Origin of the sequence: Thauera sp. 27, assembly GCF_000310125.2 — a bacterium.
Classification (GTDB): Bacteria; Pseudomonadota; Gammaproteobacteria; order Burkholderiales; family Rhodocyclaceae; genus Thauera; species Thauera mechernichensis.
This window is the reverse complement of record NZ_AMXB01000008.1, coordinates 112,473-155,252: the sequence shown is the minus strand read 5'-3', so window position 1 is coordinate 155,252 and position 42,780 is coordinate 112,473. Positions and strand designations below refer to the sequence as shown.

Sequence of the window (42,780 nt, the reverse complement as noted above, 5' to 3'; positions counted from 1 at the left end):
GCGCCGGCGAACTGGCCCGCGCCGATGCGCTGGCCGCACAGGCCGAGCACCTGGCGGCCGGGACCGCCCTGACCGATGCGCGGCAGCGCCTGGACGCTGCTCGCGCACGCTGGGTGCAACTGACCGGCCTCACGGCGGCGCCGGACCTTGTCGCCGACGCCGTGCCCGAGCCGACGGCCGAGCCTTCGATGTCTTCGCATCCGGAACTGCAGTCGGCGACCCAGGCTACCGAGCTGGCGCAGCGGCGGGTCGAGCTGATGCGGCACTCGCGCCGCGACGCGCCGGAGCTGACGATCGGCGTCCGCCAGGACCATGCCGGGTCCGGTGCGTCTTCCGAAGGCAGCGTCGTGGTCGGTCTGCGCCTGCCCTTTGGCGGCGACGCACGCAATCGACCGCTCGAATCGGCTGCGCTGGCCGAGCTGGATGTTGCACAAACGCGCTTGCAGCGGCTGCGCGAGCGCCTGGAAAGCGACGTCGCCCTGGCGCGCGAGGCCGTCCGCGCCGCCGAGGTGCAGCGCGAGGCCGGAACCACGCGTGCCCGCCTGTTGCGCGAACGTGCCGAGCTGATCGGCAAATCCTTCGATGTCGGCGAAACACCGCTGCCGGACCTGCTGCGTGCGCTGGCCGCCGCTGCCGAGGCCGATGCTGCGCTCGCCCGCCATACCGCCGCGCTGGGCCTCGCCCGCGCCCGTCTCCAACAAGCGCTCGGATTGCTCCCATGAACCCATCCATCCTCAACCTGCGCCGCCGGCTGCTGGCCGTGCTAACCGTGGCGGCCCTGTCGCCCATGATCAGCCTGGCCGCCCCCGGGGCGCACGGTCCCAACGGCGAACATCTCGACCAACAGCCGGTGGTCGCCGGCGGCGCGAGCCTGCCCCGTGTCGAAGCCAGGTCGGAAGGCTATGAGCTGGTCGCCAGCCTAGAGGCTGGCCAGCTCGTCATCCTGGTCGATCGCTACGAAACCAACGAGCCCGTGCTCGGCGCCCGGCTGGAGGTCGAGTCGGGCGCGCACAAGGCCGTGGCCGCCTTCCGCCCGGACAGTGGCGACTACGCCGCAACCGATGCGGCACTGCTCGAGGCGCTCGCCGCGCCGGGCGAGCATGCCCTCGTCTTCACGCTGGCCAGCGACAACGACGCCGACCTGCTGGACGGCACGCTGGTCACCGGGCCGCTTGCCGGCGCCGCCCGTGCGGGAGGCGGTCAGGGCGCCGACGACCACGGCCATGCGCATGGCCATGAGTTCGAGCGCGCAGCCCTGATCGGTGGTGGCGTTCTCGTACTCGGTGCGCTCGCGGCTGCCGCCTGGCGGCGCCGGCGCACCACGAAACTCGCCACGGAGGTGAAGTGATGAACGTCATCGCTCCCCTTCATTGGCCACGCGCTGCCGCCTGGCTCGCGGTGGCGGCCTTGCCGGCCTGGATCCTGTTCACGCCGGCCGTCCACGCGGCGCCGGGCGCGCATGGTCCCAACGGCGAACACCTGGACGCGCCCGCTGCCACGGCCAGCCCATCCGGGCTGGCGCGCTTGCCCGACGGCAGCGTCAATGTGCCGAAGGCCGCGCAACGCCGCATGGCGATCCGCACGCTGCTGGCGGCGGAGTCCGAGGCTGCGGCCACGGTCGAGCTGCCTGGACGGGTGATCGCCGACCCCAACGCCAGCGGCCGCGTGCAGACCGTGCATGGCGGCCGCATCGAGCCCGGCCCCAGGGGGCTGCCGCTCGTCGGGCAGCGGGTGGCGCAGGGCGAGTTGCTGGCCCATGTTCGCCATCACGCCGACCCCTATGCCCAGGCGGGCCAGAAGGCCCAGCTGGCCGAGTTGCGCGCGCAGCGCCAGATCGCCGAGCAGCGCGTCCGGCGCCTCGAAGGCCTCGAGGGGACGGTGCCACGCAAGGACATCGACGCCGCGCGCACCGAAGCCCGCATGCTCGCCGAGCGCGAGCGCAGCATCGGCGCCAGCCTGGAGGCGCGCGAGTCACTGGTCGCGTCGGTCTCCGGCGTGATCGCTCGCGCCGACGTCACGGTCGGCCAGGTCGTCGCACCGAACGACGTGCTGTTCGACGTGGTCGACCCGTCGCGCATGCTGGTCGAGGCCGTTACCGCCGATCCGGCGCTGGCCGCCAGCGTGGGTGCGGCGTCGCTGCAGGGCGTGCCCGAGGCGAGGCTGCAGTTCGTCGGCGGCGCGCAGATGCTGCGCGACGGTGTGCTGCCGCTGATCTTCACCGTGGCACCGGGTGCGCCACTCCCGCTGGCGATCGGCCAGCCGGTGACCGTGATCGCGCAGTCGAACCAGCGCGTCAAGGGCATCGTGCTGCCGGCCCAGGCCGTGGTGCGCAACGCGACCAACGAGCCGATCGTCTGGATCAAGTCGGGGGCCGAGCGCTTCATCGCGCAGCCCGTCCGGCTCCAGCCGCTGGATGCGAGCACGGTGGTGATCACCCAGGGCCTCGGTGCGGACAACCGCGTCGTCGTCCAGGGCGCACCGCTGATCGCCCAGATCCGCTGAACGGGAGTCCACCCTCATGTTCAACTGGATCGTTCGCTACAGCCTGCACAACCGGCTGTTCGTGCTTGCCGTGGCCGCGCTGCTGATGGTCTACGGCGCGATGACCGCCTGGCGCACGCCGGTCGACGTCTTCCCCGACCTCAACAAACCCCTGGTCACGGTGCTGACCGAGGCGGGCGGGATGGCGCCCGAGGAGGTCGAGCAACTGATCACCTTCCCGCTCGAGACCGCACTCAACGGCATGCCCGGCGTCACCCGCGTACGCAGCACCTCGGGCGTGGGTCTGTCCATCCTCTACGCCGAGTTCGATTGGGGCACCGACATCTACCGCAACCGCCAGCTGGTGGCCGAACGGCTGGCACTGGTGCGCGAGCAGTTGCCCGGCGACATCACGCCCGTCATGGGCCCTGTGTCGTCGATCATGGGCGAGGTCATGCTGATCGCGCTGCCGCTGGGCGCCGGTGACGGCCAGACGCCAGCGGTCAGCCCGATGGCTGCGCGCGAGTATGCCGACTTCGTGCTGCGCCCGCGCCTGCTGTCGATTCCCGGTGTGTCGCAGGTGATCCCGATCGGGGGCGAGGTGCGCACACTGCGCGTGGCGCCCGACACGGCTCGCATGGCGCAGTTCGACGTGTCGCTCAACCAGCTCGAGAAGGCGCTCGAGGGCTACGCCGGGAACGCGGGTGGTGGCTTCATCGATCTCAACAGTCGCGAGTACCTGATCCGTCACCTGGGGCGCAGCAACCGCATCGAGGACCTGGCCGGCATCGCGGTGGCCTGGAAGGACGGGCGTTCCATCCTGCTCGAGCAGGTGGCAGCCGTTTCGTTCGCGCCCGGGCTCAAGCGCGGCGACGCGGGCTACGGCGGTTTGCCGGCGGTCGTGATCAGCGTGCAGAAGCAGCCGCAGGCCGACACGGTGGCGCTCTCAGCGCAGATCGAGTCGGCGCTGGCCGAGCTCAGGCCCGGCCTGCCCGCAGGCCTCGCCGCGCCCAGGGTGCTCTTCCGTCAGGCCGACTTCATCCAGGCCTCGATCGGCAACGTGGCCGAGGCGCTGCGCGACGGGGCCATCATGGTGGCGATCGTGCTCTTCGCCTTCCTGCTGTCGGCGCGCACCACGGTGATCTCGCTGACCGCGATCCCGCTGTCGCTCGCGGTCACGGCATTGGTGTTCCAGTGGCTCGGGCAGTCGATCAACGTGATGACGCTGGGCGGGCTGGCGATCGCGATCGGTGAGCTGGTCGACGACGCGGTGGTCGATGTCGAGAACATCCTGCGGCGACTGAAGCAGAACCGCGCCGCGCAAGACCGGCTGCCCGTTCTCGAGGTCGTCCGCAGCGCCAGCGTCGAGGTGCGCTCGGGCATCGTCTATGCGACGGTGATCGTCGTGCTGGTCTTCGTGCCCCTGTTCGCGCTGCCGGGCATCGAGGGACGGCTGTTCACGCCGCTGGGCATCGCCTACATCGTGTCGATCGGCGCGTCGATGCTGGTATCGATGACCGTCACGCCGGTGATGTGCTACTACATGCTGCCGACGATGAAACGCCTCGATCACGGCGACAGCCCGCTCGTCGCCTGGCTCAAGCGCCAGGACACGAAGCTGCTGCACTGGTCCTTCGGGCGCGCGAAGCTCTTGATCGTGGTGGCGATGCTGGCGGTGGCGGGCGCGGCCGCGACGGTGCCGTTCTTCCCGCGCGCCTTCCTGCCGGCCTTCAACGAGGGTTCGCTGGTACTGGGCCTGGTGATGCAGCCCGGCACCTCGCTGGCCGAAGCCAACCGGATGGGGCGTGAGGCCGAACTGCTGATCGGCCAGGTTCCCGAGGTGACCCAGGTCGGCCGCCGCACCGGCCGTGCCGAGCTCGACGAGCATGCCGAAGGCGTGCACTCGGCCGAGATCGACGTGGACCTCAAGCGCAGCGGGCGCGACCGCGAGGCCATCATGGCCGACATCCGGGACCGGCTCTCGGTGCTGCCGGCGCAGGTGGCCATCGGCCAACCGATCAGCCACCGCCTCGATCACCTGCTGTCGGGCGTGCGCGCCCAGGTGGCCGTGAAGATATTCGGCGACGACATCGACACGCTGCGCGGCCTGGCCGAACAGATGCGATCCGGGCTGAGCGGGGTGCCCGGCCTGGTCGACCTGACGGTCGAAAAGCAGGTGCTGATTCCGCAGATCACCGTGCGGCTGGACCATCGCAAGGCCGCCCAGCTCGGGCTGTCGCCCGGCGAGGCGATCCGCGTGCTGCAGGCGCTGACCGATGGCGCTCACGGCGCGCAGATCGTGGACGGTCCGCGCCGCTACGAGCTGGTGCTGCGTCTGCCCGATGAGCGGCGCGGCCCGCAGGATCTGGCGCGGATGCTGATCGACACCCCTGCCGGCCGCGTGCCGGTGTCGGCCATCGCCAGCGTCGAGGAGACCGATGGGCCCAACCAGGTCGGACGCGAGAACGGTCGTCGCCGCATCGTCGTCTATGGCAACACCGATGGCAGCAACATGAGCGAGGTGATCGCTGCCGTGCGCGGCGTGATCGCCGGGCAGGCGTTGCCCACCGGCTACTTCATCAGTCTGGAAGGTCAGTTCCAGGCCCAGGAGCAGGCCACGCGCCTGATCGCGGGCCTGTCGGTGGTGTCGCTGGTGATGATCTTTCTGGTGCTGTACTCGCGCTACCAGTCGGCGGTGCTGGCCGGCATCGTGATGGCGAACATCCCGCTGGCCCTGATCGGCTCTGTGCTGGCGATGTGGATCGCCGGGGTACAACTGTCGGTGGCGTCGATGGTGGGCTTCATCACGCTGGCGGGTATCTCCACGCGCAACGGCATCCTCAAGATCAGTCACTACATCAACCTGTGCAAGTTCGAAGGCGAGACTTTCAGCCAGGCCATGATCGTGCGCGGCTCGCTCGAGCGGCTGACGCCGGTGCTGATGACGGCCCTGGTTGCAGCCTTCGCACTGACGCCGCTGCTGCTGGCCGCCGATGCCCCGGGCAAGGAGATCCTGCACCCGGTCGCGGTCGTGATCTTCGGTGGCTTGGTCAGCTCGACGCTGCTCGATACCCTGCTTACCCCGGTCATGTATTGGATGTTCGGTCGCAAGCCGACCGAGCGGCTGCTCGGCGAGGATGCGCAAACGCCGGCAGTGGCCGACGCGCGCGAGGCTTTCTGAGCACGCGCTCGTTAAAGAACCAGGCACTCGCGGTGCCGCCTGCGCCAAGCGCACCGCGTTTCCAAGGAGAGATCACCCATGATCACCAAGTTCCTCGCAGCTGCCATCCTGGCCTGCTCCACCCTTGCATCCGCCCCGGCACTCGCGCATGGCGGTGCCGCCCCCAAGCACGGCGGCGTCGTGCAGACCGCAAGCGACCTGTCGTTCGAACTCGTTGCCGGCGAGGGGGCTGCCATGCTGTATGTCGAGGATCACGGCAAGCCCATGGTCCCGACCGGCATGAGCGGCAAGCTGACTGTGCTCAACGGCACCGAGAAATCGGAAGCCCCGCTGGTCGTGAGCGGCGACAAGCTCGAAGCCAGGGGCGTCACGATCGCCAAGGGGGCAAAGGTGGTGGCCGCAATCAACACCGCCGACCAGAAGGCCATTACCGTGCGTTTCACCGTGCGCTGAGCGCTCAGCGCGCCGGCAGTCGCAGCGGAGGGGGGCGGCGGCGACACCCCCACCGCTGGGGAGTCGCGCAGCGCCCAGACGCCTTGCCGGCCAACGGGCTGGCGGCGCGTCAAGCGCAGGCCAGTGCATGAGTTTGACCGGCCCGCAGAGTGACGCGGTAAAATCCCACTCATCCATCTGCCTGCGGCCGCAATTCGAATGAAGGATCACAAGTGAGCGACCCGAAGCAGAAGCACTGGCACCATCTGACCGGCGAACAGGTGCTGAGACTGCTTGCCACGAATGGGCAGACAGGCCTGGATCGGGTTGCGGTAGAAGAGCGACAACATCAACATGGACCAAACTCGCTGGCCAGGCGAGTTGGCGATGGACCCTTGTTGAGGTTTCTGCTGCAGTTCAATCAGGCGCTGGTCTACATTCTGCTTATTGCAGTGATCATCAAGCTCTCTTTGGGGGCCTTCGTCGATGCAGCGGTGATCTTCGGCGTGGTGCTGCTCAACTCGATCATCGGATTCGTGCAGGAGGGTAAGGCGCTCAATGCGCTCGAGGCGCTGTCGCGCACCTTGAAGATGGAGACCACCGTATTGCGGGCCGGAGAAAAGCAGCGCATCGACGCAGCCGGGCTCGTACCAGGTGACATCGTCCTTCTCGCCTCCGGCGATAAGGTGCCCGCAGACCTGTTTCTGTTGCGCAGCCGCAGCCTGCAAATCGATGAGTCGGCTCTGACTGGTGAATCAGTGCCGGTGGACAAGTTCCCTGGCATTCTGGAACTCGAGACGCCACTCGCCGACCGCACGAACCTGGCATATTCCTCAACCCTGGTCACTTACGGTACAGGGGTCGGCGTCGTTGTCGCCACCGGGGACAGCACCGAGATCGGCCGCATTTCGGAGCTCATAGCCAGCGCCGAGGTAATCGCCACACCGCTGACGCGCAAGATCGCCCACTTCAGCAGGCTGCTACTCTACGCGATCCTGGGGCTGGCTGGCCTGACCTTTGCCGTGGGCCTGTGGCATGGGCAGTATTGGGTGGACCTCTTCATGGCCGCCGTTGCCTTGTCGGTTGCGATGATCCCGGAGGGGCTGCCCGCAGTGCTCACCATCACACTTGCCATTGGCGTAGCGCGCATGGCAAAACGCAACGCGATCATCCGTCGCCTGCCTGCGGTCGAGACGCTCGGCAGCACTACCGTGGTGTGCTCGGACAAGACAGGAACAATTACTCGCAATGAGATGACGGTCCAGCGACTCTGGGTCGACGGACAGTCGTTCGAGCTCAGCGGCATCGGCTACGCGCCGGAGGGCGAGTTGCGACTTGATGGCGAGCGTCACTCAGCCGCCGAGCACGGGGTTGTGCGCGAGTTGCTGCGTGCCGGCCTCCTCTGTAATGACGCGGTGCTCAAGCGTGACGGTGATGCCTGGCGAATCGAGGGTGACCCCACCGAGGGGGCGCTGCTGGTCGCGGCCAGCAAGGCCGGTCTCGATGCTAGGACCGAAAACGCTCGTGCCGCCAGGCTGGAGACGATTCCGTTCGAATCGCAACATCAATACATGGTCACCCTGCACGGCGGCGACAACCCGGTCGTCTATCTCAAGGGGTCGGTTGAAAAGATCCTCGAGCGTTGCACGGTCATGCTCGGAGTAGACGGTTCGGTGGGCGCGCTCGACGCTGATGAGGTCCTTCGTCAGGTCAATGCAATGGCCGGTCACGGACTACGGGTGCTGGCGTTTGCCCGGATGGCCGTAGCGCGCGGGACTACCGACATCGATCATCAGGATGTCTGCGACGGCCTCACCTTTCTGGGTCTGCAGGGCATGATCGATCCGCCACGCGAGGAGGCGATCCACGCAGTGCGAGCCTGCCAGGAAGCGGGGATCAAGGTCAAGATGATCACGGGCGATCACGCCGCGACCGCCGCTGCCATTGCCGGCCAGATAGGCTTGTTGCACACCTCGGGACATGCGGGGGTACTCACTGGGCGCGCGCTCGAAGAGATCCCTGATGCCGACTTGATCGACGTTGCCGCGCACACGGCGGTGTTTGCACGCGTGACGCCCGAACAGAAGCTGCGCTTGGTCGAGGCCTTGCAGGCACGCGGGGAGGTGGTCGCGATGACCGGCGATGGCGTAAACGACGCGCCGGCGCTGCGAAGGGCCGACATTGGTGTCGCGATGGGCATCACCGGCACGGATGTCTCGAAGGAGGCCGCGGACATGGTGCTCACCGATGACAATTTCGCCACCATCGAAGCTGCTGTAGAAGAGGGCCGCGGCGTATTCGACAACCTGATCAAGTTCATCACCTGGATCTTGCCGACCAACGCCGGTCAGGGACTGGTGATCATCGCTGCGGTGATGGCGGCGCAGCCGCTGCCGGTGCTGCCGGTTCAGGCGCTGTGGATCAACATGACCACGGCCGTGCTACTTGGCCTCACCCTGGCTTTCGAGCCACGGGAGCGGGACATAATGAGTCGCCCGCCAAGGTTGTCCGCGGCACCGATCCTCAACGGCGAATTGATCAAACGCATCCTGCTGGTCGGCCTGCTGCTTCTCGTGGGTAGCTTCGGCCTGTTCGAATGGGCGTTGTATAGCGGGCGCAGCGAGCAGGAGGCGAGGACGATCGCAGTGAACGTCTTCGCGGTCGGGCAATCATTCTATCTGCTCAACTGCCGTTCGCTGCGGTACTCCATGTTCCGTCTCGGGCTGTTCAGTAATCCTTGGATCTGGGCAGGCATCGGGGCGATGATGGCTGTGCAGTTGCTGTTCACCTATATTCCGCTGATGAACAAGCTTTTCCACACGGCGCCGATCGGCTGGATCGACTGGGGGCTGATCGTTGCCGTCGGCCTCGCCATTTATCTGGTGATCGAAGGCGAGAAGGCTTGGAGAAGACGTGGCGCAAGCAGCACGGTAACGCACTGAAACCGGCGGCTCGCGCGGGCCGGCCGAGTAACGGTGCGCACCCCCTTGGAATCAAGTTATTTCACGCAGGCGTAGATGAATACAAGCAACGAGAAGGGCGTTAAGCAAGAGACCATGGGGGGCACGATCCCTTTACTGAACTGGATCATCGGGCGGGTTGCCCGCGTGCTGGCGGTAATCATGGTTCTGGTGATCATCTGGGGAGTCGCCGACGTTCTTTATGTCTTGTATCAGAGGTTGATGTCGCCGCCATTCATGCTGCTCGAGATCAAGGACATACTGGCGACCTTCGGGGCCTTCATGGCGGTTCTGATAGCGATAGAGATCTATCACAACATCATCCTTTACGCCGAGAGTGACAAAAGCCACCACCTTGCGGTGGAGATCGTGCTTGGAACTGCGCTGATGGCGATCTCACGCAAGGTGATCATTCTCGACTTCAACGACGTCGAACCCAGCTATCTCTACGGTACCGCGGCGATCACATTCGCCCTCGCAGTTGGCTACTACCTGATCGTGATCAGACCGAGAAAGCACAAAGTAGTCTGCGGAGAAGGGTGACGCATGCCAATCGATAGCCTCGAGCGCCTCTTCATTGCCATTCCTGGTCAATGGGAGAGGGCGATCGCAACCGTCCTTATGGTTTTGGTGGGCGCCACGCTGACACATCTTTGGGCTCGCTACCTGGCGCGCGGAGAGGTCATCTCCAACGAGAAGCGTCGGGTTCACCTGGTGTGGGTCCGCAACACCATCTGGTTTGTCGTATTGTTCGTGATCATTTCGGTCTGGGCGTCAACGATCGCGGGCTTTGCCTTGTCACTCGCTGCGGTCGCGGGTGCTATGCTGATCGTCAGCAAGGAACTGCTGATGTGTGTGCTCGGCTACCTCTATCTGACACTGGTCCGGCCTTTCAAGGTAGGAGACCTTATTGAATCCAGCCTGTTCAGCGGCCGAGTCGTCGATATCGACATGTTCGCGACCACCTTGGCCGAGTATGGCCATGCAGGGCAAGTCACGGGGAAGGTTGTCGAGTTTCCCAACGGCCTGCTGCTGACCACACCGGTCAAGAATGTATCGCCCACCGGCGAATACGTGCTGCACCTGATGAGGGTTCCCGTTCCGGCTGCGATGGTGTGCGACCTTGTCAGCATCGAAGACACCGCTAGAACGGCTGCAGAACTTGCGACCCGTGAATGGCAGGAGCAGGCTGAAGCGCACTTCCGTAAACTCGCGAACGAGGACTTCATCTCCTACTCGTCAGGCCGGATCAAGGTGCTCTGGGATTTTGTTGATCCTGAGCATCTCATGCTCATCATCCGTATAACCTGCCCGGTCGCAATGCGACTGAAGGTCGAACAGTCGGTGTTCAGAGCGATCTGGCTCGAAGTCAGTCGGCAACGTTCTGATTTAGGGGCAACTGGATGGGCTGCGCCGAGCTTGATGACTGATAACTAGACCACCAGCACGTCGCAGGGGGCGTAATAGGCAAGAAAGCGCGGAACGCTCCCGATCAAGGACTCGCGAATACGGCCTCCCCCGTGTCTGCCAACAACGATCACGTCCGCGCCGAGTGCGCGAGCCGCATCTGGCACGACCGTATTGGGTTTTCCGTGTGAGAGTTCGCTCTCAATGTCGATCCCGACCAGCTCCGGGTCAGCAAGGAGGGCATCGAGGTTGCGCTGGGCAACAAGGAACTCCCTTTCCGCCAGACGCTTGATTTCGGTTTCTGGGAAGCGCTTGTTCCGCAACTTGGCCTCGAATGGCGCAGCGTAGGCATGAAGCAACTTGACCCCGGCGTGCTTCGCCACGATCAAGGCCGCGCGCAACACCGCCTCTGAGCGTGGGCCCAGGTCCACCGCAGCCAATGCACGACGATAGTCTCCTTCGACCGCCCTGCGCGTGACCAGTACCGGACACGAGGCCTTGTTCAGAATGTGCGCTGCTGTACCGCCGAGCAGGAACTGTTGTAACAGACCGCTGCCGTGCGCTCCGATCACCCAAAGGTCTGGGCGAAAGATGTCAGAAGTCTCCGCCAGCACACGACGCGCGGAGCCGGTCAAGATCTCACCGCGAGCACGAGTCGCACCGCAACTTTGCGCCGCTTTGATCTGCGCAGCGAGATTTTCCTCGGCTAGGGCACGCATCCGATCCTGAAGGTCGTGTTCGCCGGCAAAGACGGCGTCAAACGCACTCTGCCGGGGGAGCGCGTGGGTCACCAGCAATTCCGCATCCTCGCGTGCTGCGATGATCGCTGCTCGACGCACTGCTTCGTTACCCAGCTCAGAAAAATCGGTTGCTGCGTGGATCCGTTTTATCGCACTCATCATGATCCCCCCCCCATGAATGCTGTTGTCTGGACAACCCCGTCTCCGAACATTCGGTGCCGATGGGGCATGGTCAGAACTTGTCGAGGCGAATGACCTCTACGTCCTGCACGAATGCGACCATCGCGTAGTTGGCATAATAGTGTTTGTGCAGGAACTCGAGCACGCGTTCGGCAAGTTCGCGAGTGCAAATGACTTCGATTCGGATGTTCGCGGTCTCCCCCCAAGCAGCATCACGCACGCCGCGGTTGCCTTTGCCGCGGGCGTCAGAAATGGTGTAGCCACGAACGCCCAAGCGATCTAGCTCGCGCAGCAAGGGCTGTTCAAGCGTCGCTTCGGTGATCACGGTAAACAGAACGCGTTTTTCGGTTGCCAGAATCACAGGTTAGCTCCATCTGGTTGCGCGGCCTGCCGATCACAGGGGGAGCGGCCGGTCGCAATATGTGGTGGCACAAGCTTCAACTCATCCGGGTGTTTCGCTGCGCACCAGGACGTGAGAGGTCTGCGGTGGTCAGTGTTACTCCAATCCTTCCGTCTTCGAGGCGCTCTATCGCGAACTCAATTTTCTCGTCATCCTTCGTGAATACATGCCTTTCCGCTTCCATTGACGCCGAGAGCACCTCTTGAGTGAAACCTTGCCCGACAAAGCCGGTGCGGTAATGATCAAGTACGGACGCATGGACTGCACGGCCTTCGTAGCGCACTGTAATGCGCGCACCTTCGCGTTGCCACTCTGTGCGGACGAGACCGGGAAAGCGGATCACCGGGCCGATATCGCTCCCCGACACGTCAAGCGCTGGTGTAACGGTGGCGCCGGGGATCACCTCACGCAGGGTCTCGCCGATCCGCGGTGACACCTGCTCGACCTGAGCCGTGACCGACCGCGCAAGCTCCGGGGCGGACCCTATCAGTGGCTGTACCGTTCCCCACATCCAGCCCAAGAGCGCGATTCCCGCCCAGATCAGGAGGGCGAAGACGATCAATCCCCCGCCGGCGAAGCCCATGAACAACCCGCGTCGCCTTCGGAGCAAGCCGGATGCACCGCTTTGAAGCAGTTCAAGCCAGAGCATCTTTTGCATTATCGATCCCCAATCGTCAGTCAGAATCCCCAACCACGAGCGACTCGCGGTCGCGGCGTGCCACGCCCGCGTGCTCACGTAGCTGGGCGAGCCTGCGGTCCAACAGTCGGCCAATGCGCTCTGATGCGCGGTCAATGGCGACGTAGATGTCATCCTGCACGTCCTCGACGATCAGGTCTGCTGCACCTTTCATTCGTACTTCAATCGCGCAACTCTTGTCTACGCCTCCACGCAAACCATTCACATCTGTGAGGCGTACCGATGTGCGCGATACAACATCTTGGCCGTGATTCAACGCGTACGCCAGACGCCGAGTCACATGCGCGCGCAGCGCTTCGGTCAGGGAGAAGTCTTTGGCATGGATCTGAATGTTCATGAAGCCTCCGTCAGGTAAATTGTCAGAGCAAGTGTGAGGCCTGCAAATAATCGCGACAAGCAGATAAAGATCTGGCTTATCATCGAAAAAATCTACGATCTAGAATATGGCATAAGAGTGCTTAACTACAAACATCTTCATTATTTTCAGTGCGTTGCGCGCGCTGGAAGTGTCGTTCGTGCCGCCGAGCGCTTACATTTGACTCCGCAGACACTTTCCGGGCAGCTTTCGCAGTTCGAGGCGCGTCTCGGGATTACCCTGTTTAATCGGGTTGGGCGCCGCTTAGAACTGACGAAGACGGGGCGTCTCGCCCTGTCTTATGCGGAGGAGATTTTTCAGGCTGGCAGTGAACTCGAAGATTTGCTCAAGGGTGGTGCGGAGGAGCGTTTCATCACCTTTCGGGTGGGTATTTCTGATGTGGTGCCGAAGTTCGCGGCTTACCGCTTCCTGTCTCCGGTGTTGTCGCTGCCGGAGCCAGTCCGACTCGTGTGCGAGGAGGATCGGCTCGATCGCTTGCTGGCCGAGTTGGCGATTCATCGTCTCGATATCGTGCTGGCCGACCGTCCGATGCCTCCGGGAACGGAGATTCGGGGCTTCAGTCACCCGCTCGGTGAGTCGGGGGTCGCCTTCCTCGCCGCACCCGCCCTTGCGGCGGAACTTGCCCCAGGCTTTCCGAAAAGCCTCGATGGCGCGCCTCTGTTGCTTCCGGGGCGGGACAGCGCGCTTCACGTGGCCTTGCCACGCTGGCTCGAGCGGCAAGGGCTTCGCGTTCATGTCGTCGGCGAGTTCGCTGACAGCGCCTTGATGAAGGCCTTTGGAGAGGCTGGTGCAGGGGTTTTCCCTGTGCCTGCTTCCGGCGTCGCCGATGTGATTGAGCACTATCGCCTTGATTACGTCGGCGAGACGGCCGAGATTCGCGAGCGCTTCTTTCTGATCTCCGCCGAACGGCGCCTGTCGCATCCCGCGGCGCGGGCGGTAAGCGAATACGCGCGCTCGGTGTTCCCCCCGGCCGCCCGATGATCCACTTTGGCCAGGGGTCGTGCCTTCGTCCCCAAGCCGCTCGGATTCGTGAAGGCATTTTTCGCGCAGCCCGAAGCTCGGAATGGTGCAGTGCATTGGGCGACGCCAGGATGACGACGGCGCTGCTGGATCGGCCGTGTGGCTCGGAAGGACCTCGACTGCGATCGGGCCCCGTCACTCGCACACAATAGGCCAATGACCATCTGCGGGTTATCGCGCTTACCGTCGCGAAAATTCTCCTGCGGCAGCCAACGGGCAACAGCGCGGGGTCAGCCAGATAGCGGGTCCGCTCGCGAGGGAACGGGTTCGTCGGGATAGAGATGGATCTCGATCGTCGAATGGGCGATTTCCTCGTGCACCGACAAACGGCGCCGCACGCGCTCTGGCGTGAGCGTCGGGTCGCGAGTCACCACCGACAGCGCACACGAATACGACTGCTTGCCGACCCGCCAGACGTGCAGGTCGACGAGCCGGGTATCGCCTGAAGCGCTCGCGCCCTCGACGACGTCACGGATCTCGTCGACCACCGGGTGATCCATCTCGCGGTCGAGCAGCACCTTGCTGGTGGCGATGATCAGGCCTTTGGCCCAGATGGCGACCAGCACCGCACCGACGATCCCCATGGCCGGATCCAGCCATCCCCAGCCGTACATCCAGCCGCCGAGCAGGGCGACGATGGCCAGTATCGAAGTCGCCGCATCGGCGATGACATGAAGATAGGCGGATTTCAGGTTGAGATCGTGATGATCGTCGTGATCATGTGCGTGGTCCTGACCCTGGTCGTGCGAATGACCGTGATCGTGATGGTGCGCCTTGCCGAGAATCAGTGCGCACACCACATTCACCGCCAGCCCGAGGATGGCGACCAGGATCGCCTCGCGGTACTGGATGGGTTGCGGCGAGAAGATGCGCTCTACCGACCCGACCACCATCATCACCGCGACGCCGAGCAGGAAGATGGCGCTTGCGAAGCCGCCCAGGATCTCGATCTTCCAGGTGCCGAACGCGAAGCGTGGATCGGTCGCGTAACGCCGGGCGGCAGCGTAGGCCAGCGCGGAGGCGCCGATCGCGAAGGCGTGCGAACTCATGTGCCAACCATCGGCCAGCAAGGCCATGGAGTTGAACCACCAGCCCGCACCGATCTCGATCACCATCGTCACCGCAGTGATCCACATCACGAGCCACGTACTGCGTTCGGCAGCAGCGTTGCCGTTATCGAAGACGTGCTCATGAGTCCAGTTGGACAGGTTCTCCAGATGCATGGCGGTTCTCATTTGATGTAGGTGCGCAGCACGGCGATCAGTTCCTCGGCCCCCAGCATCCGCGCTGCGTCGCTGGTGATCGCGGGGTCGGCGACGTGAGTGCGGACGTGCTCCTCGAGGACTTCCGCCATCAGTCCGTTGATGGCGCCGCGTACCGCAGCAATCTGGTGCAGGATCTCGGCGCACCCCTTCTCGGCCTGGAGCGCGCGCTCGAGCGCCTCCATCTGCCCGCTCATGCGGCGGACCCGCGCGAGCAGCTTCGATTTGTCACGAACGGTATGGCTCATGGCTTTTCGCTAAATACAATAGGGGGGTAGGGTATATCGCAGATGAAAGAGACGCAACCCGTCTGGGGCATGACTGAGCTCGACGCCCGTCGTTCGGTCCGTGCTGCGACAGGCTAGAGAGCTCCTTGGTCGTGTTTGCCCTCGCGGGACGCTGCCTCGGATCGCCGAAACGTACGCCACAGCATCAGGTCATAGGCGATCTTGAGCAGCCCGCAGGCCACCAGCGGTGTCGCAAGCCATCCGGCGTCGAAAAGCGCGCCACCGATCGCCGGGCTCGCCGCAGCCGCGAGACTCCTGGGCACGGCAGTGAAGCTTGCGGCCGCAGCGCGCTCCTGCGGTGTGACGACAGCCATGACGAAGGCCGAGCGCGTCGGCACGTCCATCTGCGACAGGGCGCTGCGCACGAACAGCAGCGCGAGCGCCGTCGGCAGGCTCTCGGCGAAGGCCGCCAGAATCAGGCAGACGCTCGACGGGATGTGGGTGAACACCATCGTGTTGATCAGGCCGATTTGCCGTGCCACCCAGGGCGCGGCCAGTTGCGAGGCCGCCGAGAGCAGCCCCGCCCAGAAAAAGAACTGGCCGGCGGCGGCGAGCGAGAGCTCGAAGCGTTCGAACAGCCAGAGCGCGAGCAAGGTATTGACGATCAAGCCGCCGGCGAAGGCGTCAACCGAGAACAGCGCCGCCAGCTTGATCACGACGCCGCGCGACGGCCCCAGGGCTGCGGGCGGTCCGGCCTGGTCTTGTCCGGATGAATCCGGCAATGCGCGATACAGGAAGAAGATCGCCACGCCGGCGAGCCCGTAGGCGACGAACATGAGGCGCAGCGCGTCGAGCTGGGATACGCCGGCCGTTGTCAGGACCTCGGGGAAAGCCGTCGCCAGCGAACCCAGGGCCGCACAGCACGCGCCAACGAAGGTGTAGCGTGCGAAGAGGAAGGTGCACGCCTCCCCCTGCGCCGAGGCCGCCAGCCGGGCATGCTCCAGCGGCAGGAACACGCTGACATCGCCGGAGCTGGGGTTCATCGTGCCGACGAAGGCGACGATCAGCAGCGGCCAGAATGCGCCAATGCCACCCATGCCACCGAGACCGGCCAGCACGAGGCCGGTCGCGGTCATCAGTCCGGCAGCAGCCAGCAACAAGCGGCGCTGGATGAAGCGATGGCCCCACTGTCCGATCGCCAGGGTCGCGAGCGCGGATCCGAGCAAGGTGGCCGAACTGATCAGCCCGACTTCCCACTTGCCGAGCCCGAGCGCGAGCAGATAGACCGGCAGCAGGATGGCGACGAAGCCGTCGGTGAACGCCCGCAGCGCCCGCCCGAGCAGCAACAGGCGCGCCTCGGGCGCGGCGCCGGCGGGGAGCAGCATCACTGTCTGTCCTCCAGCCTTGGGAAGTTGCTGAAGCCGTCAGCGCAGATAGGTGAAGACAAGGCCGATGGCGCCGCAGGCAGCGATCACCTTCATGATGTCCTGCTTGTACTTCCACAGCGCGATGAAGGCCGCCAAGGAGATCAGCGCGTAGAACCACTCGAAGCCACCGGCGAACGGCGCGGCTTCGGTTGCCCTCGGAAAGATGACGTGCCAGCCGAAGAACAGGGCCAGGTTGAGCACCACGCCCACCACGGCGGCGGTGATGCCGGTGAGCGGCGCAGTGAACTTCAGGTCGCCGTGGGTGGATTCCACCAGCGGGGCGCCTGCCAGGATGAACACGAAACTGGGGAGGAAGGTGAAGAAGGTGGCCACCGTGGCACCGGCCATGCCGGCGAGCGCCAGCGCATCCGCCCCGAAGATCTCCTTGGTCCAGGCGCCGACGAAGCCGACGAAGGACACCACCATGATCAGCGGCCCCGGCGTGGTCTCACCGAGCGCCAGGCCGTCGATCATCTGCGTGCCGGTCAGCCAGCCGTAGGTTTCCACGCCGCCCTGATAGACGTAGGGCAGCACGGCGTAGGCACCGCCGAAGGTCAGCAGCGCTGCCTTGGTGAAGAACTCGCCCATGTCGCGCAGCACGGGATCCTCCAGCATCGCCATGGCCCCGACCCAGAGTGCCAGGGCCGCAATCAGCAGCGTGACGAGGTAGGACCAGCGGAACCGGGTGTGGGCCATCGGCGGGGTGTCGTCGTCGATGAGCGCCGGGCCGTAGTCCTTGTCGCTGGCCCCGTGCCCGCCGCCCGCCCGGAACTTGTCCGGCATCACCCGGCCGCCGATGTAGCCCAGGATGCCGGCTACGAGCACGATGTAGGGGAAGGGGACGCCGAAGACAAAGATGGCGACGAAGGACGCTGCCGCCAGCGCCCAGAGCACATTGTTCTTCAAGGCCCGCGAGCCAATTCGCCAGGCGGCGAAGACGACGATGGCCACCACCGCCGGCTTGATGCCGTTGAACACCCCCTGCACGAAGGTCAGGTCGCCGAAAGCCAGATAGACGTAGGTGAGCGCCGCGAGGATGAAAAGCGAGGGCAGCACGAACAGGACGCCGGCGACGATGCCGCCCCAGGTGCGATGCAGCAGCCAGCCGATGTAGATGGCGAGCTGCTGCGCCTCGGGACCGGGCAGCAGCATGCAGTAGTTGAGCGCATGCAGGAAACGGTGCTCGGAAATCCAGCGCCGTTTTTCCACCAGCTCCTGGTGCATGATCGCGATCTGCCCGGCGGGGCCGCCGAAGCTGATGAAGCCGAGCGTGAGCCAGTAGAGGAAGGCCTCGCGGAAAGAGGGGTGGGCAGGTCGCGCCTGGGTTGGGGGCGAGGTGTTCACGTGGTCTTGTCCTTGTAGTTCTGCAGCAGCCAGTCGAAGATCTCGCACGCACGGCCGAGCAGCACGTCGTCGTCGGGCTCGGATGCCCGCAAGCCGGCGAGCAGCGCTTCGATGCCTGGCGCCTCCGGCACCGGCAGCCCGCCGGCGTCCAGGCAATGCACCAGCTCGCCCAGCCGCAGCAGCGCGGGCTCCGCCTCCAGCCCGAAGCTGGCCAGCAAGGTCTCGAATGTGACCCGGGCGCCCACGTGGCTGAACGTCGCGCCGTCGAAATCGAAGCCGAGCCAGTCGGCCTGGCAGTCGCGGGGACTCGCCAGCCAGACGATGCGGGCCTTCGGGTCGATGAAGCGGCGGATGAGCCAGGCCGTGGCCAGCCGGTCCACCCACGGACGTGCGCGCGTGGCCCAGATGCGGCCCTGATAGTCGGCGCGTGCGCGTCTTGGAATGTCGGCCTGGCGGGCAGTCGGTTCGTCGGGAGCCATGCGGCGGATGAGCGCATCGCGCAGATCGTCGAGCAGGCTCAGGGTCTGTCGCTGCGCCTCACCGGGGAAGAAGTCGATGCGTATCACCTGCTCGAAGCGGCGCACGAGCGCTTGGAGCTTGCGCGCGGCGACGGCGCCGTCGAGCGATGCCTGGATCCGCCCGAGGTCCTTGATATCCCCGGCGATGTTGGCGTACTCCTCGCCCCGGTCGAAGAGGGCGCGCAGCGCGTCTTCTCGTGCCTCGTCGCACCCCGACAGACGGTAAATCTCGCCGCTCCCCCCGGCCGCCACCGCTTGCCCGGCCACCTCGTCCAGCACCGCAGCGCTGTCGGCCGAGTCCGGTAGCAGATACACCCCGTCGCGCAGCGTCGCGCAGCCCAAGGCCTTGACCGAACGCCAGACCCGCATACGGTCGGTCGCGGCCTTGGTGGGCAGGCTGACGAAAAGGGCGAGATAGCTCAAAGGCAGACTTCCTGGGCTGAGCGGGGATGCCGTAGCGTCTGAACTGTAACCTGACGTTTGAACTACTACAAAGCGCTGTGTGCGATCCATCCCCGGCGTCCGAACGGGGTTGCGCTCACCCGCTGCTGCACGCTTTCACTGGCGCGCTGCTCTACATGTTCCCTACCGCGCGCGCACGCCCATGGCGTGGCCGAGGGCGACAAGGACTACATCCAGGAGATCTCGTGCACTCACCTGCAGCCCTTCACCGACCTTGGCGCCAAGCACATGGTCACCGGCTACGACCATCTGCTGTTCCTGGCAGGTGTGATCTTCATTCTCTACCAGCTCAAGGGCATCGCGCTCTACGTCAGCCTGTTCGCGGTCGGGCACTCGGTCACCATGGTTTATAGCGTCTGCGCCGGGTTGAACGTCAATGCCTACCCATGACGAACACCACCAGCACGAACTCGACTTCGCCTGGAACAGTAAAGAGCCACATGAACATCGGCACCGCCACGAGGCACTGGCCTACAGGCACCCGCACTTTCCGGACATCCACCACCGGCATTTACATTGATTGAACGAAGCACCAACTTCGCCTCCCGAATACCTCATGCGAGGCGGCGGCTTCACTCGGTTACTTGCCATTCGAACCACGAAGTGCCCAACGGCTGGTGTGGGTCGGCTCAAGACGGTCGCAGGTGGCCGACTATTCATAATCCTACATATTCGCCTGGCGAATCACTGTGGCCGCTGACTCGTAGTGAAATCGGCTACCGTGACACAGCGTGAGAGCCTACAGGTGGAAATGGCCTGCGGCCTCTGGCTGATAAAGCACTTTCCTAATCTGAATATGGCGGGTCCGGTTCGTCATGCGCCAGTCGAAGGCATCGCCCACCTTGTAGCCCAGGATCGCGGTACCAATGTCGGAGCAAACCGACAACTTCCCGGCGCTGTCATCCGCGTCCTCCGGGTAGACCAGCGCCACTTCGATTTCCTCGTCGTCCAGCTGCAGCAAAGTCCTTGAGTTCATCGTGACGACATTCTGCGGCACTTGACGCGGCTCGACGACGATGGCCCGCTCGATCTCGTGCTCGAGTTCGAAAACTGCCGAGGGATGCTCGAATACGAGCAGACTCGTGAGTCGTTCCTTGTCGAATTCGGTGATGTGGATGTCAGCGGCGTGATTCGCGGCGCCTTCTCGCAAGAGCCGGAGATAACGCTCGGCGCTCATGGCGAACGACTTCAGGGTAGGCGTCTGGCTTTCCAGCAAAAAGCCACAGTGCTCGAAAGCCTTCAGCGAGCGTGTGTTTTCCATGTGGATCTTGGCGATGAGCTTGTCGGCCCGCATTTCGAAGAACGCGAGTTTCATCCCTTCGCGGATGGCACTGGCGCCAAGCTTGCGCCCCCAGTTGTCGCGGTTGCCGATGACCAGCACCATTTCACAGTCCCGCCCGGTTTTGACGAGACGTACAAAACCCACAGGCACATCATGCCGATCGTAGGCCATGAAGAACCGACCGCCTTGATTGAACAGATGGGTCAGGACAGGCAGCTGAACACGTCCGATGACGTCTTCGATAAAGCGGGAAACATGGCGGGAATCGCTCAGGTAGCGGGTGACGCATTCGTCCTCCAGCCAGTCCATGAGAGTGAGCGCGTCGGCCCGAGTGATCTCGGGACACAGAGAAATGAAAGGCTTGGTCATCTTCACCACTTTGGCAGCGAGAATGAAAGCCTTTCATGGACACGGCCATGACGGTTCTTTCGGGGAGAGCCGCCATTTTAGGGTTCTCCGAGTGCGAAGTCGAGGCGACCCGCGTATGCCGCTTGAAGTAACCCCGTGACCAAGGGCCTTGGTCTCTGCTGACCCTACCCTTGTTCAGTCATCACTCACCCATCCCCCGCTCCCCCGCGAACTCCCCCGGCGTCGCCCCGAAATGCTCCCTGAAGCTCGCGATAAACGCCGACACCGAGTCGTAGCCGCAGGCGATGGCGACATCGGTGACGCGCTCGCCGGCTTCGAGCAGAGGTAAGGCGCTGATCAGGCGCAGGCGCTGGCGCCAAAGGCGGAAGTTCAAGCCGGTGTGCTCGCGGAAGAGCCGCGCCAGTGTGCGTTCGGAACACCCCAGGCGTTCCGCCCAGGTGGCCAGGCCTTCGCGTGAGTCGGGTTCGGCCTCGAGCGCTTCGCAGAGCTGGCGCAGGCGGGGTTCCCGCGGCAGCGGCAGCATCAGGCCCAGCGTGGGCGCTGCGGCCACCTGGTCGAGCAGGACGGCTGCGAGCCGGCCGCCCGGGCCGCGCTCGTCATACTCCGCGGGCAAGTCGCCGAAGTTGCGGATCAGCTCGCGCAGCAGCGGGCTCACGGCAAGCACGCGGCAGCCGCCCTGCGCAGCGGGCAAGGCGGCGGGCTCGATGTACAGGCTGCGGATCTCGGTGTTGGCCGAGCAACGCACCTGATGCGCAACGCCCGCAGGGATCCACACTGCGCGCTGCGGGGGCGCGATGAATCGCCCGCTGTCGGTACGCACGTCGAGCACGCCCGCCACCGCATACGCGAACTGGACCCAGGGATGGACGTGGCGATAGCCGAGCGCGCGATTGGCCACCGACTCGGCGTGGCCGAAGACCGATCGCGGCAGGACGACGAGCCCGGCAAGTTCTTCTGATGGAGGCGGCGGCATGTCTGGTCAGCGATATTGAAGAGCCGACTGGCGTTAGCTGGAAGTATCGCCCTTGGTTAGGCTCCCTCACAAGCGCGCCGCCGTCATGCCGAGCCCGCCCTCCACAGGCCTGTTTCCAGCCCGTTTTCTACCGCTTCTTACGCAGCTTCCCGCACCGCCATGAACCTTCTGCATCTGCTTTTCGACCGCTTCACGATCCTGCTCACTGCCGTCGTGGTGCTGGCCACCGTTGTGCCCGCGCAGGGCGCATTCGCCGTGTTCTTCGACTGGCTGACCCATGCGGGGATCGCGTTGCTGTTCTTCCTGCACGGCGCACGGCTTTCGCGCCGCGCCATCATCGACGGGGCGATGCACTGGCGCCTGCACCTGCTGGTGTTCGTGTGCACCTTCGCGATGTTCCCCTTGCTCGGCCTGGCACTCGGGCCCGTGCTGCGGCCGCTGCTGGGCGACGCGCTCTGGCTTGGCATGCTCTATCTGTGCCTGCTGCCGGGCACGGTGCAGTCGGCCATCGCCTTCACCTCGATCGCGCGCGGCAACATTCCGGCGGCCGTCTGCGCGGCGTCGGCCTCGAGCCTGGTGGGCATCGTGCTGACGCCGCTGCTGGCGGGCCTGGTGCTGGGCAGCACCGGGGCGGGCGTGCCGCTGGGGGAAGCCGTACTTAAGATCGGCCTGCAGTTGCTGCTGCCCTTCGCGGCCGGCCATGCCCTGCGGCCATGGATCGGCAGCTGGGTGATGCAGCAACAGCGCTGGCTGCGCCTTGTGGACCAGGGCTCGATCCTGCTCGTGGTGTACACGGCCTTCGGCGCGGCGGTGCTCGACGGGATCTGGCGCGTGGTGCCGGCCTGGGCACTGGCGCAGTTGGTGGTGTGCTGCGTGGTGCTGCTTGCGGTGGTGCTGGTCGCCACCACCTGGCTCGCGCGCACGCTCGGCTTCAGTGTCGAGGACGAGATCACGATCGTGTTCTGCGGCTCGAAGAAGAGCATGGCCACCGGGGTGCCGATGGCGCAGATCATCTTCAGCGGCGGGGCGGCAGGCCTCGCCATCCTGCCCTTGATGGTGTTCCACCAGATCCAGTTGATGGTGTGCGCCGTGATGGCGAGGCGATACGCCGAGCGCGACCAGTCGGCCGCCGTGGAGCAGCGCGCCCCGCACTGAGGGCCGAGGCCGCGCCGCGCTTCTGACTCGGGCGCGGCCTCGTCAGTGCTGATCGCCGGTATTGGCCGCGGCGAGGAATGCCGGCCGCTCGCCACCGCCATGCAGCAGCAGGTTGGTGCCGGCGAAGTAGGCCGCCATCGGCGAGCCGGCATACAGGCAGGCGTTGGCGATGTCGTCCGGCGTGGCCATGCGGCCGGCAGGGATGGTGGCGCCCACCGCGGCGATGCCTGCGTCGTCGCCGTAGTGCAGGTGCGACTGCTCGGTCTGCACCAGCCCCGGGCTGACCGCGAGCACGCGCACCTTGGGCGCCCACTCCACCGCCAGTGACGATGCCAGCGACAGCACGCCGGCCTTGGCCGCGCCATACGCAGCGGTGCCCGGCGAAGGGCGCGAGGCGGCGACGCTGCCGATGAAGATGATGACGCCGCCTTCGGCCTGCTCCTGCATCAGCGCATTGGCTTGCTGGGCGACGTTGAGCGGGGCGATCAGGTTGAGGCGGATGATGCCTTCGTGAAAGCGCGGCGAGGCCTTGTCGGCAAGCGCGAAGGGCGCGCCGCCGGCGTTGTTGACCACCACGTCGAGGCGGCCGAAGCGCTCGCGAATGGTGGCGAACAGCGCCTGCAGCGACTCGATGTCGCGCACGTCGGCGGGGATGAAGTCGGCGCGGGCGCCGCCCGCCTCGGGCAGGGCCTCGGGCGCGTTGCGACCACACACGACCACCGCCGCCCCGGCGGCGAGAAACCCGCGCGCAATGCCCGCGCCGATGCCCTTGGTGCCGCCGGTCACGAGCACGACCTTGCCGTGGTAGCCGAGCGCTGCGGCGCCGGTGGAAGCCTGTGTGTTCATGCGTTTCTCCGCAATGGTTGGATGCCTGCGAGTCTAGGTGCGGCCCCCGTGGCATTCGTCGTCTGAACGGACGATGAGCCGCTTGCGCCGAGGGCGGAACATGCATCCCATCCCCTTCCCCGGTCGCCGCACCCGCACGGGCCGTCGCACCGGGAGCGTCCCCTGGAGGCTCCATGACCACAGACCCGACACCGCCGTCCGACCCGGCCTCGCCCCTGCTGCTCGAACGCCTCGACGGCGGCGTTGCCGTGCTGCGCCTGAACCGGCCGCAGGCGACCAACGCCCTGTCTCTCGAACTTCAGGCCCTGCTGTCGCAGCGCTTCACCGAGCTGGCGACCGACGACACCGTGCGCTGCATCGTGCTCACCGGCGGCGACAAGGTGTTTGCAGCCGGTGGCGACATCACCAGCATGGCCGGCGCCGGCCCGATCGAAATCACCCAACGCCACACCGAACGCGTGTGGGGCCCCATCCAGCATTGCCCCAAGCCGGTGATCGCCGCAGTGTGCGGCTACGCCTACGGCGGCGGCTGCGAGCTGGCGATGCTGGCCGACATCATCGTCGCCGGCGAGGGCGCGCGCTTCTGCCAGCCCGAGATCCGCATCGGCATCATGCCCGGCATCGGCGGCACCCAGCGCCTGGTGCGCGCAGTCGGCAAGGCCAAGGCGATGCGCATGGCGCTCACCGGCAAGCCGATCAGCGCGCACGAGGCGTGGACCGCCGGCCTGGTGAGCGACCTTGTGGCCGACGACCAGGTGATCCCGACCGCGATCGAACTGGCGAGCGTCATCGCCGCCATGCCGCCACTCGCCGCCGAGCAGATCAAGGAGTGCATCCTGCTCGGCATGGATGCCCCGCTCGAGACCGCGCTGGCGATGGAACGCCGCGCCAACGCGCTGCTGTTTGCCTCGCGCGACCAGAAGGAAGGCATGCAGGCCTTCATCGACAAGCGGCCACCGCGCTTCGAAGGCCGCTGAAAGCCTGTCTCCACACACTCCACCCGAACCAGAGGAAGCACGATGTCCGACTCACCGATGACCCCGGCCCTTTTCAGACTCGATGGCTGCGTTGCCATCGTTACCGGCGCCGGCCGCGGCATGGGCCGCGGCGTGGCCGAGACCCTGGCCCGCCAGGGCGCCACCGTGGCGATCAATGACTTCTTCCCCGAGCGCGCCGAGGCCGCAGCCGCCGAGCTGCGCGCCACCGGGCTCAAGGCCCTGGCCGCGCCCGCCGACGTCACCGATTACGACGCCGTGCAGAAGATGGTCGCCGCCGTGCGCGAGCAGGCCGGCATCGTGGACGTCTACGTCTCCAATGCCGGCGTACCTACCACCGGCATGGGCTACGGCAAGTTCCTCGAGTCGAAACCGGAGGATTGGGAACGCTTCGTCAAGCTCAACATGTACGGCCTGATGAACGGCTGCCACGCCGTGCTGCCCGGCATGATCGAGAAGAAGTGGGGCCGCATCGTCGCCATCACCTCCGAGTCCTGGCGTGCCGCGGTACCGATGGGCATCGCCGCCTACGCCGCATCCAAGGCCGGCGTGGTCGGCTTCGTGCGCCAGCTCGCTGCCGAGGTCGGACGCAAGGGCGTGAATGTGAATGCCCTGTCGCTGGGCACGATGAACAACTGGGAAGGCTCGGAGGAGCTGGCACGCAAGAACTGCATCATCCCGCGCGCCGGCTCGCCTGCCGATGTCGGCGCCGGCGTGGCTTACCTCGCTTCGCGCGAGGCCGAGTGGGTCACCGGCCAGATCGTGCCGCTGAACGGCGGCGGTATCACCGCCTGAGGCGGGTCGGCAGCCCAGCGGGGCAGCCGCCGAGTTTCGCGCCAGGCACCGCTAGTCTGGCCGCGAATTCTGGAGCATGCCCTCGATGATGCGGGCAGTGCTGAGCAGGCGCTTGACCGACTCGCGGGTGAACGCGTGGGTGCGCTCATCGATGCCCTCACGCAGTGCGTCCCAGAGCCCGTCCTCGGTTCGCCGGACCTTGCCCCGTTGGCGCAGCTTCTCGAGCTTGCGCCGCACGGTTTCCTTGGGCAGCCCCGTCACCTGGACGAGGTCGGTCAGGCGCACCGGGCGATGTGCGCCCAGCAGAAAGCCATCCGGCGCCAGCAGTTCGGTAGGCGGCGCCCCCGGCCGGATGGCTTGTGCCACGTTGAGGTGAGCCAGCGTCCCCCACAGCATCGCGCTCTCGAGATCCATGTCGAGGGTCGTGGTCATCCGGCGCATGTGATCCACCAGATGGCGGTTGGCCGCAAAGGCAACCATGGTGAAGGCCTTGTCGATACGGCGATCAAGGTCGTCCATCTCTTCGTGCTCCTGTCAGGCTGGCCCAAAATGGGCCAGCAGCGCTGTCATGATGTGGATCGAGCCGTTACTCTGCAACGCTGGCGTCCGGATGCGGACCCTGCGCTGCCCAGCCGACAACGGCGATCGAAAGTTCGTCTGTCGCGCTTGTCCCTCCGTCACGATATGCGCTTAAGCTAGGCACTCCGGATGCCAAACCTCGATTCCGTCTCGATCATGCCTAATCAGAAACACCTCGCCGCTGCGACCGGCGCCGCACTGCTGCTCGCGCTGTCGGCATGCACCGAAGCGCCCGTCCCCGACAGCGCTCCGCCCGCCGTCAGGCCGGCACTGATCGTCACCGTCGGCGCCCAGGACACGCACGATGCGCTGCGCTTGCCTGGGCGCATCCGCGCTGCCAAACGCGCGGAGCTTTCCTTCGACGTGCCGGGCTTCGTCGACCGCTTCAGTCTCGAGGAAGGCCGCGAGGTGAAGGCCGGCGAGGTGGTCGCGCGCCTCGACGACAGCGTGTACCGGGCGAGGCTGGCGTCCGCCCGGGCCGAGTTCGAGCGCGCAAGGAACGATCTCGCGCGCTACCAGCGCCTGTGGGACACCGAAATGGCGGTCGCCCGTGCCGAGGTCGATGATCGCAGCGCCCGCCTCGAGCTCGCACGCACCAACCTCGCCGCAGCCGAGCAGGATCTGGCCAACACGGTCATCAAGGCGCCCTTCGCCGGCGTCATCACGCGCCGCCGCATCGAACCCTTCACCAACGTCCAGGCCAAGCAGCCGATCGCGGACCTGCAGGACCTGCGTGCGCTCGAGGTGGTGGTGAACGTGCCCGAACGGCTGGTGCGGCGCCTGCAGCCGCATCAGGAAGCCGTCGCCTTTCTCGACGGCGAGCCCGGGCAGCCTTTGGCGCTGGCGCTCAGATCGTTTGCTGCCGAGGCCGACCCGCAGACCCAGACCTACGTCGTCGTGCTTGCGCTGCAGACCATGCCGGCAGGCCTGAACCTGCTGCCCGGCATGGCGGTGAACGTGGAGCCGCTGGCCGCAACCCCGCGCGGGCAAGACGCCTCGCCCGCGGCCGGCGCGGCACTCACCATCCCGCTTGCCGCGGTCGCTGCCGACGCCCAGGGCCAGCCGGGTGTGTGGGTCGTGGATGAAGACGGTCGCGTTGCGCGCGCGCCGATCCGCACCGGCGCTGTCGTGGGCGCGGAGATCGTCGTCGAGTCCGGGTTGGTGTCGGGCCAGCGCATCGTCGGCGCCGGTGTCGGCGCGGTGCGCGAAGGCATGCTCGTGCGCCCGCTCGAGTCGCGCTGAACGCGGGGACCGGGCCATGAACATCGCCGAATACACGATCCGCAAAGCGGTCGTCGCCTGGGTCGCCACCGTGCTCGTGCTGGTGGGCGGCTGGTTGTCCTACGAACGCCTCGGGCGCTTCGAGGACCCGGAGTTCATCATCCGCCAGGCAGTGGTCGTCACCGCCTATCCGGGGGCCTCGCCGGCGCAGGTGGCCGAGGAAATCACCGACCTGATCGAGGGCGCCGTGCAGCAGATGCAGGAGGTGGAGGAAGTCACCTCGGTGTCGCGCGCAGGCGAGTCCATGGTCAAGGTGGAGGCCAAGCTTGCCTTCTCCCGCAGCCAGGCCGAACTCGACCAGGTTTGGGACAAGCTGCGCAGCAAGATTGCCGAGGCCGCGCGCGCACTGCCGCCGGGTGCGGCAGAGCCGGTGGTCAAGAGCGACTTCGGCGATGTGTTCGCGCTCTTCTACGCGGTCACCGGCGACGGCTACAGCCCGCGCCAGCTGTGGGACTACGTCGATCTGCTGCGCCGCGAGCTGGTGCTGGTGCCTGGCGTGGCACGGGTGGCCCTGCTCGGCGAGCGCAAGGAGGCGATCTACGTCGAGGTGTCGAGCGCGCGTGCGGCGCAGCTTGGCGTGCCGCTCGACCGCATCTATGCCTCGCTGCGTGCGCAGAACCTGATCACCCCGGCCGGCGCGGTCACCGCTGGCCCGCTGCGCCTGCAGATCCAGCCTGCGGACGGCGTGCTGTCGGTCGACGCGCTCGGCGAGCTCGTGGTCGCAGGCGACACCAGCAGTGGCCTGCTGCGCCTGCGCGACGTGGCCGAGATCCGCCGCGAGTACGTCGATCCCCCGGCAGCGCTGATGCGCCACGACGGTCGCCCGGCGATCGGGTTGGGCATCTCCAACGTGCAGGGCGGCAACGTGGTCGAGATGGGCGACGCGGTCAAGCGCCGGCTGGCGGAGCTGGAGGGGCAGCGCCCGGTCGGGATGGAGCTGAACGTGGTTTCCTTCCAGTCGGACTCCGTGCGCGCCGCGGTGTCGGGCTTCGTCGACAACCTGGTCGCCGCGGTGGCGATCGTGGTGGTGGTGTTGCTGTTGTTCATGGGGCTGCGCAGCGGCCTGATCATCGGCGCGGTGCTGGTGCTGACGGTCGCCGGCACCCTGATTGCGATGCTGATGGACGGCATCGCCATGCAGCGCGTCTCGCTCGGTGCGCTCATCATCGCGCTGGGCATGCTGGTGGATAACGCCATCGTCGTCACCGACGGCATCCTGGTGCGGCTGCAGAAAGGCGAGCGGGTCACGGCGGCGGCGGGCGCGGTGGTGCGCGCCACGGTGTGGCCGCTGCTCGGCGGCACCGTGGTCGGCATCCTGGCCTTCAGCGCGATCGGGCTGTCGCCCTCGGACATGGGGGAGTACACCGCCTCCCTGTTCTGGGTGATCCTGTATTCGATGCTGCTGTCGTGGCTGTTCGCGATCACCCTGACGCCGCTGCTGTGCGCCGCCTTCCTCAAGGTGAAGGCGGACGCGGAGGTGCACGAAGGCCGCCTGCTGCGCGCCTACCGCGGCCTGTTGCAGGGTGTGCTGTCGCACCGTCTCAGCAGCGGCCTGGTGCTGGCCGGTCTGCTGGCCGCAGGCGTGGTCGCGTTCGGCCATGTGCTGCCGGGCTTCATGCCCGATTCGGCGCGGCCGCAGTTCGTGGTCGACCTCGCCCTGCCCCAGGGCACCGACATCCACACCACGGCGGCAGTCGTCGCCCGCGCCGAGCAGAAGGTGCGCGCCGCCCCCGGCGTCACCCACATCTCCAGCTTCATCGGCCAGGGCGGCCTGCGCTTCATGCTCACCTACAGCCCGGAAGATCCCAACCCGGCGTATGGTCAGTTGCTGGTCGACGTCGAACGCTTCGAGGACATCTCCGGCCTCATCGACCGCCTGCAGCCCGAGCTTGAGGCGGCCTTCCCGGAAGCCAGCGTGAAGGTGTGGAAGTTCATGCTCGGCCGCGGCGGCGGCAAGAAGATCGAGGCTGCCTTCCGCGGCCCCGACCCGGCAGTGCTGCGCCAGCTCGCCGAGGAGGCCAAGGCGATCATGGCTGCCGACCCCGAGGCAGTGGCGATCCAGGACGACTGGCGCCAGGCGGTGCCGGTGGTGCGCCCGCGCTTCTCGGTCGAGGCCGCGCAGCGTGCCGGCGTGCTGCCGTCGGACATCGCCGCCGCGCTCGAGCGCCACTACGTCGGCCAGCAGATCGGCGTGTATCGCGAACACGAGCGCCTGATCCCGATCATGGCGCGGGCGCCGGCAGACGAACGCCACGGCGTCGAAGACCTCGGCAACGCCCAGGTGTTCAGCGCCGCCGCCGGCAAGTACGTGCCGGTGAGCCAGTTCGTCGAGCGCGTCGACACGGTGTGGGAAGACGCGCTGATCCGGCGCGAGAACCGCTTCCCCACCATCAAGGCACAGTGCGACCCGCCCGCCGGACAGCTGTCTGCGCCGCTGTTCGAGCGCCTGCGCCCGCAGATCGAGGCCATTGCGCTGCCGCCGGGCTACGTGCTCGAATGGCACGGCGAGCACAAGGCCTCTGCCGAGGCCAACGCCGGGCTGGCCGCCGCCGCGCCCTTCGGCTTTGCAGCGATGGTGGTGGCGGTGATCGTGATGTTCAATGGCCTGCGCCAGACCGCGGTGATCTGGCTCACGGTGCCGCTGGCGGTGGTGGGGGTGGCGGTCGGGCTGCTGCTGTTCCAGGCGCCCTTCGAGTTCATGGCCATCCTGGGCTTCCTGAGCCTGACCGGCATGCTGATCAAGAACGCGATCGTTCTGGTGGACCAGATCGACGTCGAGATCCGCGACGGCAAGCCGCGCCTGCTCGCGGTGCTGGACGCCTCGGCAAGCCGCGCACGGCCGGTCTTCCTCGGCGCCGCGACGACGGTGCTGGGGGTGGCGCCGCTGCTGGTCGATCCCTTCTTCCGCAGCATGGCGGTGACGATCATGTTCGGCCTGATCTTCGCCACCGGGCTGACCCTGGTGGTGGTGCCGCTGCTGTACGCGAGCTTCTTCCGCATCCGGAACGACGAGATGGAGGCGGGTCGATGAAGCGATCGCCACACCCTGTGCGCATGCTGCCCATTCTTGCGCTGCTGCTGGCGGCGTGCCAGCCCTCGCCCGTGGTCCGGCCCGAGCTTCCGGTGCCCGCCGCCTGGCCGCAGACCGGGCATGCGGACACGGACCCGGCCGGTGCCAGCCTGGCCACCTTGCCCTGGAACGCGCTCCTCCCGGTGCCGGAGCTGCATGCCCTGATCGCGGACGCGCTCGCGGCCAACACGGATCTGCGCATCGCGATCGAACGCATCGAACTGGCGCGCGCGCAACACGGCATCGAGCGCGCCGCGCTGTTCCCGGGCATCAACGCCAGCGCGGCGGCGAGCCGCGAACGCATGCCGGGCTTCGACCCGCGCGAGAATCGCATCGGCGAAAGTGCGTCGCTGGGGCTGTCGCTGCCAGCTTGGGAGATCGACCTGTGGGGGCGGCTCGCCGCACGTGCCGAGGCTGCGCGCATGGAGGTTCTGGCCAGCGCCGCGCTGGCTGACGGCGTACGTACCAGCCTGATCGCGCAGGTGTCCTCGCTCTACCTCGAGCTGCTCGACCTGGACGCCCAGCAAGCGATCACCGAGCGCACGCTCGACGGCCGGCGCAAGGCGCTTCGGCTCACCCGTGCGCGCTTCGAGGAGGGCATCTCGTCCATCCTCGATGTCCGCCAAGCCGAATCCCTGCTGGCCGGATCGGAGCAGGCCCTGGCCGACCAGGCACGACGCAGTGCCCAGGCCGAGAACGCGCTCGCCGTGCTGCTGGGGCGCAATCCGGGCCCGATCCCGCGCCACACCCGGCTGGACGACCTGGGCCCGCCGCAACGGGTCACCGCCGGCCTGCCTGCCGAACTGCTGCAGCGGCGCCCGGACATCCGCGCCGCCGAGGCGTCACTGCTTGCCGCCGGGGCCAACGTGGAGGCCGCGCGCAAGGCCTTGCTGCCGCGGATCACACTGACCTCGCTGCTCGGCTTCGCGACCACCGATCTCGCGCAACTGTTCGACAGCGGCCGCCATGCCTGGTCGCTGCAGCCCGCGATCGGCTTGCCCCTGTTCGATGGCGGACGGCTGCAGGCCGGAGTCGATGCCGCCGAAGCCCAGCAGCGCATCCTGGTCGAGCAGTACGCCGCCGTCGTGCGCCAGGCGTTTCGCGAGGTGAGCGATGCACTCGCCGCGTTCGAGCACCTGAGCCGGCAGCGCGAGGCGACCCGCGCCGTGGTGCTCGCCAACCGCGAACGCCTGCGGGTGAGCAACGCCCGTTACCTGGCGGGGATCTCGAGCTATTTCGAAGTGATCGATGCCGAGCGCCAGTTGTTCGACAGCGAACTCGGCCTGTCCCAGACCACCCGCGCCCTGCACCAGGCGGTCGTACAACTGTACCGGGCGCTCGGGGGCGGCCTGTCCGACGCGCAGGCGGGCTGACGCCCGCGTTGCGCCCCCCGGTGCTCAGGCCAGGCGGAAGCGCCCGGAGAGTTCGTCCAGCGTACGTGCCAGCGCATCCAGCCCGGCAGCCGACTGCGCGCTGCGACCGGCACTTGCGGACAGATCGCCGGTGCCGCTGGACACGCTGTCGATACGGCGCACGATCTCGCGGGTGGATTCGGCCTGGGCCTTGATCAGCTCACCGATGCTGCCCACGGCCTCGAACACCGCATGGGTGCCCTCGCGGATGCTTTCGACCGAGACCTCGGCTTCGCGCGACAGCCCCTCTCCTGCCGCAACGCGCTCGACAACCTGCTTCATGCCGGCAGACACGCCGCGGGTGCGGTCCTGGATGTCGCTGATGGTGACGATGATTTCCTGCGTCGACGCTGCCGTGCGTTCGGCGAGCTTGCGCACCTCATCGGCGACAACGGCGAAACCGCGCCCCTGTTCGCCTGCACGCGCGGCTTCGATCGCGGCGTTGAGGGCCAGCAGGTTGGTCTGCTCCGCCACCTCGCGGATGACATTGACCACGCCGCTGATGCGCTGCGACAGTTGCTCGAGCTCCTTGACCTGGACCGCCGTGCTGTCGACCACCTCGGCGACACGGTGCATCTCCTTGGCCATGCTGCGGATGAACTGGCGGCTGTCCTCGGCGCGGGCCGAGGAGCGCTCGGTGGTCTGCAGCGACACGCTGGCATGCGTCTCGACCTGGTCGATCGACTCGACCAGGGCGTTGGCGGCCTCGGACATGCGATTGAGCGCCTCTTCCTGCGACAGCGCATGCTCCGAGGCCGTGCCGGCGATGTCCGACATCTGGCGCGCCTCCACCCCGAGCTGCTTCACCTCGCGGCGCAGGTCGTCGACCAGGCCGTGGAGACGGTCGCGCATGTGGCCGATTTCGCCGAGCAACACACCGAACTCGTCGGCCCCCAGCGCAGGCACGCTCACCGAGAGGTCGCCCTCCGCGATCGAGCGGGCGACGCCGGACGCCACGCCGAAGGCGGTGCGCAGGCGCCGGAGCGTGCTCACCGCGATGAAGACGCCGCACACGGTGCCGATGACCGAGAGCGCGATATAGGCAGTGATGGTGGCGTGGTAGCGCTGCTGCGCGGCCTCGTACATGCGCGCGGTAAGGTCGGTCTGGTGGGCATGCAGCGCCGCCAGGGCCTCGCCCGTGGCATCGCCCGCGGGCTCACCGCCCTGGACGAAGGCGCTCATGTAGGTCGGGCGAAAGTAGCCGGTGCGCAGCGAGGCAAGCACTTCGTCGACCTGGGCCAGCCACTCGCGGTAGTGCGCCTCGAACGCCTCGAACAAGGCTTCTTCCGCGGGGTCGCGCAGACGCTCGCGCTGCGTCTGCAACAGGGCCTCGATCTCGCCGGTGTTGCGATCGATCTGCTCCAGGTAATGCGACAGCGGGCGCTCGTGCGCCGAAGCCAGGCCGCCCTCGGGGTCGAGCTGGAAGGCCAGCGGGACCAGGCGGCGGTTCGACAACAGCCGCAACTGGATCGCCTCGAGCCGCCCCAGCGTGGCGATATTGATCTCGTGAACCTCGCGCAGGGATTCCTTGGCCTGGTGAAGTCCGTACCAGCCGAACGCCACCGCGGCCAGGAACAGGAAGCCGGAAACCGCCGCCCAGATCCACAGGCGCTGTGCAATGCTGAGTTTCGTCACGCTGGGATCCCCCCGTCAGCCCGCTGCACGCACGCGGTTGAGCGCCGGGTCGTTCGGCGCGTTGAGCACGCACATGGTGCCGGCCGGGTGGTAGATGTAGGGCACGCAGCGGTTGCAGTTGATGCAGCCCGAGGCCGTGGCCTCGCCGCGCGCGAACTTGTTGACCAGCTGTGCGTCGTGGATCAGCGGCCGCGCCATCACCACCGCGTCGAAGCCCTCGGCCATGGCCTGCTCGGCGTTGGCGAGCGAGCGCGCACCGCCCAGGTAGCCCAGGGGCACATCGACTGCAGCACGGATGCGGCGCGAGTATTCGAGGAAGTACATCTCGCGGAAGCTCACCTTGGGCGTGCCGAACTGCGCCAGCTTCATCATCAGCCCGGTGAGCCAGCTGCCCTTGAGCACCTTCTTCATCTCGTCCATGTCGAAGTTGCTGCCGAACATGAACCAGCCCGACTCGATGTTGCGCCCGCCGGACAACACCAGCAGGTCGGCACCCGCCTCCTGCAGCAGGCGGGCGGTGACGATGGCATCGTCCACCGTCGCGCCGCCGGCCACGCCGTCGGCCACGTTGATCTTGGCAAGCACCGCCATCTGCCGGCCGACCTTGTCCTTGACCCGGCGCAGCACCTCGGCCGGAAAGCGCGCGCGCTTGGCCGCAGTGCCGCCATAGTCGTCCTTGCGCTTGTTGGAGAGCGGCGAGATGAACTGGTTGAGCAGGTAGCCGTGACCCATGTGGATCTCGACCGCGTCGAAGCCGGCCTCGCGACACAGCTCGGCGGCGTCGACGAACTGCTGGGCGACGAGATCCATGTCAGCGCGGGTCATCGCGCGCTGGAAGAGGTTGCCGCGCATCATGCCGGCCTTGTTGATGCCGCCCGAGGCGCTCATGGTCGGCCCGTCGACCTTGAGCGAGGTGACGAAGGAGCCGCCATGGGTGAGCTGGTAGGAGATCGCGCCGCCCTCCGCGTGCACGGCATCGGCCAGGGCCTTGAGGTCGGGCAGGATCTCGCGGCGCATCCACACCTGGTTGGGCAGGGTACGGCCGACCTTGGCGACCGCGCCGTAGGCCACGGTGGTGAGACCCACACCGCCAGCGGCCATGTCGCGGTGGTGTTTGACCAACGCCTTCGTGGGCGCGCCATGGAGCACCATGCCCTCGTTGGCGCCGGCGCGGATGAAGCGGTTGCGCAGGCTGATCGGCCCCAGCTGGAAGGGGGCGAACAGTTCATTCTTCTGGCTCATGGATGCCTCATGGTGTCGATGGCTGGGCTGCGCTGACGCAGCGCAATCACGCAGAAACACGCAACTGCGCCCTCAGTTCATTCTTGGCGACCTTGTTCGAAGCATTGACCGGCAGCGATACGAAGAAGCGCACCATGCGCGGCACCTTGTAGTTGGCCATGCGCTCGCGCGACCAGGCGATGAGCCCGGCTTCGTCCAGCGCCTGGCCGGGACGCAGCACGACGCAGGCGCAGCCGACCTCGCCCATGCGCTCGTCGGGCACGCCGATCACCGCCACCTGGGCGATCGCCGGGTGGGCGGTGAGCGCGGCCTCGATCTCGGCCGGGTAGCAGTTGAAGCCGCCGACGATGAACATGTCCTTGAGGCGGTCGGTGATGCGCAGGTAGCCGCGCGCGTCCAGGGTGCCCACGTCGCCCGTGTGCAGCCAGCCCTCGGCGTCGATGGTCTCGGCGGTAGCCTTGGCATCCTGGAAGTAGCCCTGCATGACGTGGAAGCCGCGCAGGCAGATCTCGCCCGCCTCACCGGCCGGCAGCGGGCGGTTGTCGGCGTCGACGATGCTCACCTCGGTGCCGGGGATGGCATGACCGCTGGTGAGGGCGACCGTCTCGGCGTCGTCGTCGGCAGCGCAGATGGTGGCCAGGCCGCCGCATTCGGTCAGGCCGTAGGCGGTGAGCACGACCTTGAAGCCGAGCTCGCGACGCATGCGCTCGATCAGCACCGGCGGGATGGTCGACGCACCGGTCACCGCCACGCGCAGGCTGGAGAGATCGGTGTGCGCCAGCTTCGGATGCGCAAGCATCGACAGATAGAGCGTGGGCGGCCCCGGCAGCACGCTGATGCGGTCGGCCTCGATGCGGCGGAACACCGCCTCGGCGTCGAACACCGGGTGCGGCAGCACGGTGGCACCAGCGATCAGGCAGGTGACCCAGCCGGCCTTGTAGCCGAAGGTGTGGAAGAAGGGATTGACGATCAGGTAGCGATCGCCGGCCCGGATGTCGGCGATCTTCACGTACTCGATGAAGGCCTGGATGATCTGGCGGTGGGCGCTGACCACGCCCTTGGGGCGGCCGGTGGTGCCCGAGGTGAACATCAGGTCGGACATGTCGCCAGGCTGCACGCCCGCGGCGCGCGCGCGCGCCTGCGCTTCGCCCACGCCCGCAGCGCTGGCGATGAAGCTGTCCCAGTCGGTGTCGGCATGTGCGCCGGCGTGGCCGATCGCGACCACCTTTTCCAGCGTGGCCGGGCGGCAGTCGGCGAGCATGGCGGGGTAATCGACGTCCAGGAAGCGGTCTACGACGAAGAGGACGCGGGCGCCGCTGCGCTCGATGATGTCGGCTGCCTCGGCGCCCTTCATGCGGGTGTTGATCGGCACCATCGCCGCGCCGGCGCAATGGATGCCGAGCGCGGCGAGGATCCATTCGGCGCGGTTCTCGGCCCAGATCGCGACACGGTCGCCAGGTGCAATGCCATGGGCGATCAGGGCGCGGCTGACGGCGAACACGTGCGCAGGCAGGTCCGCATAGCGGATGCGGCGGTCGCCGTCTTCGATGAAGATGCGCTCGCCGTGGCGTTGCGCGGCCTCGAGGACGAGTGCGGGCAGGGTGCGGGCGGCGGGGGCGGTGAATGCTGCAGTCATGGTCGTTCCGGGAGTGTTGCGGCGGCTCAGATGCTCATGACGAACTGGCCGCTGTCGACGCGCAGCTCGATACCATTGACCGCGCGCGAACCATCCTCGGCAAGGAACAGGATGGCGGCGGCGACATCCTCGGGCAGGCAGGCGCGGTTCATCGGGTCGGCGTCGATGGTGAAGCGTGCCGGGTCGATGCCCTTCGGGTACGAGCCCGCAGTCATCGGCGTCATGATGCCGTCGGGGTGGATGGAATTGCAGCGGATGCGGTACTTGGCCTTGCGGCAATGCGCGGCAACCGCGCGCGTGAGGCCCGAGATGGCGGCCTTGGAGGCGCCGTAGGCGGCGTAGTCTTCCTTGGCGGCAATGCCGGCGATCGAGGACATGTTGATGATCGAGCCGCCGCTGCCGGTCTTCATCAGCGCCACGGCGGCCTTGCAGCCGAGGAAGACGCTGTCGGCGTTGACCCGCATGAGGCGCTGCCAGTCGTCCAGCGAGGCGTCCTCGATCGATCCCTTGATCAGGATGCCGGCGTTGTTCACCAGGATGTCGAGGCGACCGAAGCGCTCGCGCACCGTCGCCATCACCGCGTCCCAGTCGGCCGCCGAAGCGGCATCCTGAAGGATGAAGAACGCCTTGCCGCCGAGCCCGGCGGCAAGTGACGCACCCGCGTCGGCGTTGAGGTCGGTGAACACGACCTGGGCGCCTTCCCTGACGAACAGTTCCACCGTTGCACGGCCAACGCCGCTCGCGCCGCCGGTGACGAGCGCCACCTTGCCTTCGATTCGTCCTGCCATGTGCTCTGTCTCCTGTCGATTCGTCACGCGTTGGCCGCGATGTGGTGCGCGGCGATGTAGCCGAAGGTCATCGCCGGCCCGATGGTGGCGCCGGCGCCCGGGTAGGCGGTACCCATCACCGAGGCCGAGGTGTTGCCGATGGCGTAGAGGCCTTCGATCGCAGAACCGTCCGCGCGCACCACGCGGGCATGGGCGTCGGTCAGCAGCCCGCCCTTGGTGCCGATGTCGCCGGCATCCATGCGCATGGCGTAGAACGGGCCCTTCTGGATCGGCGCCAGGCAGGGATTGGGCTTGACGTTGACGTCGCCGTAGTAGCGGTCGAACACGCTGTCGCCGCGGCCGAAATCGGCGTCCTTGCCGCTGCTGGCATAGGCGTTCATCTTCGCCACCGTGTCGTTGAGTCCGGCGGGATCGACGCCGATCTGGCGCGCCAGCTCGTCGAGGGTGTCGGCCTTCCAGTACACGCTGCCCAGCCACTCCTTGCGCAGGCGGCTGTCGGGCATGATCTGCGCCGGCATCAGCGGCCCCATCGCGTAGTTGAAGCGGAAGTGGGCGTCGAAGATGCACCACGCCGGCACATTCTTGCCGCCGGTGGCGTCACGGTCCTTGTACATGGCGTCGCCGAACTCGAGGTAGCCCTGGGCTTCGTTGCAGAAGCGCTTGCCGAGGCTGTTGACCACGATCGCGCCGGGGAAGGCGCGCTCGGCGAACACGCCGCGCGGCTTGTCCTCGCCGACCACGGCGATGGTCGGCGCCCACCACGCCCATTCGAGCAGGTCGGTGGCGGCCCCCGCGGCCATGCCGGCCTCGAGCGCGGCGCCGGTATTGTTGCCCGGCGGCGTGGCGCTCCAGGCGGCCTTGGTGGGCTGCGGCAGGTACTTCTCGCGCAGCGCCTGGTTCTGCTCGAAGCCGCCGGCGCCGAGGATCACGCCGCGGCGGGCCATCAGCGTCAGCTCACGGCCTTCGCGCGAGACGCGGACACCGATGACACGGTCGCCATCGAGCACGAGCTCGCGGAAGTCCGTCTTCAGCCACAGCGGCACCTTGCGGTCGAGCAGCGAGGCACGCAATGCACACACCAGCGAACTGCCGAGGCCGGCGCGGCGGTCGAACTTGCTCTTCCTGCGCCACCTGAAGTCGAACTTGTAGCGCAGCATCAGGCCGAGCACCTTGAAGCGCCAGCCGCGCTCGCGCGCCATGGCGACGTGGGCGTCGCGCGCGGTCCACGCGATGCGGCCCATGAGCAGGGTCGAAGGCGAAGGCCGGCGCAGGTTGGCGAGCTCGTCGCCGAGCGTGCTGGTATCGAACAGCTCGGGGTCGAGCGAGCGGCCGCCGGGCAAGGCGCCGGGCAGGTGCTGGTAGTAGTCGGGGTACTTCTCTGCCACCGCGTAGCGCACGCGGGACTTGTCCTCGAGGTACTTGATCATCTTGGGCGCGTGGTCGAGGTAGGCGCGCACCTTGGTCTCGTCGGCCTTGCCGCCACCGGCTGCCAGGATGTACTGCAGCGCCTTGTCGTAGCTGTCCTGGCCGCCCTTGGCCTTGAAGTAATGGTTGTTGGGAATCCAGATGCCGCCACCGGAGATCGCAGAGGTGCCGCCGAACTTGTCGCTCTTCTCGATCACCAGTACCGACAGCCCCTGGTCGGCGGCGACTACCGCCGAGGTCATCGCGCCCGCACCGGAGCCGACGACGATGACGTCCCAGCCCATCTGTGACTGATCTTGCACGCTCACGCTCCACCCCTGATCTTGTTGGAATGTGGGCGATGGTGGCGGCAGGCCGGGCACGCTTCATCGTCAATGCGGACTAGACGCGCACGCGCCGGTCGGCATGCGCGCCGACATCATCCAATCGAGGGATGCGGCACAGGCTGCGGGCTCCGATGATCGTGCGCGGAGACCTCCATGCAGCCAGATACGATAAGGAAAAGCACATGAGCACAAGCCCTTCCCCCACTCCCGACGCACCGCCCCGCCACAGCCCCGCCCGCGCCTGCCGGGTCGAGGAGGTGCCGCACTGGGACATCGAGACCGACATCGCCGTGATCGGCTTCGGTGCCGCCGGCAGCTGCGCGGCGATCGAGGCGCGCGCGGCCGGCGCCGACGTCCATGTCTTCGAGGTGGCAGCCGCCCCCGGCGGCAGCGCCTCGTGGTCGGGCGGCGAGGTCTATGTCGGCGGCAGCGGCGGCACCCGCGTGCAGCGCGAGCACGGCTTCGAGGACAGCACCGAGGATCTGCGCACCTACCTGATGATGGCCGGCGGCCCGGGCGCCGACGCGGACCGCGTGCGCCTGTACGCCGAAGAGGCCGCCGCCCACTTCGATTGGCTGGAGGCCCAGGGCGTGCCGTTCAAGGGCACTTACCTGCCGGGCAAGTGGATCGAGCCCACCACCGACGACACCCTGCTGTGGTCGGGCAGCGAGGCGGCCTGGCCGTTCAGCGCCAAGGCCAAGCCGGCGCCGCGCGGCCACACTGCGCAGTTCGAGGGCTGGGGCGGCGGCAAGGTGCTGATGGAGAAGCTGTGCGCGCGCGCCGAAGCCATGGGCGCGGTCGTGCATTGCAACAGCCGCGCGCTCAGCCTGATCGTGGACCGGACGAACAGCGTGGTCGGCGTGATCGTGCGCATCGAGGGCGCGGAAAAGTACGTGCGCGCCCGCAGGGGCGTGATCCTGTGCGCCGGGGGCTTCATCGTCAATCGCGAGATGGTGGCGCGTTTTGCGCCCGGCGCGCTGGCCTGCTCGGAGATCGTCTCCGGCGGCAACGACGACGGCTCGGGCATCCGCATGGGCATGAGCGTGGGCGGCGCCACGATCCACATGGACCAGTTCTTTGCCACCATCCCCTTCTTCCCGCCCGAGTCGCTGGTGAAGGGCATCTTCGTCAATGCGCGCGGCGAGCGCTTCATCAACGAGGACGCCTACCACGGCCGTGTCGGCCACTACGTGTTGCGCCAGCCCGAGGGCAAGGCCTGGCTACTGGTCGATAACGAGATCTTTGGCCGTCCGGTGATCCAGCCCGACCTCAAGATTGCCGCAGTCGGCGAGACCTGGGAGGAGGTGGAGCAGGAGCTTGGCCTGCCCACCGGCAGCCTGGTGCACACGGTGGCCGAGTTCAACCGCCATGCGGCCGAAGGCGAGGATCCCTTGCTGCACAAGGCGGCGAACTGGCTGCGTCCGCTCACCGAAGCGCCCTTCGCCGCGCTCAGCTACTGCAGCGAGGACATGAAGGCCCACGCCTTCACCATGGGCGGCCTGCACACGCGGCCCAGCGGCGAGGTGCTGGACGCGGATGGCCAGCCGATCGCCGGCCTGTACGCTGCCGGCCGCACGGCCTGCGGCCTGCCGCGCTGGGGCGAGGGCTACAGCTCGGGGATGTCGCTCGGCGACTCGACCTTCTTCGGCCGCCAGGCCGGACTGGCCGCTGCCCGGCGCTAGAGACGGCGCCGCGGGGGCGACGCACAACCACGACGCCAGAGCGGAAACGCCGCGCACACCCACCTGGGGTGGCGCGGCGTTTTTCGTTACCGCAGGACTGCACGCCCTGCCAGAGGCCGTCGCGGCGACGACCTCCTCCGGCGTGCCAGGCTCAGGGCGTGACCTGCGCCTCCATCATCGCCAGGAAGTGCTCGGAGTACGGCGGCAGCAGGCCCCATTCGCGGCGCGGATCGTAGGCCGGCGCCTTGAACACCGTGCGGGTGTGGCTGAACTCGAGGAAGCCTTCGCGGCCGTGGTAATGCCCCATGCCCGAATCGCCCACGCCACCGAAGGGGGCGTCTTCCATCGCGGCGTGGAACATCGCCTCGTTGATCGTGACGCCGCCCGACAGGGTGTGCTCGAGCACGCGCTGCTGCTCGGCCGCATCCTCGCCGAAGTAGTACAGCGCCAGCGGACGCGGGCGGCCGTTGATGTCGGCGATCACGGCGTCGATCGCGTCATAGGGCTTCACCACCACCGCCGGGCCAAAGATCTCCTCCTGCATGATCTTCGCGCCTTGCGGCGGATCGATGACGATGGCGAGCGGACGCTGACGCCCCGCCGCGTCCGCCGCCAGCGGGGCCGGGGCGCATTCCACCCGGGCGCCCGCCTGGGCGGCGTCGCTGAGGTAGGACTCGACACGCGCCAGATGGCGCTCGTTCACCACCGCGACCATGTCCGGGTTGCCGGCCACGCTGGGGAACAGCTCGCCGAAGCTGCGCTTGAGCGCAGCAACGAAATCCTCGAGTTGCTCGCGAGCCACGTAGACGACGTCCGGGTTCACGCACAGCTGGCCGCCGTTACTCGCCTTCGCGGCGGCGATGCGGAAGGCCGCGGTCGCCAGGTCGGCGCTGCGGGCGACGATGGTGGGCGACTTGCCACCCAGTTCCAGCGTCACCGGCACCAGGTTCTGCGCTGCGTTGCGCATCACCGCCTTGCCGACCTGGGTGCTGCCGGTGAACACAATATGGTCGAAGGGCTGGGCGGTGAAGGCCTCGCCCATGTCCGGGCCGCCGGTGACGACGCCAACCACGAGCGGATCGAACATGTCCACCACCGCCTCGGCCACCACCTGCGCGGTACGCGACACCACCTCCGAAGGCTTGAGAATGGCGCGGTTGCCAGCGGCGAGCGCGCTGGCGAGCGGGCTGAACAGGGTAAACAGCGGCGCGTTCCAGGTGCCGATGATGCCCACCGTACCCTTGGGCTGATACATCACCCAGGCCTGGGCGCCGAGCTGGTCATAGGGCGGGAAGGGGGTGCGCGGCTCGCTCGCCATCCACGGCTCGAAGTGGTCGCGGGCGTACTTGAGCGAGGTCAGCGAACCGAGCACGTCGTTCATCAGCGAATAACCCTTGGGGCGGCCGCCGAAGTCGGCATCCATCGCCTCGACGAGGGGCTTGTGATACTTCACCAGCAGGTCGATGGCGGTCTGGATGCGGCGCTTGCGCTCGGCCGCGGGGACGGCGCCGGCGGCGGCGAAGGCCTGCTTGTGCGCCTGCAGCAGCAGGGCTAGGTCTTCCGGGCGGGTGATGATCTGTCTGTTCACGGCAAGCACTCCGGGGTCGAAGGTCGAGAGAGGAAGGGCGGGCGGGTCGGCGCCGGACACGCACTCCGGTTGCTGACCCTGCACACGCAATCATGGGCGGACCATACCCTGCGCCCGCAGGCCTTGCGTAGTCCAATCGGACGAGCGCATCGGCAGCGCTGCCCGCTGTGCCGGGAAAACCGTTAGTCCGTTGGGACGATGCCTGCGCCCCTGCCCCACTTTCATACTCGGCACCATCTCCACCCGTCCCGCGAGACACGACATGACGACGCACAAGGGGTTCGACCCCCAGGACTTCCGCGCGGCGCTCGGCACCTTCACCACCGGCGTCACCATCATCACCACCCGCGCCGCGGACGGCGAGCCCATCGGGATCACCGCCAACAGCTTCAACTCGGTGTCGTTGAACCCGCCGCTGGTGCTGTGGAGCCTGGCCAAGAACGCACGCAGCCGCGAGGCCTTCGCCAACGCCAAGCACTGGAACGTGCATGTGCTGTCGGCCGCGCAGGAGGCCTTGTCGGGCCGCTTCGCGCGCCAGGGCGAAGACAAGTTCTCCGGGCTTGAGCTCGACGAGGGCATCAGCAAGG

The 42,780-nt window shown here is 67.0% G+C and carries 37 protein-coding genes (1 of these 37 cut by a window edge); 18 read left to right on the top strand and 19 right to left on the bottom strand.

The window, feature by feature from the left end; genetic code table 11:
* The 8 genes from B447_RS06380 to B447_RS06345 form a co-directional block, all read left to right on the top strand.
* A partial coding sequence (locus B447_RS06380; protein WP_002937777.1) for a TolC family protein occupies positions 1-722 on the top strand: 722 nt, incomplete at its 5' end.
* Positions 719-1,348 (top strand): hypothetical protein, encoded by a 630-nt coding sequence (locus B447_RS06375; RefSeq protein ID WP_002937774.1) that lies wholly within the window; start codon positions 719-721, stop codon positions 1,346-1,348. The genes B447_RS06380 and B447_RS06375, both read left to right, overlap by 4 nt.
* Complete coding sequence (locus B447_RS06370) at positions 1,348-2,502, top strand: efflux RND transporter periplasmic adaptor subunit (RefSeq protein ID WP_002937772.1); 1,155 nt, start codon at positions 1,348-1,350, stop codon at positions 2,500-2,502. The genes B447_RS06375 and B447_RS06370 overlap by 1 nt, the downstream gene beginning before the upstream one ends.
* A gap of 16 nt (positions 2,503-2,518) precedes the next feature.
* A complete protein-coding gene (locus B447_RS06365) occupies positions 2,519-5,662 on the top strand; it encodes an efflux RND transporter permease subunit (RefSeq protein WP_002937771.1) in 3,144 nt (1,047 codons plus the stop codon).
* Positions 5,663-5,740: 78 nt separating this feature from the next.
* Entirely contained in the window at positions 5,741-6,115 is a 375-nt protein-coding gene (locus B447_RS06360; RefSeq protein ID WP_002937770.1) for a hypothetical protein, read from the top strand.
* A gap of 212 nt (positions 6,116-6,327) precedes the next feature.
* Positions 6,328-9,036, top strand: coding sequence for a cation-transporting P-type ATPase (locus tag B447_RS06355; protein WP_031347444.1), 2,709 nt, complete (start codon positions 6,328-6,330; stop codon positions 9,034-9,036).
* Between the two features lie 75 nt (positions 9,037-9,111).
* Positions 9,112-9,597: a phosphate-starvation-inducible PsiE family protein gene (locus B447_RS06350; protein WP_002931390.1), complete on the top strand. Its 486-nt coding sequence runs from the start codon at positions 9,112-9,114 to the stop codon at positions 9,595-9,597.
* 3 nt (positions 9,598-9,600) lie between these two features.
* A complete protein-coding gene (locus B447_RS06345) occupies positions 9,601-10,491 on the top strand; it encodes a mechanosensitive ion channel family protein (RefSeq protein ID WP_002937768.1) in 891 nt (296 codons plus the stop codon).
* On the opposite strand, the gene B447_RS06340 is transcribed toward B447_RS06345, so the two are convergent.
* The 4 genes from B447_RS06340 to hpf form a co-directional block, all read right to left on the bottom strand.
* Complete coding sequence (locus tag B447_RS06340; protein ID WP_002937766.1) at positions 10,488-11,363, bottom strand: universal stress protein; 876 nt, start codon at positions 11,361-11,363, stop codon at positions 10,488-10,490. The genes B447_RS06345 and B447_RS06340 overlap by 4 nt on opposite strands.
* 70 nt (positions 11,364-11,433) lie before the next feature.
* Positions 11,434-11,742, bottom strand: a complete 309-nt coding sequence (locus tag B447_RS06335) for a P-II family nitrogen regulator (protein ID WP_002931382.1) — start codon at positions 11,740-11,742, stop codon at positions 11,434-11,436.
* Positions 11,743-11,818: 76 nt separating this feature from the next.
* Positions 11,819-12,439, bottom strand: coding sequence for a hypothetical protein (locus B447_RS06330; protein ID WP_002937764.1), 621 nt, complete (start codon positions 12,437-12,439; stop codon positions 11,819-11,821).
* Positions 12,440-12,455: 16 nt separating this feature from the next.
* On the bottom strand, positions 12,456-12,815 hold the full coding sequence (hpf, locus tag B447_RS22105) for a ribosome hibernation-promoting factor, HPF/YfiA family (RefSeq protein ID WP_075146744.1): 360 nt from the start codon (positions 12,813-12,815) through the stop codon (positions 12,456-12,458).
* 33 nt (positions 12,816-12,848) lie between these two features.
* On the opposite strand from hpf, the gene nhaR reads away from it, so the two are divergent.
* Positions 12,849-13,835 (top strand): transcriptional activator NhaR, encoded by a 987-nt coding sequence (gene nhaR / locus B447_RS06320; RefSeq protein WP_002937762.1) that lies wholly within the window; start codon positions 12,849-12,851, stop codon positions 13,833-13,835.
* 269 nt (positions 13,836-14,104) lie between these two features.
* Here nhaR and dmeF read toward each other — a convergent pair whose 3' ends face one another.
* The 5 genes from dmeF to B447_RS06295 all read right to left on the bottom strand — a co-directional run bounded on the left by dmeF (position 14,105) and on the right by B447_RS06295 (position 19,075).
* Positions 14,105-15,097, bottom strand: coding sequence for a CDF family Co(II)/Ni(II) efflux transporter DmeF (dmeF, locus tag B447_RS06315; protein ID WP_002937760.1), 993 nt, complete (start codon positions 15,095-15,097; stop codon positions 14,105-14,107).
* Between the two features lie 8 nt (positions 15,098-15,105).
* Positions 15,106-15,384 carry a metal/formaldehyde-sensitive transcriptional repressor gene (locus B447_RS06310; RefSeq protein ID WP_002931374.1) on the bottom strand — a complete coding sequence of 93 codons (279 nt, stop codon included), beginning with the start codon at positions 15,382-15,384 and terminating at the stop codon, positions 15,106-15,108.
* 113 nt (positions 15,385-15,497) lie between these two features.
* Positions 15,498-16,748: an MFS transporter gene (locus tag B447_RS06305; RefSeq protein ID WP_002937759.1), complete on the bottom strand. Its 1,251-nt coding sequence runs from the start codon at positions 16,746-16,748 to the stop codon at positions 15,498-15,500.
* Between the two features lie 39 nt (positions 16,749-16,787).
* Positions 16,788-18,134 carry a chromate efflux transporter gene (gene chrA / locus B447_RS06300; protein ID WP_002937755.1) on the bottom strand — a complete coding sequence of 449 codons (1,347 nt, stop codon included), beginning with the start codon at positions 18,132-18,134 and terminating at the stop codon, positions 16,788-16,790.
* The gene (locus tag B447_RS06295) at positions 18,131-19,075 is read right to left on the bottom strand and encodes a chromate resistance protein ChrB domain-containing protein (protein WP_002931369.1); all 945 of its coding nucleotides are present in this window, start codon (positions 19,073-19,075) and stop codon (positions 18,131-18,133) included. Before B447_RS06295 ends, chrA begins: the two co-directional genes overlap by 4 nt.
* 57 nt (positions 19,076-19,132) lie before the next feature.
* On the opposite strand from B447_RS06295, the gene B447_RS22950 reads away from it, so the two are divergent.
* Complete coding sequence (locus B447_RS22950) at positions 19,133-19,504, top strand: HupE/UreJ family protein (RefSeq protein WP_269745236.1); 372 nt, start codon at positions 19,133-19,135, stop codon at positions 19,502-19,504.
* A 349-nt stretch (positions 19,505-19,853) separates the two neighbouring features.
* Here the strand turns inward: B447_RS22950 and B447_RS06285 are convergent, their stop codons facing one another.
* Positions 19,854-20,765 carry a bifunctional GNAT family N-acetyltransferase/nucleoside diphosphate kinase regulator gene (locus B447_RS06285; protein ID WP_002937735.1) on the bottom strand — a complete coding sequence of 304 codons (912 nt, stop codon included), beginning with the start codon at positions 20,763-20,765 and terminating at the stop codon, positions 19,854-19,856.
* Between the two features lie 181 nt (positions 20,766-20,946).
* Entirely contained in the window at positions 20,947-21,738 is a 792-nt protein-coding gene (locus B447_RS06280) for an AraC family transcriptional regulator (RefSeq protein WP_002937733.1), read from the bottom strand.
* 159 nt (positions 21,739-21,897) lie between these two features.
* On the opposite strand from B447_RS06280, the gene B447_RS06275 reads away from it, so the two are divergent.
* Positions 21,898-22,893: a bile acid:sodium symporter family protein gene (locus B447_RS06275; RefSeq protein WP_002937722.1), complete on the top strand. Its 996-nt coding sequence runs from the start codon at positions 21,898-21,900 to the stop codon at positions 22,891-22,893.
* Positions 22,894-22,935: 42 nt separating this feature from the next.
* Here the strand turns inward: B447_RS06275 and B447_RS06270 are convergent, their stop codons facing one another.
* Complete coding sequence (locus B447_RS06270) at positions 22,936-23,739, bottom strand: SDR family oxidoreductase (protein ID WP_002937721.1); 804 nt, start codon at positions 23,737-23,739, stop codon at positions 22,936-22,938.
* Positions 23,740-23,912: 173 nt separating this feature from the next.
* On the opposite strand from B447_RS06270, the gene B447_RS06265 reads away from it, so the two are divergent.
* The gene (locus tag B447_RS06265) at positions 23,913-24,716 is read left to right on the top strand and encodes an enoyl-CoA hydratase (protein ID WP_002925326.1); all 804 of its coding nucleotides are present in this window, start codon (positions 23,913-23,915) and stop codon (positions 24,714-24,716) included.
* A gap of 42 nt (positions 24,717-24,758) precedes the next feature.
* Entirely contained in the window at positions 24,759-25,529 is a 771-nt protein-coding gene (locus tag B447_RS06260) for an SDR family NAD(P)-dependent oxidoreductase (RefSeq protein ID WP_232431555.1), read from the top strand.
* Between the two features lie 51 nt (positions 25,530-25,580).
* Here B447_RS06260 and B447_RS06255 read toward each other — a convergent pair whose 3' ends face one another.
* Positions 25,581-26,048, bottom strand: a complete 468-nt coding sequence (locus B447_RS06255; protein WP_002937715.1) for a helix-turn-helix domain-containing protein — start codon at positions 26,046-26,048, stop codon at positions 25,581-25,583.
* Positions 26,049-26,264: 216 nt separating this feature from the next.
* Between B447_RS06255 and B447_RS06250 the strand changes: the two genes are divergently transcribed.
* From B447_RS06250 to B447_RS06240, 3 genes are read left to right on the top strand one after another with little or no spacing between them, the layout of a single operon-like run.
* Positions 26,265-27,350, top strand: coding sequence for an efflux RND transporter periplasmic adaptor subunit (locus B447_RS06250; RefSeq protein WP_232431554.1), 1,086 nt, complete (start codon positions 26,265-26,267; stop codon positions 27,348-27,350).
* A 16-nt stretch (positions 27,351-27,366) separates the two neighbouring features.
* On the top strand, positions 27,367-30,420 hold the full coding sequence (locus tag B447_RS06245) for an efflux RND transporter permease subunit (protein ID WP_002925338.1): 3,054 nt from the start codon (positions 27,367-27,369) through the stop codon (positions 30,418-30,420).
* Entirely contained in the window at positions 30,417-31,832 is a 1,416-nt protein-coding gene (locus B447_RS06240; RefSeq protein ID WP_002925340.1) for an efflux transporter outer membrane subunit, read from the top strand. Before B447_RS06245 ends, B447_RS06240 begins: the two co-directional genes overlap by 4 nt.
* 24 nt (positions 31,833-31,856) lie before the next feature.
* Here the strand turns inward: B447_RS06240 and B447_RS06235 are convergent, their stop codons facing one another.
* Genes B447_RS06235 through B447_RS06215 form a run of 5 tightly spaced genes read right to left on the bottom strand, consistent with a single transcriptional unit; the run spans position 31,857 to position 38,899 of the window.
* Entirely contained in the window at positions 31,857-33,506 is a 1,650-nt protein-coding gene (locus B447_RS06235; RefSeq protein WP_002925342.1) for a HAMP domain-containing methyl-accepting chemotaxis protein, read from the bottom strand.
* A 15-nt stretch (positions 33,507-33,521) separates the two neighbouring features.
* Positions 33,522-34,748 carry an NADH:flavin oxidoreductase gene (locus tag B447_RS06230; protein ID WP_002937701.1) on the bottom strand — a complete coding sequence of 409 codons (1,227 nt, stop codon included), beginning with the start codon at positions 34,746-34,748 and terminating at the stop codon, positions 33,522-33,524.
* Positions 34,749-34,794: 46 nt separating this feature from the next.
* Positions 34,795-36,384 carry a FadD3 family acyl-CoA ligase gene (locus tag B447_RS06225; protein ID WP_002937700.1) on the bottom strand — a complete coding sequence of 530 codons (1,590 nt, stop codon included), beginning with the start codon at positions 36,382-36,384 and terminating at the stop codon, positions 34,795-34,797.
* A gap of 26 nt (positions 36,385-36,410) precedes the next feature.
* Positions 36,411-37,172 (bottom strand): SDR family oxidoreductase, encoded by a 762-nt coding sequence (locus B447_RS06220; protein WP_002925348.1) that lies wholly within the window; start codon positions 37,170-37,172, stop codon positions 36,411-36,413.
* Positions 37,173-37,195: 23 nt separating this feature from the next.
* A complete protein-coding gene (locus B447_RS06215; RefSeq protein WP_232431553.1) occupies positions 37,196-38,899 on the bottom strand; it encodes an FAD-binding protein in 1,704 nt (567 codons plus the stop codon).
* 206 nt (positions 38,900-39,105) lie between these two features.
* Here B447_RS06215 and B447_RS06210 point away from each other — a divergent pair, with 206 nt between their 5' ends.
* Positions 39,106-40,605 (top strand): FAD-dependent oxidoreductase, encoded by a 1,500-nt coding sequence (locus tag B447_RS06210; RefSeq protein WP_002937695.1) that lies wholly within the window; start codon positions 39,106-39,108, stop codon positions 40,603-40,605.
* A gap of 151 nt (positions 40,606-40,756) precedes the next feature.
* Here B447_RS06210 and B447_RS06205 read toward each other — a convergent pair whose 3' ends face one another.
* Positions 40,757-42,193, bottom strand: a complete 1,437-nt coding sequence (locus B447_RS06205; protein ID WP_002937693.1) for an aldehyde dehydrogenase family protein — start codon at positions 42,191-42,193, stop codon at positions 40,757-40,759.
* Positions 42,194-42,455: 262 nt separating this feature from the next.
* On the opposite strand from B447_RS06205, the gene B447_RS06200 reads away from it, so the two are divergent.
* On the top strand, positions 42,456-42,780 hold the start of the coding sequence (locus B447_RS06200) for a flavin reductase family protein (protein ID WP_002937691.1). The gene runs 653 nt beyond the window's last position; 325 of the gene's 978 nt are visible here — the first part of the coding sequence; the start codon lies at positions 42,456-42,458; the stop codon falls past the right edge of the window.

Excerpts from the sequence above, each read along its gene's own strand:
- B447_RS06285 (WP_002937735.1), bottom strand. The coding sequence starts at position 20,765 with ATGACCAAGCCTTTCATTTCTCTGTGTCCCGAGATCACTCGGGCCGAC.
- B447_RS06375 (WP_002937774.1), top strand. The coding sequence starts at position 719 with ATGAACCCATCCATCCTCAACCTGCGCCGCCGGCTGCTGGCCGTGCTA.
- B447_RS06305 (WP_002937759.1), bottom strand. The coding sequence starts at position 16,748 with ATGCTGCTCCCCGCCGGCGCCGCGCCCGAGGCGCGCCTGTTGCTGCTC.
- B447_RS06220 (WP_002925348.1), bottom strand. The coding sequence starts at position 37,172 with ATGGCAGGACGAATCGAAGGCAAGGTGGCGCTCGTCACCGGCGGCGCG.
- B447_RS06270 (WP_002937721.1), bottom strand. The coding sequence starts at position 23,739 with ATGAACACACAGGCTTCCACCGGCGCCGCAGCGCTCGGCTACCACGGC.
- B447_RS06245 (WP_002925338.1), top strand. The coding sequence starts at position 27,367 with ATGAACATCGCCGAATACACGATCCGCAAAGCGGTCGTCGCCTGGGTC.
- B447_RS06275 (WP_002937722.1), top strand. The coding sequence starts at position 21,898 with ATGAACCTTCTGCATCTGCTTTTCGACCGCTTCACGATCCTGCTCACT.
- B447_RS06340 (WP_002937766.1), bottom strand. The coding sequence starts at position 11,363 with ATGATGAGTGCGATAAAACGGATCCACGCAGCAACCGATTTTTCTGAG.
- B447_RS06280 (WP_002937733.1), bottom strand. The coding sequence starts at position 21,738 with ATGCCGCCGCCTCCATCAGAAGAACTTGCCGGGCTCGTCGTCCTGCCG.
- B447_RS06370 (WP_002937772.1), top strand. The coding sequence starts at position 1,348 with ATGAACGTCATCGCTCCCCTTCATTGGCCACGCGCTGCCGCCTGGCTC.
- B447_RS06250 (WP_232431554.1), top strand. The coding sequence starts at position 26,265 with ATGCCTAATCAGAAACACCTCGCCGCTGCGACCGGCGCCGCACTGCTG.
- dmeF (WP_002937760.1), bottom strand. The coding sequence starts at position 15,097 with ATGCATCTGGAGAACCTGTCCAACTGGACTCATGAGCACGTCTTCGAT.
- B447_RS06350 (WP_002931390.1), top strand. The coding sequence starts at position 9,112 with ATGAATACAAGCAACGAGAAGGGCGTTAAGCAAGAGACCATGGGGGGC.
- B447_RS06265 (WP_002925326.1), top strand. The coding sequence starts at position 23,913 with ATGACCACAGACCCGACACCGCCGTCCGACCCGGCCTCGCCCCTGCTG.
- B447_RS06240 (WP_002925340.1), top strand. The coding sequence starts at position 30,417 with ATGAAGCGATCGCCACACCCTGTGCGCATGCTGCCCATTCTTGCGCTG.
- B447_RS06330 (WP_002937764.1), bottom strand. The coding sequence starts at position 12,439 with ATGCAAAAGATGCTCTGGCTTGAACTGCTTCAAAGCGGTGCATCCGGC.
- hpf (WP_075146744.1), bottom strand. The coding sequence starts at position 12,815 with ATGAACATTCAGATCCATGCCAAAGACTTCTCCCTGACCGAAGCGCTG.
- B447_RS06255 (WP_002937715.1), bottom strand. The coding sequence starts at position 26,048 with ATGGACGACCTTGATCGCCGTATCGACAAGGCCTTCACCATGGTTGCC.
- B447_RS06365 (WP_002937771.1), top strand. The coding sequence starts at position 2,519 with ATGTTCAACTGGATCGTTCGCTACAGCCTGCACAACCGGCTGTTCGTG.
- B447_RS06210 (WP_002937695.1), top strand. The coding sequence starts at position 39,106 with ATGAGCACAAGCCCTTCCCCCACTCCCGACGCACCGCCCCGCCACAGC.
- B447_RS06360 (WP_002937770.1), top strand. The coding sequence starts at position 5,741 with ATGATCACCAAGTTCCTCGCAGCTGCCATCCTGGCCTGCTCCACCCTT.
- B447_RS06260 (WP_232431555.1), top strand. The coding sequence starts at position 24,759 with ATGTCCGACTCACCGATGACCCCGGCCCTTTTCAGACTCGATGGCTGC.
- B447_RS06310 (WP_002931374.1), bottom strand. The coding sequence starts at position 15,384 with ATGAGCCATACCGTTCGTGACAAATCGAAGCTGCTCGCGCGGGTCCGC.
- B447_RS06345 (WP_002937768.1), top strand. The coding sequence starts at position 9,601 with ATGCCAATCGATAGCCTCGAGCGCCTCTTCATTGCCATTCCTGGTCAA.
- B447_RS06230 (WP_002937701.1), bottom strand. The coding sequence starts at position 34,748 with ATGAGCCAGAAGAATGAACTGTTCGCCCCCTTCCAGCTGGGGCCGATC.
- B447_RS06225 (WP_002937700.1), bottom strand. The coding sequence starts at position 36,384 with ATGACTGCAGCATTCACCGCCCCCGCCGCCCGCACCCTGCCCGCACTC.